Here is a 52,786-nt window from a genome sequence, read left to right as displayed (position 1 = left end):
TTCAAACGCGATTCCCCTGATGGGATACGGAGGCACACGGCAGAGTGTCGTCCGGCGTTTAGGCAAGAGTGGAGACGAGGGGATCGACGGAGTCGTCAATGAGGATCCACTCGGACTCGATGTCGTCTATATTCAGGCGAAACGTTACGCTTCGGACAACACGATCGGGCGAGAGCGAATCCAGCAGTTTGCCGGGGCGTTAGTCGGACAAGGCGCATCCAAGGGCGTCTTCGTGACGACAAGCTCGTTCTCTCGCGGAGCAATCGAGTACGCCAATCGAGTTCCACAGCGGATCATACTGATCGACGGAGGCGAGCTTGCTCGTCTCATGATTCAATACGACGTCGGGGTTCGCACGGAGCGCACGATCCAGATCAAGCGGATCGATCTCGATTACTTTGACGAAGAAGAGAATTGAGTCTTCCCTAACTCGCAGACTTTTAAAGTTTCCGAGATAGGGGGACGGCGTACCGATTTCATAGATCCTGCCTCTCGCCGTCACCCTGAGGTGCCCGGCGGAGCCGGGCCTCGAAGGGCGACGGCCCGTGAGTCGGGGGCCGCATCCTTCGAGGCTCGACCTACGGTCGAGCGCCTCAGGATGAGGAGCGAGGTGGCGTGGAGGAGAGTCCGTAGCCGGCCGAGCTTCGGCCAGCGGCGCTGCAGTTCTCGCGAGCGCGCCGCCCGCGAAGGCCCCGCATCGGCCCGGCTTCTGGGCTCCCGTAATCATCCATTTGGCACGGCACGCGTTTCCTCCCGTGCTCGCGGGAGCGTGACTTTACCACCGGGCGTCGGCGTGATCGGTTCGGGTCGAGGGGTGTCTCGGCCCGTCGGCCGCGGGGGCGGCCGGGCGGGCGACATCAGGAGCGCGAGATGCGGAAATTTGTTCTGTCGCTGGCGGTCGCCGGCTGCGCCGGCCTGCTGCTCGCCGCCAGCATCCCGACCGCGGCGGACGCGCGCGGGCGCGGCGTCTATGTCGGGCCGCGCGGCGGCGTGGCCGTGTATCGCGGTGGCGGCGTCTACCGGGGCGGCTACTATGGCGGGCCGTACCGCGGCGCCTATGTGCGGCGCGGCGTCGGCTACGGCCTCGGCGCCGCCGCAGTGGGGGCGGCCGCGGTCGGCGCCGCGGCGGCCTACGGCGCCTATCCTTACGGCTACGGCTACTACGCGCCGCGGTGCGGCTATTACCCGTATCCGCCCTGCTACTGAGCGCGCGCGGGCCGACGGCGCGGCGCGCGCGGCGGCGTGCCGGGCCGGACGGCGAGGCGGTGAACGGCGCGTTGCCGCCGATCAGGCGTTTCGCCGTTCGGCGCAGGCGCGGCATTAACCCCGGCGTAAAAGTCGGTCGGCCGGTGCGTGGATCGACAGGCGCCGGGTAGGCGGGCCTTCACGCCTCGCGCGTTATCACGTCGACAAGACCGAACAAGAAACGACGGCGCCGGTCCGGCCGTGCTGCGCTTCCATGCAGCGCTCGCCCCGGCCCAGACGCCGCGTGTCGACACGTGCGTCAGTCAGAGGGAGTGCTGTCCATGTCGCGTCGAGAGTCGCATCGAAACGCCATCGTCGTTGCGGCGGGCCTGGCCGCCGGACTCATGAGCCTGGCGACCGCCGCGGAGGCGGGGAGCTACAGCGGCCGCTGCTGGGGCTGCGGCCCGAACTCGGGCGGCTATGCCACGGTCTATTATGCGCCGGGCTTCGCCCCGACCCAGTACCGGCCGGCGCCCGTCTACGCCGTCCCGACCTACTACCCGCCGACCTACTATCCGCCGCTCGCCTATGCACCGCGCGTCGCCCCGGCCTACTACGGCTATTACGCGGGCTGCTGCTTCGCCCGCGAGCCCTATGTCGGCGTTCCGTGGGGCTGGCAGGCCGCCGGTTACGGCTGGTCCTATGGCTGGCGCGATCCCTGGTGGGGCTGGCGCCGCTGGTGACCGGCCTCGGCCGACCCGACCCGACCCGTTCCGACGCGGCCCTGTGTGACGCTGAACCCTGGGCGGCCTCGTGCCCCGGACAAGGCGTGTCAGGCGACAGCCTGACGCGCCGCCGATCCGGGGCCCAGGGGCGGCACGGCATCGCGGCTCTTCTCGCGGCTCGGCAAGGCCTTCGCCTGATCGCCCTGGGTCCCGGTTCGCGGCGCATCGCGCCGCGCCCCGGGACACGATGCGTTGCTGCCGCGCGAACGTCTGCGCAGAGCCGTCCGCAGCTCTACAAACGTGTAAGCCACGCGTCCAAAGCTCTTGTCAGAAAAGCAAAAGGGCCGCTCGGTGACACGAGCGGCCCTTGCTGCCTGCCGGCTGGGGGGCCTGGCGGCAATGACGTGGTGCTGGGGGGAAGGGGGGGCAAGGGGACCAGCAGCTCGTCGACATGATAACGAGCGGCCCCGGGCCTGGTTCCATCGCACCCGCGATTTTTTTTCGCCGATCTCGGATCGCGGCCGGAGCCCTCCGGCCCGGGCTTCCTCAGTCGAACACCGTGTTCCGCTGCGCGCCGACGAGCACGAAGGTCGTGCGCTTCGGCACCTCCTTCAGCCGGGTGGCGCCCATGTAGGTCATGGCCGAGCGCAGGCCGCCCATGATGCCCTGCAGGGTCGCCTTCACCGGGCCGCGATACGTCACCTCGACAGTCTTGCCTTCGGAAGCGCGATAGTCGGCGACGCCGCCGTGGTACCTGTTCATCGCCGTCTCCGACGACATGCCGTAGAACTCCATGCCGACCGCGACGCACTCGCCGTCGCGCAGCTCGTGGCGCACCCGGCCCTCGCACTCGTCGTGGCCGGCCAGCATGCCGCCCAGCATGACGAAGTCGGCGCCGCCGCCGAACGCTTTCGCCACGTCGCCCGGCACCGTGCAGCCGCCGTCCGAGCAGACGTGCCCGCGCAGGCCGTGTGCCGCGTCGGCGCATTCGATCACGGCGGAGAGCTGCGGATAGCCCACCCCGGTGAGGTCGCGGGTCGTGCACACCGAGCCGGAGCCGATGCCGACCTTGACGATGTCGGCGCCGGCCAGGATCAGCGCCTCGGCCATCTCGCCCGTCACGATGGCGCCCGCCATGATGACGGCGTCCTTGTTGTCGTCGCGCACCCGCTTGACGGTCTGCAGGAACTGCTCGCTGTAGCCGTTGGCGACGTCCATGCAGATCTTGGTCACCGGCACCTGGCTGCGGACGAAGGCGAGCTTGTCGAGGTCCTCGCTGGTGATGCCGATCGAGTAGAAGGCGTTCTTCGAGACGTCGGTGCGGAAGAACTCGACCAGCCGCTCGGCCGGATAGTGCTTGTGCAGCGCCACCATGGCGCCGAACGGCGCGAACGCCTCCGCCATGCTGAAGGTGCCGACCGTGTCCATGTTGGCGGCGATCAGCGGGAACCCGGTCCACTCGTGGCCCGTGTGGACGAACCGGAACGTGCGGGAGATGTCCACCTCGGAGCGCGAGTTCAGGGTCGACCGCTTGGGCCGGATCAGGACGTCTTTGAAGTCGAGCTTGGGATCGGTTTCGATGTGCATGGCGAACGGTCCGGCCGGACGACCGGCGGATGGAGTGAACCGGCAGGGATGGAGCCGCGACGGAGCCGTGAGGCCCGCGGCAAACGGGCCACTTTAGCAAAGAATGCTACCGAAATCCGAAGGCCGATCATGCAGCGCGACGAAGCCGCCATGCGACGGGACCATCTTGCGCGCACCCTCACGCGGCCCATGACGGCGGCCGCCGCGCTGCTCGCCGCCTTGCTCGCCGCGGCCGGGGCGACTCACGCGGCCGCGCAGGCTTGCCGACCGGACGACAAGGGCGTGCCGGTGTGCGGGGACGGCCGGGACGCGGTCCGGGTGATCGCCGACACCATCTCGCCGTCCGGCCGCTTCGCCTTCGCCTGGGGCGGCCCCGACGGCATCCTGGTCGAGCAGGGCGATCCCGACACGGTGCGCACCGTGCTGGTGCGGCTCGCCGACGGCGCGACGCTCGCGACCCTCGGTGGGCAGTACTGGGAGACGCAGAAGTGGCGCGCCAACCGCGAGGAGCTCTTGGCCGTGTGGGCGCCGGGCGAGCGCGGCGTCGTCGAGATCGCCAACAATCGCTGGGCCACCTATTCGCTCGCCTGGCACACGCTCGCGGCGGACGGCGCGAGCCGCCGGCTCGATCTCCTGAAGCTCGTCGAGGGGGCCGCGCGGAACAAGCTGCGGCCCGGCAAGGGGCGCAGCCGCGACGAGTTCAGCTTCCACGTCTCCGGCGATCCGGTGAACCCGAAGCCGATCCGCATCGACGCGCGCGGCCGCCTGCGCTTCGTGTCGAGCCTCTTCATCATGAAGACCGACATCGCGGTCGACTTCGACACCGTGGTGGAGCTGAAGGATCGCGGCGGCGTGCCGCAGGCCGAGATCGTGAGCCTGCGACGCCGGCCCCGATAGGCTGCGCGCGAGGCGGTGCGCCGCAACGTCGCTTGCTGCGCCGCACAGCATCGCACCTCCCAGTGTGACACGCCTGACCGGCGCGTCGGTGCTGCACCGCACAGCCGGTGTGGTCGATCGCGCCGCCCGGCGGCCGGCGCGCACGCCCATAATCAAACCCGATAGCCTTTCGAAAATTCCGTATTGGACCTCCCACCAGCGAAGCACCTAGCGTGCTGCCAGACGCGAACCTTCCGACGGCCTCGTCCCGGTCCCCGATCGTGTCAGCCGCCTCGCGGCATCGGGCATCGCGCTTCTCGGACGACGGCACGCGCCGACCCCCGGCCTCTCGTTTCTGCGGCCCGTGCCGTTCCTCCGACGACGATCAAGCCTCGTCGCGTCCCAGAAACCGACAGACGGCGACCGCCACGGGCGGCGCCGCATCATCCGACGGAGGACGACCAGTGCGATCGACACCACCATCGACCGTCGCCCGGGCCTTTGCGGCCTTGGCCTGTGGAGCCGTACTCATGACGACGCTGTCCGGGCCGGCGTCCGCCGCCGAAGGCCCGTTCTTCCAGCTCACCTCGACCGCCTTCGCCGACAACGGGCTGCTCGCCAAGAAGCACGCCGGCCGCAACCCCGCCAATCCCAACTGCGTCGGCGACAACGTCTCGCCGCCGCTCGCCTGGTCGAACCCGCCCGCCGGCACCCGCAGCTACGCGCTCGTCGTCCACGACCAGGAGGGCCGCAACGGCCTCGGCGTCGTGCACTGGCTCGCCTACGGGATCGACGCGGCCGTCACGGCGCTGCCGGAGGGGGCCGGCGACGGCTCGTTCAAAGGCCTCGTGGGCGGCAAGAACATTCTGGGCCAGGGCAGCTATTTCGGTCCCTGTCCGCCCAAGACACACGGGCCGCACCACTACGTCTTCACGATCATCGCGACCGACCTCGCTCCCGACGCACTCGCGCCCGGCCTGACCATGCCGCAGCTCCTCGAGGCGATCGGATCCCACGCAAAGGGCGCCGCCGGCCTGATCGGCCGGTTCGGCCACTGACCGTCGCCCAGGCCAACCGAGAGGGACCACACGCATGACCACCCGCCGCCATGCCCTTCGTGCCACGCTCGCGCTCGCGGCCGGCCTCGCCGTCGTCGGCGTCCCGGCCGCCTCGCAGGCGCAGGACTCCGCCAAGCCGGACTATCCCAAGCAGGTGATCAAGCTCGTCGTGCCGACGCCGCCCGGCGGCATGGCCGACCTGCTCGGGCGCGTCATCGCCCAGAAGATCCAGGAGAACACCAAGGCGACCGTGATCGTCGAGAACAAGACCGGCGCGGCCGGCCTGATCGCCGCCGACATGGTCGCGAAGTCGCCGCCCGACGGTTACACGATCTTCCTCACCTATCACGCGACCGCGTCGATCCTGCATCTGATCACCGCGAAGATGAGCTACGACCCGGTCAAGGACTTCGTCCCGATCACCTACGTGGCGATCGCGCCGAACGTGCTGATCATCAATCCCGACATCCCGGCCAAGACCGTCCAGGAGCTGGTCGCCTACGGCAAGGCCAATCCGGGCAAGTTGTCCTTCGCGTCGCAGGGCAAGGGCACCACGGGCCATCTGGGCGGCGAGATGTTCAAGCAGGCGACCGGGATCGAGATGACACACGTGCCGTATCGCGGCGCCGCCCCGGCCCTGCAGGACGTGATCGGCGGCCAGGTCTCGATGATGTTCGACATCGTGCCGCTCGCCCGCGAGCACGTCAGGTCCGGCAAGGTGCGGGCGCTCGCCGTCACCTCGCCCGAGCGCGTCGCTGCGCTGCCCGATGTTCCGACCACCACGGAGGCGGGCATCCCGCAGGTGCAGGGCGGCGCCTGGTGGGGCCTCGTCGCGCCCGCCGGGACGCCCAAGCCGATCGTCGACTGGCTCAACGCCGAGACCCGCAAGGCCTTCGAGTCGAAGGAGGTGCGCGACCGGCTGACCGAGCAGGGCCTGACCTTCTTCCTCGGCTCGCCCGAGCAACTCGCCGAGCACCAGAAGAAGGAGACCGAGCGCTGGGGCGCCGTCATCGAGAAGGCCGGAATCAAGCCGGAGTGACGCTTCCGCCCCTCCGCGTGCCCCGGACAAGGTGCATCAGGCCGCAGGCCTGATGCGCCGCAGGGCCGGGGCCCAGGGGCGGCACGGCAACTCGTCTCGGCGGCGCGCCGCTCTGTCGCCCTGGGTCCCGGCTCGCGGTGCGTTGCACCGCGTCCGGGACACGAGACCGCTCGCTCACGCGATCGTGATCGTGGTGTCGCCACGTGACTCGCCGCTCCGCGCTAAGGTGACGACGCCGCTCCGCGCCCCCGTTGCTGCGGAGACGTGTTTTTCCCGGTCCGTGTCGAGGAGCAATCGATGAGCCAGCCTCTGCTGAGGCCGCGCGTCGCGACGCGGCCGAAGACGCAGCGCCCGCCGCTCCACAAGGTGATCCTGCTCAACGACGACTACACGCCGCGCGAGTTCGTCGTCGAGGTGCTGAAGGCGGTGTTCCGGATGAACGAGAGCCAGGCGCTCGCCGTGATGATGACGGCGCACCGCAAGAACGCCTGCGTGGTCGCCGTGTTCGCCCGCGACGTCGCCGAGACCAAGGCGACCGAGGCGACCGAGCTCGGCAAGGCGAACGGCTTTCCGTTGTTCTTCACCACCGAGCCGGAGACCTGACCTCCGCGCCAGGGCTTGCCGGACCTCGGACGCGGCCGGCACGTCGCCCGGTCGGGTCATGGCGTCCCGCCGCGCGTCGCCCTAGCATTCGGCCGATGCCGTCATGTCAACCCGCATGCGGCGCAGGGACAAACGCCGGTGGATCCACTCAGCATCCGCGTCGATCGCACCAACCGCATCGTCGCGGTGGGCGGGCCATGGGACGAGATCGCCCTCGTCAACGGCGGCGACGCCGCGATCGTCGAACGGGTGCTCGGCACCGGGCTTCTCGATCACGTCCATGGCGATCCGGCCCGCATGCTGGTCCTGACCGTGCTCGATCGGGTGCGCCGCTTCGGCGCGCCGCGCAGCGTGCCGTATCGCTGCGACACGCCGGGCCTCAAGCGGTGGATGGAGATGACGCTGACGCCGGCTCCCGACGGAACCGTCACGTTCGAGCACCGGCTCCTGCGCAGCGAGCCGATGCAGCGGCCGGTGCGCTTCGCGCTGGCCCGGCCGGGGACGGCGCGCGGTCCGGCGATCATCCGCTGCAGCTCGTGCAATCGCGTGCGCGACGCCTCCGGCTGGCACGAGCCCGATGCCGTCCGGTTCTCGGCCGAGGCGGCCGGCACGCCAACCGGCAGCGCGGAGACCGGCACTCCGCCGGGCCCGGACGCGCCGATCCTGGTCGGCTACGGCGTCTGCGACGCCTGCCGGGCGCGCATCGAGCGCCTGCTGGCCGGATAGGACGGCGGGACACGCGCCGACGTGGCCGGACGACAGCGGGCGCAAAGTCCCGGGCGAAAGTCGCACGCGCCGGAAACAGGTCAGATGTCGGCGCGTACCAATGCGCTGATGTCGCAGCGAGAAACCGGCAAAATGGCTGCGTCCACCGTCCCTGTTGCGGCCGGTTGTCATCCGGCGCGTGCTGTCGGATCAACGCGCGGGCCGGGGCCGGGTTTCGCCGGAAAAATCCGGGATGCGAGCCGGTCCGCTTCGGGCTAGGGTCGCGCCCCCTGCGGCTCCCGGCGCCGGCGCGCCGGGACGTTCCGCGCCCGCGGCCGGCCGTCGGGTCGGCCGTCCTGCAAGGAGACGGCATGCACGCCTCGACCCGCCGAACCATCCTGTCGGCCGTCACCGGCCTCGCCGCATCCGCGGCCTTCATCGGCTTCGTCCGCCCCGCCACCGCTCAGACCGGAAAACCCATGACCACCGCCTCGGGCCTCACCATCACGGACACCACGGTCGGCACCGGCGCCACGCCGGAACGCGGCCAGACCTGCGTCATGCACTACACCGGCTGGCTGTTCGAGAACGGCGGCAAGGGCAAGAAATTCGACTCCTCGGTCGACCGCGGCCAGCCCTTCTCGTTCCCGCTCGGCATGGGCCGGGTGATCAAGGGCTGGGACGAGGGCGTCGCCACCATGAAGGTCGGCGGCAAGCGCACCCTGGTGATCCCGCCCGAGCTCGGCTACGGCGCCCGCGGCGCCGGCGGCGTCATCCCGCCCAACGCCACCCTGATCTTCGACGTCGAGCTCTTGGACGTGAAGTAGGGCGGGGCGCCGCACTCGTTCCGTCGTTCGGCGGAGCCGGTTCGCAGAGCCGGCCGAGCCGGGCAGGGCCGCGGCGCCCGCCGAGCCGCGGCCCGGCGCCTGCCGAGCCGGAGCTCCCAGCCGAGCCGGCCCGCCTCTTCCCCCTCCCCCGCGTGCGGGGGAGGGTCGGGGGGGGGGGGGGGGGGGGCAAGCGCCACGGCAGGGCGCGGCGAGCACACGCTGCTCGTTTTTCAGAGCCGACGAAGCATTGCGACCAGGGGGCGTTCCCCGCCCGAAGTGTGTCCTCGCCGGCGCGGACGACAGCCCCCGACCGCGGATTTGGTCCACGCGGACCGAGCGCCGGTGCGCCACCTGGGCTCACTTCAATTCACAAATCTTCGTGGTAGTGTCGCCGGTAGGGCGACCGGTAGTTGCGGCCGCGGCCGAGGTCATCGCCGCGCCGGTCTCCTCGCGCGCCATTCAGGAGTGTTGTCCAGGAGATCGCAATGTCTGCTCTTGCCACCGCCAAGAAATCGGTCCCGGAGCCGGTCAAGGTCCTACTGCGACCCGCCTACATTGCCGCGCGAAAGAGTCTCGGCTATGCGGGGCCCGCGCCGGTGGCCGCACCGGAACCGGCCCCGTACCCTTGGGCGCACATCAAGTACGAGCCGGATACGGTGGCCGACGAGGTCTATCACCGCCAATACTCTGTAGACGCCATCGAGAACCGACGATTCTATAACATCGGGTCCGGCACCTTCTCCCACAAATACTGGACCAATATAGACTTGGCGTCGGACTGGTACGCCGGCCAGCAGCAGGGCACCACGTTCATCAATTACGACCTGTTCAGCTACGGTCCGATCCCCGTGGAGGACGGCAAGGCCGAAGCCGTCTACACGAGCCACACGGTCGAGCATGTCGACGACAGGGCCTGCGCCAACATGTTCAAGGAAGCGTACCGCATGCTGAAGCCGGGGGGGTATTTCCGGATGACCACCCCGAACATCGAGTTGGACCTGGCGGCGTGGCGGCGTGGCGACCGAGACTACTTCTATCACATCGACCTCTACAGCCATCCGGACATCATCAAGGGAAACCGCCTCAATCCTGCGATGCCTTTCGACAAGGCGTCGTTGGAACAAATCACGTTGTTTGTGTTCGCGAGCCACGTGTCACAGATCTCGCCCGACAATGGGAAGACCAAGGTGACCGACGAGGAGTTTCGCAACGCCTTCGCGACGATGGGCGACGAAGCCGCGCTAGACCACTTTTCGAAGCTCTGCACCATCGACGATCAGCGGGCTACGCCGGGTCACCACATGAACTGGTGGACCTTCAAAAAGGCGGAGCGGATGCTGCGCGCGGCGGGATTCAAGACGATCTACCAAAGCGGATTTGGTCAGAGCCATTGCGCCGCCATGCGCGACATCGTCCTGTTCGACAAGCAGGATCCGAAGATGTCGCTCTACGTCGAGGCGGTGAAGTAGCACGCTCGCACGGGATTTGCGCGTTGCCCGGGCGGAGCGCTGCAACGTCCGCGGCAGGCGGTGCCTGAGGCCAATCCCCGGCCGCCGCGCACGGCCGCGCCCTCGCTCTCGGGGCTCGTTTCGCTCGACCCGGGCTACGGCCTCTACGGCCCGGCCTCGACCGGAGCCCGGCTTGACCCGCACCTATCGTCTGCTCGGCGCCGACCGAAAGCTCTACGACAGCGCCAGCAAGGGGACGCTCGGCGGCAATCGTCGGCTGCGGATTTATGGACGGCTAGACTGTCCGAACGCGCTGCGCTGGATCGCCAACGGCTTCTACGTGAAGAACCGCGTGTTCTTCGCCGACGCCGCGACCGCGGTCGCGGCCGGCTATCGGCCCTGCGCGATCTGCCTGCGGGCCGACTGGCTGCGGTTCAAGGCGGGCGAGACGCCGGGGCGAGGGTCGCCCGCTAAGCAGCCCTAAACGTTACCGCGAAGAAGTGTCTGCGCTCACGCTTGGATTGCTGTACGGTTTCCCGTCAGTACCGACGGCGTTCACACCCGCCTTGCTGGCCGGTTCGAGGGTGGAGCGGCGATCTCGATCGGCGTGCCCTTGTGGCGGCCGGCCCGGCGAACCTTCGGTGTCGACCATGAACGTGCAAAAGCGCGCGTCCCATCTCGCCGTTCTGATCGATGCCGACAACATCTCGGCCCGGCTCGCCGACGGCGTGTTCGCGGCGATCGCCGAGATCGGCGACACCCGCGTGCGACGCGTCTACGGCGACTTTTCGAACGGCTGCGCCAAAGCCTGGGCCGAGATGGCCGCGAAGCACGCCATCGTGCCGCATCATCAGTTCGCCAGCGCGGGCGGCAAGAACGGCTCGGACATCGGCCTGGTGGTCGACGCGATGGATCTGCTGCACACCGGCACGTTCGATGGCTTCTGCCTGGTGTCCTCGGACAGCGACTTCACCCGGCTGGTCTCGCGCATTCGCGAGCAGGGCATCGACGTCTTCGGCTTCGGCGAGCAGAAGACGCCGGACAGCTACCGCCGGGCCTGCTGCCGGTTCGTCTGCGTGGACGATCTCGTCCCGGTCGCGCCGTCCGCCGCGCCGCCGGACCCGCAGCCCGCCGCGGCGCGGCCGCCGGACCTGCAGCCGCCGAGCCGGGCCGCCGCGATCATCAAGAGCGTGGTCGAAGGGATGCAGACCCGGGACGGCTGGGTCTATCTGAGCGAGCTCGGACACCGGCTCTCCAAGACGTCGCCTGGCTTAATTCCAGGCCGTTTCGGGTTCGCAAAGCTGAGCGCGTTGGTCCGCGCGACGGCGCCGTTCGGCATCGAGATGTCGAGGACGCCGCCGTTCCGGATCAGACTCGCGCCGCCCGCGGCACAAAGCCGGCCGCGACGCGCCGGCGTAGCCCGGCTGCGATCGAAACGAGCGTAGCCCGGACGGAGCGCAGCGAGGTCAAGGGACGGGCGGTTCCGACGGACTTCAGCCGCGACGCCGCTCCCCGGTTTCGCTTCGTTCAACCGGGGCTACGGCACTGCGCCTACGGCCCCTGGATCCGCGCCTTCGCGAACAGGCGCCAGAACAGCGGCGCCAGGGCGGCGAGGAGCAGGAGGAGGGCGGCCGTGGTGCCGGCCGAGAGATCGCCGCGCCGGGCGCTGTCGACGACGGCCCATGCCAGGACGGCCCAGAGGAGGGCCAGGACCAGGAGCGTGTTGCGCTTGCGCATCCGCATGGCGTCCCTCCGTTGGCTCGTGTCTTCGAGTCTATCCGATCGCGCGTCCGTTCGGCCGGCTCGCCGGCTCGTCGTGACCTAGCCGGTCATGAGCTTCCCGGTCGTGAGCATTCCGGTCATGAGCTTGCCGGTCGAAAGGGGACCGGTCGCGACTCGGCCGAGTCGTGATCGCCGCATCGGCGGAGCCTAGCGCGGCGGCCGCGCGGCGTCATCCCGGGTGACTTCGTCCCGGGCGACTGCGTCGCAGCGCCACCACGGCCAGCGACAGGGTGACGGCCCACAGAAAAACCCAGATGCTCGACGGGTCGACCTCGCCGCGCGCGTCGAGCGGGGCGATCGCCCAGCCCGTCACGGACGCGACCGCGGTGCGCACGGCGTCGACGATCACCCAGGCGAGGAGACCCCGCTGCAGCAGCACCAGCGGGGCGGGCGCCGACGCCAGCAGCCGCGACCAGGTATCGTCGTCGTCTTGTCCGCCGCGCACGCCGGTCCGCCGCTGCACGGCCGGCCAGTGGACCGCGATCGCGGCCAGCATGGCCGGAAACAGCGCGAGGCGCACCACGAGCGTCAACGCTCCGTTGGACGGGAGCGGCGTGCCGGCGAGCGCCATCCCGGCCAGCACGGCGCTGGCGACGAGGCCGAGCGTGGCCGTGACGGTGAGCAGGACGAGGGCGGCGCGCATCGCGGGTCGGTGTCGGTTCGGCCGGCTGCGACATGCGCCGGTCCGCCGAGTGGTCGCGGTGCGGCGGCACCGGGTTCACACCGATCCATGCACCGCGTCGCTGCTCCTGCCGGCCGATCCCGTGTCCGTTCAGCCCCTGTCGGCCCCGCTCCTGTCCGCCCACGTCTCGGTGAGGAGATCGCGAAATCGCGCCGCGGCCGGCGCCAGCGGGCTGCCGCGGCGCGCCACGAGACCGATGGTCCGGGTGACGCGCGGCGTGATCGGCCGCGTCACGATGATCGGGTGGTCGCCCTGCGGGGTGGCGAGGCGCGGCAGCACCGAGACGCCGAGTCCCGCCTCGACCAGGCCGAGCGAGGTGGAGAGATGCGTCACCTCGTAGAAGCAGCGCATGCGCACCTCGGCACGGCCGAGCGCGGTCTCGAGCAGCACGCGGTTGCCGCTCTCGCGTCCGACCGTGACGAGGCGGTACGGCTCGAGATCGGCCCAGTCGACGTTTTCACGCGAAGCGAGCGGGTGATCCCGCCGGCAGGCGAGCACGAACGGGTCCTCCAGCAGCGGCGCGAAGGACAGCGCCGCATCGGAGGCGCCGAGAAAGTTGACGCCGAAATCCGCCTCGCCGCGCGACACCGCCTCGAGCCCGGCCGTCGCCGAGAGGTCGAGGATGCGGAAGCGCACCTCGGGATACAGCTCGGCGAAGCGGGCGATGACGGCGGGCAGAAAGTAGAAGGCCGCCGTCGGCACGCAGGCGAGCGTGACGGGGGTGTCGCGGCCGCCGGCGTCCCGCAGGCCGAACAGCGAGGCGTCGAGCTCCTCCAGCAGCCGCTGCAGCCGCGGCACCAGCTCGCGCCCGAAGGCGGTGAGAGCGACCCGGCGGGTCGTGCGCTCGAGCAGCGCCGCCCCGACCATCGCCTCCAGGCGCTGGATGCGCCGGCTCAGCGCCGGCTGCGAGACATGGAGCGCATCGGCCGCCGCATGGAAGCTGCCGTGCTCCGCCACCGCCAGGAAAGCCCTGAGATCCATGGCTTCGAAATTCTTGTTCATGACGCATCAATAGCGCCGACCTTTGCATTTTACAAACTTTGGGCAACTTGGCATGACAAGCGCCACCTGCCATACGGACCTCGCACGCCATGTCGACTCCCGCCGGCTCGTTGAAAATTCCCTGTGTGCTGATGCGCGGCGGCACGTCGCGCGGGCCTTACTTCCTCGCCTCCGATCTGCCGGCCGATCCTGCGGCGCGCGACCGCGTGCTGATCGCCGCCATGGGCTCGCCGCACGCGCTCCAGGTCGACGGCATCGGCGGCGGCCACGCGCTGACCAGCAAGGTGGCCATCGTGTCGCGCTCGGCGCGCGCCGACGCCGACGTCGACTATCTGTTCGCGCAGGTCGCGATCGACCGCGCCTTCGTCGACACCAGCCCGAACTGCGGCAACATGCTGTCCGGCGTCGGGCCGTTCGCGATCGAGAGCGGGCTCGTCGCGGCGCAGGACGGCGAGACGACGGTGCGCATCTTCAACCGCAACACCAAGGCGCTGGTCGAGGCGACGATCCGCACGCCGGGCGGCGTCGTGCAGTACGACGGCGAGGCGGCGATCGACGGCGTACCCGGCACGGCGGCGCCGATCCGGCTCGTCTTCCTCGACGCGGTCGGCTCGAAGACGTCCGGCCTGTTCCCGACTGGGCAGACCAGCGAGATGATCGACGGCGTGCGCGTCACGCTCGCCGACTACGCGATGCCGATGATGCTGGCGGCGGCCGCCGATCTCGGCATCGCCGGCGACGAGACGGCCGAGGCGCTGGACGCCGACGCGGCGCTGCTCGCCCGCATCCAGGCGCTGCGGCTCGAGGCGGGCCGGCGCATGGGGCTCGGCGACGTCTCGAAGCTCGTCATCCCGAAGGTCGGGCTCCTGTCGGCGCCGCGCCGCGGCGGCACCATCACGTCGCGCTACTTCGTGCCGGACCGCTGCCACAAGAGCCATGCCGTCACCGGCGCGCTGTGCGTCGCCGTCGCGTCGCGCTCGCCCGGCACGGTGGCGTTCGATCTCGCCGCGCCGCCGGCGTCGGAGGCGACCCGCGGCGCCGTCGCGATCGAGCATCCGAGCGGGCGCATCGACATCGACCTCCGCTTCGCGGCCGACGGCCGCGTCGCCCGTGCCGGGGTGATCCGCACGGCGCGCCGCATCTTCGAGGGCAATCTGCTGGTGCCGGCGGCGACGCTCGCCGCCTGATCCAGCTTTCCACACGAGGCATGCCTGGTCGTCTCGAGACGAGCCAGACCGTGAAGACCGAAAATACGATCAGTCCGTCGAACAGACGCACGATATCCGGGAGAGAGACCATGATGGACCGCCGCCAGCTCTGTGCCGGCCTGCTCGCCGCCCCCTTCGCCGCCGCCGCGCCTTCGATCCTGCGCGCGCAGAATTTTCCGGCGCGGCCGATCCGCCTCGTCGTGCCCTACGCGGCCGGCGGCGGCACCGACGCGCTCGCCCGCGTGGTGGCGCAGGCGATGGCCGAGAAGGCCGGCTGGTCCGTGGTGGTGGAGAACATCACGGGCGCCGGCGGCAATCTCGCGACCCAGAACGTCGCCTCGGCGCCGCCCGACGGCTACACGTTGCTGCAGGCCAACCAGGGGCCGATGGCCGTCAACCCGCACATCTTCAAGAACCTGAAGGTGAACCCCCTGACCGCCTTCGATCCGATCACGCTGATCGCCGCGGCGCCGCTGGTCGTCGTGGTGCCGCCGAAGTCGGAGTTCACAGACATCAAGCAGCTCATCGCCTACGCGAAGGCCAATCCGGGCAAGCTCACCTACGGCTCGGCCGGCAACGGCTCGGCGAGCCATCTCGCCACCGTGCTGCTCAACGTGGTCGCCAAGATCGAGACCATCCACGTGCCCTACAAGGGGGCCGGTCCGGCGCTGAACGATCTGCTCGGCATGCAGACCCAGTTCATGGTGACGACGATTCCCTCGGTGCTCGGCATGATCGAGGGCAAGCTCCTGCGCCCGCTCGCCGTCACCTCGAAGGATCCCGTCACGGTGCTGCCCGGCGTGCCGACCGTCGCCGAGAGCGGCTGGCCCGACTACGAGTCGACCGCCTGGTACGGCTTCGTGGTGCCCGCCGGCACGCCCAAGGACGTGATCGAGACGCTGCGCAAGACGACCGTCGAGGCGATCAACACGCCGCTCGTCAAGCAACGCCTGGAAGGCGAGGGCGCCCGCCCGGTCGGCAACACCCCGGCCGAGTTCGCCGAATTCATGAAGAAGGACTCGGCGCGCTGGGCCGAGATCGCCAAGACCGGCGTCATCACCCTGAACAACTGAGACCGGCCCACGGGACGCGCGCGCCGCCTCACCCCCGTGCCGGCGCGAACGACGACGGGCGGACCCACCGGTCCGCCCGTCGTTCGTTCTCGCGCTGCGAGCCGGCCGGCCGGCGGCGTCAGGTCGCCGGCTTCTTCTTGAGGAGCCCGCCGACTTGAACTTGTCGAACAGGTAGCCGAGCACGCCGAACACGAACATCACGATCACGTCGTAGAAGCTGTTCTGCAGCGAGTAGGTGCCGACCAGGCCGAGCGCCATGATCAGCGGGCCGAGCAGCGGTTAGGGCAGCTTGAGGATGTGCCCGAACTGGCGGGTGACGAAGCGGCCGCCGACGAACAGCAGCAGCGCCGAGAACACCAGCGCCAGGAACACGGTGTTGAGCAGCACCGGCTGGTCGCGCAGCAGAAGCGGTCCCGGCCGCAGCCCGATGATGATGAAGGCCGCCATGATGACGGCGGTGACCGGGCTGCCCGGGATGCCGAGCACCATGGTGGGCACCAGCGCGCCGCCGACGCCGGCGTTGTTGGAGGTGCGCCACCGGCAGCGGGTTGAACACCTCGCCGAGCGCCTGAATGAAGACGTCCCTGGTCGGCTCCCCGGATCAGTAGATCAGATCGCTCAGCTCGCGCAGCTCGCCCACGCCGCGCGGCAGCGGGACCCCGAACAGCACGCCGAAGACGCGGGGCGACCGTCCCGACGATCAGCATGCTGATCGCGTTCGCCGCGTTCTCGAGGACAGACTCGGCACGCCGCGCCGAGATCGCCGCGGCGCCGTCGTCGCCCTCGACTACCGGGCACGATCACGACGGGCGGGTCCTCGTCGCTCCCGGCCCGTCGTGGCGTTTCGCGCGGGTCGTGGCGGTTCGCGCGGGTCGTGGCGGTTCGCGCTCTTGGCCGGCATCCCGGTCCGTGTCACCATCGCACCGAGCAACCGCTGGGAGGTGAGCATGCGTGCCGGAACGCCGGGTGCGGCCCTCGTCGCCGCCGTTCTGATCGGGCTGTGGTGGGCCCCGGGTTCCGCCCGGGGGGCGGGGCTCGACTGCCCCGCGGTCGGCCCCGGCGGTGTGCCGCCGCTCGCCATCGAGGACACCCAGATCGGCCGCCTCACCAGCGGCAACGCCGCCGATCTCGCCGCCGAGGTGGGCGGGCTCGTCGCGCGGGCCAAGGCGGCGACCCCGTCGGCCTCCGACGACCTGATCGGCGACATGCTGATCGGCGCCTATTGCCCGATCGTCGCCCGCACGAGCGCGACGCCGGCGCAGCGGTGGCGGCTGATGCGGCAGTTCGACCGCGCCGTCTACCGGGCGCTCGGCGCTGCCGCCTTGCCGCAGGGGGCCGAGATCCTCGCCGACGTGCCACTCCCGCCCGCCGTCTACGACCGGCTGCGCCGCCAGGCCGAGACGGCCGGCCAGCCGCCCGCAGCCTTCATGGCGACGATTCTGTCGCGCGCCGCCGGCCCCTGAGGCGGCGGCGCGCCATAGGAATGCCGCGAGCGCGTCGCAGATCCGGGCGATCGGGGAGGGGATGGCGATGATCCGCGTCACGGGTGTTCGCGCGCGCGTGCTGGCCGTGGCGATCGCCGCCGCGTGCGCCGCCGGTACCGCGCCGGTGCACGCGCTCGCCCAGGACGGCCGGCCGTCCAGGGCGGCCGACGACGCGCGTCGCCCCGACCAACAGCGGCCGCCGGAGACCGACAAGAAGCCGCTGCCCGCCAAGGCCACCAAGGAGCTGCCGCCGGCGCTCCTCGCGCTGCTTCGGGAAAAGCGGATGCCGAAGCAGTCCCCGATCGTGCTGCGCGTCTTCAAGGAGGAGGCCGAGCTCGAGGTGTGGAAGCAGGACGCGAGCGGCCGCTTCCAGCACCTGAAGACCTATCCGATCTGCCGGTGGTCGGGCGATCTCGGGCCGAAGCATGTCGAGGGCGACCGCCAGTCGCCGGAGGGATTCTACACCGTCACGCCGGCGCTGATGAACCCGCACTCGGCCTTCCATCTCTCGATCAACACCGGCTACCCGAACGCGTTCGACCGCGCCAACGGGCGCACCGGCAGCCTCCTGATGATCCACGGCGACTGCGCCTCGGCCGGCTGCTACGCCATGACCGACGGTCAGATCGAGGAGATCTGGGGGCTCGCCCGCGACGCGCTCGCCGGCCGGCCGTGGTTCCAGGTCCAGGCCTATCCATTCCGCCTGTCGCCCGCGAACCTGGCACGCCATCGCGACAGCCCGAACCTGCCGTTCTGGACGATGCTGAAGATCGGACATGATCACTTCGAGACGTCGCGGCGAGAGCCGAAGGTCGACGTCTGCGAGCGCCGCTACGTGTTCGACGCGAAACCGCTGCCGAACGCCTCGACCCCTTTCGTGTTCGATCCGGTGGGGAAATGCCCGCCGTACGGGGTCGACCCGAAGATCGCCGGCCCGGCGCAGGAGAAGCAGCGCGCCGACGCGGCCGAGACGGCGCGCCTCGTCGCCCAGCTCGTCGCTGAGGGCGTGCCGGCCGCGCCGATCTACACGGGCCTCGACGGCGGCATGCACGACAGCTTCCGCGCCCGCTTCTTCCGCGTGGTGATCCCGCTCGCCAAGGTGATGCCCTACGCCTCGCACCTGCCGACCCTGCCGCCGATTCCGTGGGTCGACAACGACGGGTCGCTCGCGACCAAATGGTTCGGCACGGCGTTCTGAGCGGAGAGGGCCGGGGGCCAGCCGCCGACGCCGCAGTTCGTAGCCCGGGCGGAGCGCAGCGACGGCCGGAACGGGCCGCGCCGCCGTGGCCGTAGGGCGCAATAGCGCAGCGTATTGCGCCGAAACAGCCTCGCCGTGGAACGCCGCACGGCGGCGGAATACGCTCCGCTATTCCGCCCTACGAGGATAGGATTCGGGCGGCGCTCGCTTTTCTCGGAGGAGGCCGGGCACAGGTCATGGGCACGCCCCGGGCGCCACGCGCGTCGCGGGACGGAGAAGCCGTGCCGTGAGGGAGCCTCGTAGCCCGCATGGAGCGCAGCGGAATGCGGGACCGCCGGCGCGGGCCACATCGCGGTTCATCCCTGCAATCCGATCTTGCAATCCATCCCCCGCATTCCGCTGCGCTCCATGCGGGCTACGGGCCTGCGGCGTTGACCGCCCGGACGCGGGGCGCCATGGTCCGCGCGCCATGACCATGCCCGTCACATTCGCTCCCTCGCCCGTCGTCGCCGTCGGCCCGTCCCAAAACCCTGTCCGATTCGGCAACGCGCTGCCGCTGGCGCTGATCGCCGGCCCCTGCCAGATGGAGAGCCGCGCCCACGCGCTGGAGACCGCGGCGGCCGTGAAGGAGATCGCCGCAAAAGCCGGGATCGCCGTGGTGTTCAAGGCCTCGTTCGACAAGGCGAACCGCACCAGCCTGAGCGGCGCCCGCGGGGTCGGGCTCGACGCGGCGCTGCCCGTGTTCGCCGAGATCCGCGAGACGCTGGGGATGCCCGTCCTCACCGACGTGCACGACGCCGGCCAGTGCGCGCCGGTCGCCGAGGTGGTCGACATCCTGCAGATCCCGGCGTTCCTGTGCCGGCAGACCGACCTGCTGGTCGCCGCCGCGCGGACCGGCCGCATCGTCAACGTCAAGAAGGGCCAGTTCCTCGCCCCATGGGACATGGCGAACGTCGTCGCCAAGGTGACGGGGGCCGGCAATGCGAACGTGCTGGTGACCGAGCGCGGCGCCTCGTTCGGCTACAACACGCTGGTCTCCGACATGCGGGCGCTGCCGATCCTGGCCCGCACCGGGGCGCCCGTGATCTTCGACGCCACCCATTCGGTGCAGCAGCCGGGCGGGCAGGGGACGTCGTCGGGGGGAGATCGCGCCTTCGTGCCGGTGCTGGCGCGCGCCGCCGTGGCGGTCGGGGTCGCCGGCGTGTTCATCGAGACGCATCCGGACCCGGACCGGGCGCCCTCCGACGGCCCCAATATGGTGCCGCTCGCCGACCTCGAGGCGCTGCTGCGCCGCCTCGTGGCCTTCGACCGGCTCACCAAAGAGCCCCTCGCCGAACCGGGTGATTGAACCCGCGGGCGCGGCGTCGCAACCTAGTGGGGACACGGGGGAGACGCCATGCTGCTGCAATCGCTCGCCGGGCTGCCGGCCTTTCTGGCCTATCTGTGCACGGCGCTGGTCGCCTCGGTCCTCTACCTGCTGATCTACACGCGGGTGACGCATCACGACGAGTTCGTGCTGATCGCCAAGAACGTGCCGGGTGCCGCCGTGTCGCTCGGGCTGGCGCTGCTCGGCTTCGCCCTGCCGGTGGCGAGCGCCATCGCGCACGCCGCCTCGATCCTCGACTGTGCCGTGTGGAGCCTGATCGCGCTCGCCGTCCAGATCGGCGTGTACTTCCTGGTGCGCATCCCGGTGCCGGATTTGTCGAACCGCATCGCCGCGGGCGAGCTCGCGCCGGCGATCTGGCTCGGCCTCGCCTCGCTCTCCGCCGGCGCGCTCAACGCCGCCTCGATGTCCTACTGAGCGCGGGCCGAAAGGGCCGAGGCCATGAAACGCTCCACCCAGGTCGGGCTGGTGCTGATGTCGGCGCTCGGCGTCGGCGGCACCGCCTACATGCTGATGCCGGGCCGCGACTGCCGGCCGCCGGACACGCCGGAGCAGGCGGCCCTGCACGCACCACTGACGCCCGGCGGCGCCGCCGCGGTCCCGGCCCAACAGCAAAACTGCGCCCCGCGCGGCTCCTCCGGCTCGTCGGGCTCCGGACGCTGGAGCAGCAGCGGCTCGTCCTGGTGGCACGGCTCGTCATCGTCGTCGTCGAGCACCACCGGGCCGGTGGTCGCCAAGGCGGCGAGCGGCACGGCGTCCTCGGCCGGCTCCTCGTCGTCGGGCATTGGCGCGACGCTGCGCAGCGGGTTCGGCTCGTTCGGTCGTGCCATGTCGTCGGGAGGCTGAGCGTGCAGCGCATCGCCTGCCCGGAGCGCGACGACTGGCGCGAGACCGCCGACACGCACGGCTTCGCGTTCCACACCATCGACGGCGCGCCCTACTGGGACGAGACCGCCTATTACGGCTTCACGCTCGAGCAGATCGAGCGCGACATCGAGGCGCCGACCGCCGAGCTCGACGCGATGTGCCGCGAGCTGGTCGCCCGCGCGGTCGGCGACGAGCGCATCCTGAAGCTCCTGAAGATTCCCGAGGCCTATTGGACCTACATCGCGGCGAGCTTCAAGCGCGGCGACCCCTCGCTCTATGGCCGCTTCGACCTCTGCTACGACGGCACCGGCCCGGCGAAGCTGCTCGAATACAACGCCGACACGCCGACCGCGCTGTACGAGACCGGCGTGTTCCAATGGCTGTGGCTGGAGGAGGCGATCGCGCGCCAGATCGTGCCGGCCGGCAGCGACCAGTTCAATTCGGTCCACGAGACGCTGATCGCCGGCTGGCGCGTCGTGGCGGAGCAGGTGGGGCGCGGCCTCGGCGAGCCGGTCGGCCTCGTTCATCTCGCCGGCGCGCTGGAGAGCGCCGAGGATCTCGGCACGCTCGCCTATCTGGAGGACACGGCCCGGCAGGCCGGCCTCGACACCGTGACGATCGCGATGGACCGCATCGGGCACAAGCGCAACGGCGACTTCGTCGACGAGCAGGACCGGCCGATCGCGCTCGCCTTCAAGCTGTATCCCTGGGAGTGGATGTTCCGCGAGCCGTTCGGACGCTCCATGCCGGGCGCGTCGACGCGCTGGATCGAGCCGCCCTGGAAGGCGATCCTGTCGTCGAAGGGCATCCTGCCGCTCCTGTGGTCGATGGCGCCGAACCATCCGAACCTGCTGCCGGCCTATTTCGAGGACGACCCGGAGGCGGGCCGTCTCGGCGAGTCCTACGTGAGAAAGCCGCTCTACTCGCGCGAGGGGGCCAATGTCGCCATGGTGGTGGGCGGCGAGGTGCTCGACTCCGACAGCGGGCCCTACGGCGCGGAGGGCTTCGTGCGCCAGGCCGTCGCCACGCTGCCGCGCACCGCGGGCGGCTATCCGGTGCTCGGCTCGTGGATCGTGAACGGCGAGGCCTGCGGCCTGTCGATCCGCGAGGACGCCTCGCCGATCACCAAGAACACGTCGCGCTTCCTGCCGCACGCGATCCTGCCCTGACGGCGGTGCGGGCATGCCGGCGCGCCGCGATCTTGTCGCGGCGTCGGGGTGCTGTACAACACCGCGCATGAGCTCTCCCGCCAGCGACGACAGCGCCGACCCGCCGGGGACCGGACGGGTGCTGGCGGTGGTCGCGCTGGCGCTGTTCTCGACCAGCCTGTTCATGCGCGCCATCGACCCGGTGATCCCGCAGATCGCCACCGGCCTGCAGATGGACGTGCGCACCGTCGCGCTGCTCTCCACCGCCTATGCGCTGCCCTACGCGCTCGCCCAGCCGGTGCTCGGCAGCCTCGGCGACACGGTCGGCAAGGTCCTGGTGCTGAAGCTCTGTCTGGTGCTCAGCATCTTCGCGGGTTTTCTCGGCGCCTTCGCGCCCGATTTCTCGACGCTGTTCGGCTCGCGCGTGCTGGTCGGCATGGTGTCGGGCGGCATCTTCCCGATCGCGCTGGCGATCGGGGGCGATCTGGTGCCGGTCGCCAAGCGTCAGGTCGCGTTCAGCCGGCTGCTCGCCGCCGCGATGGCCGGCAACGTGCTCGGCTCGCCACTCGCCGGGCTGATCGCCGACACGGTCGGCTGGCGCGGCGTCTTCGCGCTCGTCGCTGCGATCGCGGTCGTCGCTCTCGTCGCCGTGCAGGTCGGCTTTCGCGGGATGGCGATCGATGTCCGCACCCGCTTCCAGATGAGCACCATCGTGCGCGGCTATCGCGCCGTGTTCAGGAACCCGCTGGCGAAGATCTGCTTCTTCGCCGTGTTCCTGGAAGGCACGTTCCTGCACGGGCTGTTTCCGTTCGTCGCGGCCCTGCTCGCCGAGCGCGGCGAAGGGCGCGCCGCGATCGCCGGCGTGGTGATCGCCGGCTTCGCGGTGGGCGGGTTCCTGTATTCCGGGCTGATCTCGGTGCTGCTGCGCCGGCTCGGCGAGCGCGGCCTGATGCGCGGCGGCGGTGCGTTGATGGCGATCGGCCTCGCCGTGGTGACGCTCGGCTTCGTCTGGCCGGTCGAGTTCGTGATCTTCATGGTGATCGGGCTCGGCTTCTACTCGCTGCACGGCGTCATCCAGATCTACGTGACCGAGCTCGCGCCGTCGGCGCGCGGCACCGCGGTCGCGATGCACGGCTGTTCGTTCTTCCTCGGCCAGGCACTCGGACCGGTCGTCTACCGCACCGGCTTCGACCATCTCGGCGTGTCCGCCACCAGCACGCTCGCCGGCCTGGTGCTGCTCGGCACCGGACTGATGTGTTCCGCATTCCTGCGACGACCGACGAAGCCGGTGCCGGCCGGCACACGCGACAGCTGACCGCGACACGTCCTCACGTCGCGTCGCGACCCATCGCGATCGCGCATCGCCGCTCCGCTCTTGCGGCAGCGGCCCGGATCGTCCATCATTCCCTCACGGCCTGGGGTGCCGCGCCGGTGCGCGGCTGAGATCACACCCAACGAACCTGTCTGGGTCATGCCAGCGAAGGGAGCCGCCGATGGTAGCGCAATCACGTCCGTATTTTGAATCAACGACTGCGCCGACGCGCGCCCCCGATGTCGTGATCATCGGGGCCGGCGTCTGCGGCCTGGGCATCGCGTGGCGACTGGCGCAGCGCGGGCTCGCCGTCACGGTGCTCGACAAGGGCGCCCTCGGCGCCGCGGCGAGCTGGGTCGCCGGCGGCATGCTGGCCGCCTGCGCCGAGGCGGAGCCCGGCGAGGAGGAGCTGGTCCGGCTCGGTCGCCACGCACAACGCCTGTGGCCCGGCTTCGCGACCGAGCTTCTGGAGGCGACCGGCATCGACGTCGAGCTGCGCACCGAAGGCACCCTGGTGGTGGCGCCGACCGCCGACGAGCGCGCGCGTCTCCTCCATCATCACGCGTTCCAGACAGGCCTCGGCCTGACGCTCGACTGGCTGACGCCGGCGGAGGTTCGCCGGCGCGAGCCGCATCTCGCGGCGGGGATCACGGGCGCCGTGTTCAGCCCGGAGGACCATCAGGTCGCGACCCGGTCGCTCACCACGGCGCTGATCCGCGCCGCCGAGCACGCCGGCGTGACGTTGCGCCCGCACACGGCGGTCTCCCGCATCGTCGTCGAGAGCGGCCGCGCCACCGGCGTTGAGCTTTCCGACGGCAGCCGCGTCGCCGCCGGCACCGTGGTGCTGGCCGCCGGCGCCTGGTCGCGCGGCATCGAGGGCGTGCCCCCCGCCGCCCGCCCGCCGGTGCGGCCGATCAAGGGGCAGGTGATCGTCCTGACGATGGACGCGGCCGCGCCGTTGCTGACTCACGTCCTGTGGGCACCGGGCTGCTATCTGGTGCCGCGCCGCGACGGCCATCTGATCCTCGGCGCCACGGTCGAGGAGAAGGGCTTCGACACCGCGATCACGGCCGGCGGCATCTTCGCTCTGCTGGAAGCCGCGTGGCGCGTGCTGCCGGCGATCGAGGAGCTGCCGATCGTCGACACGGTCGTCGGCCACCGGCCGGGCAGCCGCGACGACGCGCCGATCCTCGGAGCCTCCGAGGTGCCGGGGCTCGTCTATGCCACCGGCCACCACCGCAACGGCATCCTGCTGGCGCCCGTGACGGCCGACGCCGTCGCCCGGCTGGTGGCCGGCGAGGGGACCGATCCGGCCATCGCCGCGTTCGGCATGGAGCGGTTTGCGGCGAAAGCCGCGGCCTGACCAGGGCAACGAGGATCAGAGACATGGCCGATACGGCAACGGCGTCCAAGGGCGCCGAAGAGACCAGTTCGAGCGACACCATCACGGTGAACGGCACCGCCGAGCCGCGCGCCGCGGCAACGGTGTCGGAGCTGCTGGCCGAGAAGGACATCGACCCCGGCGCCCGCGGCATCGCGATCGCCGTCAACGGACGGGTGGTGCCGCGCACCGCCTGGGCCACCACGGCGCTCGCCTCCGGCGACGCTGTGGAGATCGTGCGGGCGAGGCCCGGAGGCTGACATGAGCATCGAGACGAAGACCCAAGAGGCCAAGGCTGCCGACCCGCTGGTGATCGCCGGGCGCACGTTCTCGTCGCGCCTTTTCCTCGGCACGGCCGGCTATCCCAATCGGAAGGTCATGCTCGACGCGATCACTGTGAGCGGCACCCAGATGGTGACGGCGGCGATCCGCCGGATCAGCCTCGCCGGCGAGGACGAGAGCCTGGTCGACCTGATCGGCGACAAGGCGCACTTCCTGCCCAACACGGCCGGCTGCCAGACCGCGCGCGACGCCGTGCTGACCGCCGAGCTCGCCCGCGAGGCGCTCGGCACCGACTGGATCAAGCTCGAGGTGATCGGCGACCGCGAGCTCCTCTATCCCGACGTGGAAGAGCTTCTGAGGGCGACCGAGACCCTGGTCGCGGCCGGCTTCACGGTGCTGCCCTACTGCAACGACGACCCGATCACGTGCCGGAAGCTCGCCGATGCCGGGGCGGCGGCCGTGATGCCGCTCGGCGCGCCGATCGGGTCCGGGCTCGGCATCTGCAATCCGGTGATGATCGAGACGATCTGCGCCCGCTCGCCCGTGCCGGTGGTGCTCGACGCCGGAATCGGCACGGCGTCCGAGGCGGCGCTCGCCATGGAGCTCGGCTGCTCGGCCGTGCTGCTCAACACCGCGGTCTCGAAGGCCAACGACCCGGTCCGGATGGCCGCCGCCATGCGGGCCGGCGTGGAAGCCGGCCGGCTGGCATCCCGGGCCGGCCGCATCCCGCGAAAACGCTACGCCGAGCCGTCGAGCCCGCAGCTCGGCCTGGTCGGGACGTGATTGCTGCCGCACCCTCCGAGCCGTCATGCCCGGCCTTGTGCCGGGCATCTACGTCTCTCGCCCGCCGGTCGTGGCAAAGACGTGGATGGCCGGGACGAGCCCGGCCATGACGGCGCTGAAGTCCCCCGACCGCCTGCCGGCTCCGCTGCTGCTGGTCACCGACCGGCGGCAGGCGGTGCGGCCGCTGGCGGAGATCCTCGACTCTGCCTTCGCGGCCGGGTGCCGGTTCGCCAGCATCCGCGAGAAGGATCTGAGCGAACCCGCGCAAGTTGCCTTGGCGAAAGAGCTATCGCCCATTGCCGAACGATACGGCGCGACCCTGGTGCTGCACGGGCGGCCGGAGGTCGCGCGCGCCGCCGGCCTCGCCGGTGTGCATCTGCGCGGCGGGTCCGACCCGCGGCCGGCGCGCGACCTGTTCGGTCCGACGGGGCTGATCGGCGTCTCGGTGCACGCGCCGGCCGAGGCGGGGCGGCTCGATCCCGACCTCGTCGCCTGGGCGGTGGCCGGCCCGGCCTTCGCGACCGCCAGCAAGCCGGGCTACGGGCCGGCGCTCGGACCGGCCTGCGTCGGCGCCATCGCGGGCGCCTCGTCGGTGCCGGTGCTGGCGATCGGCGGCGTCACGGCCGAAACCATCCCGGATCTGCTCGCCGCCGGGGCGGCCGGCGTCGCCGTGATGGGCGCCGTGATGCGGGCCGCCGATCCGGGCGCCGAGATCGAATCGCTGCTCGCGGCGCTGGCCGCGGCGGCGCCTGCTCAGCCGCGGCCCCGATAGGTCGGCACGCCCTGGTCCGGCACCCAGACGCCGGCCGGCAGCTTGCCGGCCTGGAAGAACACGTCGATCGGCATGCCGCCGCGCGGATAGAAGTAGCCGCCGATGCGCAGCCAGCGCGGCTTCAGGGCGCCGACCAGCCGCTTGCCGATCGCCACGGTGCAATCCTCATGGAAACTGCCGTGGTTGCGGAAGCTGTTGAGATACAGCTTCAAGGATTTCGATTCGACCAGCCAGGCGGCCGGCACGTAGTCGATCACCAGGGTCGCGAAGTCCGGCTGGCCCGTCACCGGGCACAGCGAGGTGAACTCGGGGAACGTGAAGCGCGCCACATAGGGCGTGTCGGCATGCGGGTTCGGCACCCGGTCGAGCGTCGCCGTCTCGGGCGAATCGGGGATCGGGGTCGGGGTGCCGAGCTGCAGCGGGGCGGCGGCGGCGCGGCGGCCGGACGGCGGGCGGGGGCGGGTGGAGCGAGGCATGTCGTTCTCCGGTCGCGCGAGGCGACCATGATGGCTCGGCTTCGCCGAGCGGTCGGTCTCCGCCGAGTGCTCGGTCTTCGCCGGGTATGATGCCGCGGCATGCGCCGAGGACGCTTGGCCGGTACGGTTCGGCCTGTTAAGACACCTGCACCCCCCAGACAAGCCATGCGGGAGCCTTTGATGACCGCCATCGTGGACATAATCGGCCGCGAGATTCTCGATAGTCGCGGCAATCCGACCGTCGAGGTCGACGTGGTGCTCGACGACGGCTCCAAGGGCCGCGCCGCGGTTCCGTCCGGCGCCTCGACGGGCGCACACGAGGCCGTCGAGCTGCGCGACGGCGACAAGTCGCGCTATGCCGGCAAGGGCGTCACCAAGGCGGTCGAGGCCGTCAACGGCGAGATCTACGACGCCATCTCGGGCTTCGACGCCGAGGAGCAGGTGCTCATCGACGACACGATGATCAAGCTCGACGGCACGCCTAACAAGGCGCGCCTTGGCGCCAACGCGATCCTGGGCGTTTCTCTCGCAGTTGCGAAGGCGGCGGCGACCGCCAAGGGCCTGCCGCTCTATCGCTATGTCGGCGGCACCTCGGCCCGCGTCCTGCCGGTACCGATGATGAACATCGTCAACGGCGGCGCCCACGCCGACAACCCGATCGACTTTCAGGAATTCATGATCATGCCGGTCGGCGCGGCGAGCTTCGCCGAGGCGTTGCGCACCGGCGCCGAGATCTTCCACGTCCTCAAGGCGGGCCTCAAGGCGGCCGGCCACAACACCAATGTGGGCGACGAGGGCGGCTTCGCGCCGAACCTGCCGTCGGCCGACGCGGCGCTCGACTTCGTCGTCAAGGCGATCGAGAAGGCCGGCTACAAGGCGGGGCAGGACGTCTATATCGGCCTCGATTGCGCCTCCACCGAGTTCTTCAAGGACGGCGCCTATCACTATGAGGGCGAAGGCAAGAAGCGCTCCCGCGACGAGCAGGTGAAGTACCTCGCCGACCTCGTGGCCCGCTACCCGATCGTCACCATCGAGGACGGCATGGCCGAGGACGACTGGGAGGGGTGGAAGGCGCTCACCGACGCGATCGGGGCGAAGTGCCAGCTGGTCGGCGACGACCTGTTCGTCACCAACGTCGCCCGCCTCTCGCAGGGCATCAAGAAGGGCATCGGCAACTCGATCCTGGTGAAGGTCAACCAGATCGGCTCGCTCACCGAGACGCTCGCTGCCGTCGAGATGGCCCACAAGGCCGGCTACACGGCGGTGATGTCGCACCGCTCCGGAGAGACCGAGGATTCGACCATCGCGGATCTGGCGGTCGCGACGAACTGCGGGCAGATCAAGACCGGCTCGCTCGCCCGCTCGGACCGGATCGCCAAGTACAACCAGCTCCTGCGCATCGAGGAGGAGCTCGGCAGCCAGGCGATCTATGCCGGCCGCGGCGCGCTGAAGGCGCTGGCCTGATCCACCGCCCGATCTGAGACCGAAAAGACACGGAAGCCGGCGCCTTGCGCCGGCTTTCTGCTGTGAGAGTACGGATTAAACCGCATTTTAACGGACGCGGCGCCCTATGGGCTCATCATGGTGTCGCGTCCCCGTATAAGATCGATCGTCACGGCGCTCTGCCTCTATGTGCTGGCGTCGCTGATGATCGGCTATTTCGGAATCAACGCCTACACGGGCAGCCGCGGCATCAACGCGCGCAAGGATCTCGATGCCCAGATCGCCGAGCTGACCGCCGATCTCGCAGTTGCGAAGGCGGAGCGCGAGGTCTGGCAGCGGCGCGTCGCGCTGCTGAAATCCGAAAGTCTGGATCCCGACCTGCTGGACGAGCGGGCGCGCTCGCTGCTCAACTATGTCGATCGGCGCGACATCGTGATGATCGTCAAGCCGCGCTGATCCGCCACGGCGGCCGGCGGTGGCATGGCTTGCTCCCTGCAAGCCCAAGCCACATATGAAAAATCCGCACAGGTTTCGACGTCCGGACCATCCTTTCGTAGCGTCTCGAATTCGGCTATGGGGTTGATCGTTCGTCGCCACACCCCGAGGTCACGATGGCTTCCCAAAAGAAAGTCGCCGACACGCCTGCGCCGACCAGCCGGCCGTCGATCCTGCCCATAGACGCTTCTCCCGTGCAGGAGCTCGGCCGCGACGCGGATCTGAAAGCGTATCGCGACATGCTGCTGATCCGCCGCTTCGAGGAGAAGTCGGGTCAGCTCTACGGGATGGGGTTGATCGGCGGCTTCTGCCATCTCTACATCGGCCAGGAGGCCGTGGTGGTGGGCATGCAGCTCGCCATGACGGAGGGCGACCAGGTCATCACCGGCTATCGCGACCACGGTCACATGCTCGCCTGCGGCATGGATCCGCGCGGCGTGATGGCGGAGCTGACCGGCCGGCGCGGCGGCTACTCCAAGGGCAAGGGCGGCTCGATGCACATGTTCAGCCGCGAGAAGCATTTCTACGGCGGCCACGGCATCGTCGGCGCCCAGGTGTCGCTCGGCACCGGGCTCGCCTTCGCCAACAAGTACCGTGACAACGGCAATGTCTGCCTGACCTATTTCGGCGACGGCGCCGCCAATCAGGGCCAGGTCTACGAGAGCTTCAACATGGCGGCGCTGTGGAAGCTGCCCGTCGTCTACATCATCGAGAACAACCGCTACGCCATGGGCACCTCGGTGCAGCGCGCCTCGGCCCAGGTCGATCTCTCCAAGCGCGGCGCCTCGTTCAACATCCCGGGCGAGCTGGTCGACGGCATGGACGTGCGCGCCGTGAAGGCCGCCGGCGATCGCGTGCTGGAGTACTGCCGCAGCGGGCAGGGGCCGTACATCCTCGAGATGAAGACCTACCGGTATCGAGGCCACTCGATGTCGGATCCGGCCAAGTACCGCACCCGGGAGGAGGTCGAGAAGGTCCGGGTCGAGAGCGATCCGATCGAGCAGTCGCGCGCCCGCATCCTCGCCCACGGCTGGGCCGACGAGGACGCGCTCAAGGCGATGGACGCCGACGTCCGCAAGATCGTCAACGAGGCCGCCGAGTTCGCGACCTACGATCCGGAGCCGGACGTCTCCGAGCTCTACACCGATATTCTGCGCTGATCGCAGCGCCATCCGGACAACGAGGGTCGAACCCCCATGCCAACCCAGATCCTGATGCCGGCTCTCTCGCCCACGATGGAGAAGGGCAACCTCTCCAAATGGGTCAAGCAGGAGGGCGACAAGGTGAAGGCCGGCGACGTCATCGCCGAGATCGAGACCGACAAGGCGACCATGGAGGTCGAGGCGATCGACGAGGGCACGCTCGGCAAGATTCTGGTGCCGGCCGGCACCGCCGATGTCGCCGTCAACACGCCGATCGCCGTGATCGTCGCCGACGGCGAGGACGCGAGCGCCGCCGCGACGCCGGCCGCCCAGAACAAGGCCTCGCAGTCGGCTCCGCCGGCCGCCGCTCCGGCTTCGGCGCCGGCTCCCGCCGCCGCCTCGGTACCGGCCGCGCCGGCCGTACCGGAACTCGCCGAGGAGACCCACGAGGGCGCCGAGCTCGTCACCATGACGGTGCGCGAGGCGCTGCGCGACGCCATGGCCGAGGAGATGCGGCGCGACGGCGACATCTTCGTCATGGGCGAGGAGGTCGCCGAGTATCAGGGCGCCTACAAGGTCACCCAGGGCCTCCTTCAGGAGTTCGGCGCGCAGCGCGTCGTCGACACGCCGATCACCGAGCACGGCTTCGCCGGCCTCGGCGTCGGCGCGGCGCTGGCCGGCCTGAAGCCGATCGTCGAGTTCATGACCTTCAACTTCGCCATGCAGGCGATCGACCAGATCATCAACTCGGCCGCCAAGACGCTCTACATGTCGGGCGGTCAGATGGGCTGCTCGATCGTCTTTCGCGGGCCCAATGGGCCCGCCGCGCGCGTCGGTGCCCAGCACAGCCAGGACTATTCGTCCTGGTACTCGCACATCCCCGGCCTCAAGGTGGTGGCGCCCTACACGGCGGCCGACGCCAAGGGCCTCTTGAAGGCCGCGATCCGCGATCCGAACCCGGTGATCTTCCTGGAGAACGAGATCCTCTACGGCCAGTCGTTCCAGGTGCCGAAGGTCGACGACTGGCTGGTGCCGATCGGCAAGGCCCGGGTCGCGCGGTCCGGCAAGGACGTCACGCTGGTCGCCTGGTCGATCGGCATGACCTACGCGCTGAAGGCCGCCGAGAAGCTCGCCGAGCAGGGGATCGACGCCGAGGTGATCGACCTGCGCACCATCCGCCCGATGGACACCGAGACGATCGTCGCGTCGGTGAAGAAGACCGGCCGCTGCGTCGTCGTCGAGGAGTGCTGGCCGCAGTCCGGCGTCGCCTCCGAGATCGCCACCCGCATCATGGAGCACGCCTTCGACTGGCTCGACGCGCCGGTGGCCCGCGTGTCCGGCAAGGACGTGCCGATGCCCTACGCCGCCAATCTCGAGAAGCTGGCGCTGCCGTCGGTCGACGAGGTCGTCGAAGCGGCCCGTGCCGTCACGTATCGGTGACGCCATGGCGCGCTCCAAGGACGACGACCTCTATCACGCGCTGCCGATCGCCGAGGACGCGCTCGCCAACGGCGGCGTGGAAATCCTCCGGGCCGGGCTGATCGACGACGAGCTGTTCGTCACGGCGCGTCATGCGTTCAACGACCCCGCCACCTGGGGCGAGGTCCTGGCCGAGATCACGCGCAAGCTCGCGCAGATCTACTCGCTGGAAACCGACCTCACCGAGGCCGAGGCGCTGGCCGAGATCGAGGAGGCCTACGCGGCCGACCTCGGCGCCAGGGAGGTGGACGACACGCCGCCGCCCCGTCCGGCGACCTCGCGAAAATCGCCGGCCCGCAAGGCCGCGGCCGCGCCGGCCGGAACGCGGGCTCCGGCCAAGGCCGCGACCGCCAAGAAGACCCCGGCGAAGAAGCCGGCCGCCGCCAAGGCGACCAGGACGACGGCTAAGACCAAGCCCGTCGCCAAAAAGCCGGCGCCGCGCACCCGGCCGCGCTGACGCGCGCCGCGTTCCGCGGCCGGCACGACCGGCCGCCTCCGTTCCGAGACGGCGCCCCCGTGACCGGCGCCGACCGTCGCGCCCAACTGGAAGACACTCCCGATGCCCATCAACATCCTGATGCCCGCGCTCTCGCCCACGATGGAGAAGGGCAACCTCGCCAAGTGGCTCAAGAAGGAGGGCGACAAGGTGCGGTCCGGCGACGTGATCGCCGAGATCGAGACCGACAAGGCGACGATGGAGTACGAGGCGGTCGACGAGGGCACCATCGCCAAGATCCTGGTGCCGGCCGGCACCGCCGACGTCGCCGTCAATGCGCCGATCGCCGTGCTGGCGGTCGAAGGCGAGGTGGTCACCCAGGTCGCTGCGGCCGGGGCGTCGGCCGGCGGTGCGAAGCCAGAAGCGCCGAAGGCCGAAGCCAAGCCGACCGCGAGCGCCGCGCAGGGGCAGGGGGCTCCGCCGCCCGCCTCCGCGCAGGCCTCCGCCGGGGCGGCCGGCACGGTGCCGCGCGCCGGCCTGCACGACACGGCGTCCGGACCGGCCGCGCATCAGGCGAACGGCGGCACCCGCCAGTTCGCCTCGCCGCTCGCCCGCCGGCTCGCCAAGGAGGCCGGCATCGATCTCGGCCGCGTCGAGGGCTCGGGCCCGCACGGCCGCGTCGTCGCCCGCGACATCGAGGCGGCGCGTGGCGGCAAGGGCCTGAAGCCCGCGGCTGCGGCGGCGCCCGGCGCGCCGGCGGCCGCCCCGATGCCGGCGCTCGCGCCCTCCGACGAGGCGATCAAGGCGCTCTATCCCGAGGGCTCCTACGACTTCGTTCCGCACGACCAGATGCGCCGCATCATCGCGCAGCGCCTGCAGGTCGCGAAGCAGACGATCCCGCATTTCTATCTCACCGTCACCTGCACGATCGACGGCCTGCTGGCGGCCCGCGAGGCCGTCAACGCCTCCGCGCCGAAGGACAAGGACGGCAAGCCGGCCTGGAAGCTCTCGGTCAACGACTTCGTCATCAAGGCGCTGGCGATGGGCCTGAAGACGGTGCCGGACGCCAACGTCACCTGGACGGAGGCGGGGCTGCTCAAGCACAAGTCCGCCGACGTCGCCGTGGCGGTCGCGATCCCGGGCGGCCTGATCACGCCGGTGGTGCGCAACGCCGACACGAAGTCGCTCTCGGTGATCTCGGCCGAGATGAAGGATTTTGCGACTCGGGCCCGGGCGCGCCGGCTGAAGCCGGAGGAGTATCAGGGCGGCGCGACGGCGGTGTCCAATCTCGGCATGTACGGCATCGAGGACTTCGCCGCCGTGATCAACCCGCCGCATGCGACGATCCTGGCGGTCGGCGCCGGCGCGCAGGTGCCCGTGGTGAAGGACGGCGCGATCGCGATCGCCACCCAGATGAAGATCACGCTCTCCACCGACCACCGCGCCGTCGACGGCGCGCTCGGGGCCGAGCTGATCGGGGCGATCAAGCGCTTCATCGAGAACCCGGTGATGATGGTGGTGTGAGCACGCGTCGCGATCACGCGGAGACGCGGAGCCGGGAAGGGTCCGATGAGCGACGGCGGCGGCACCGTGAAGAGCGTGGTGGTGACCTTCTTCCCGATGGCCATCGCCGTGCTGTCGCTCGTCACGTCGATCTACAACGGCTGGCTCAACAACAAGTTCGTCGGCATCATCCAGGGCAATGTCGGCCGCGTCGAGTACATGCGGACCTGCAAGGAGATCATCGACGCCTACTTCCTCGTGAAGGTGCGGATCGGGCTCCTGGCCGATGCCGCGCACGGCGCACCGGTCGGCGCGGATCTCGGGCGTGAGCGGGCCGAAGCGGAGGTTGCGGTGGCGAAGTTCGCGGCGCTCGGCACCTACCTCGCCAATCTCCGCGACGAGGCGATTCGGGCCCGCTACACCGAGCTGTCGCGCCGGCTCGAGGCGCTCGTTCGCGAGCGCGGCGGGGCGGCCGACGCGGCGACCCGCTTCCAGGCCGCCGACACGATCTTCGCCGAGCTGAACGCCGACTGCGTCAGGAGCGCCAAGGACATGCCGCTGTGAGCGAGGCGACGGCACCGGCGGGACGCTTGCACCGGCACGCGGCGATGCCCATGTCGCATCGTGTGCGGACCAGGAGACCGGCATGACCGAGCCGAGCGACGCCATCATCCCGATCCTGCAACGAATCCAGGCGGATATCGCCGAGACGAAGCGGGACATCGGCCGACGCATCGAGACGGTCGGCGAGACCCTGGCACATCACGGCGAGAAGCTCGAGGCGATCGAGGGATATCTGACCTACGGCCTCGGTCTCACGGCACGAAATTCTTCCGACATCGAAGCCCTCAAGGCCGACATCGAAGACATCAAGCGCCGGGGTGCTGCGTTGGAGCGCGACTGACATGACCGAGCCGAGCGACATGATCCTGCCGCTCCTGCGCGAGATGCGCGAGGAGACTCGGCGCAGCTTCGCCGAGCTGCGCGAGGAGATGCACAGACGCTTCGAGCGCGTCGATGGCCGTTTCGACGAGGTCGATGTGCGCCTGTGCGCCGTCGAGAAGAACGTGAAGGTGCAACGCGAGGCTTTCGAAGGCGAGAGCATTCTCGGTCGTTACGCCGCCAGGGAGGTCGAGGAACGAACCTCCGCGCTCGAGCAGGACGTCCAGAAATTGAAGAGAAAAAACTGACCGAAGCCGGGCGAGGGGGCTTCCGCTCTCTCGGCCTCGAAGACACCTCCCCCGAACCGCCCGCCGCTCCCGGCGGGCCGCCTCTCCGCCCGGAGAGGATCAGCCGACCAGAGAAGCGAATGTCCGACACCTCCTTCGACGTCATCATCATCGGCTCCGGCCCCGGCGGCTATGTCACGGCGATCCGCGCCGCGCAGCTCGGCTTCAAGACAGCGATCGTCGAGAAGTCGCATCTCGGCGGCATCTGTCTCAACTGGGGCTGCATCCCGACCAAGGCGCTGCTGCGCTCGGCCGAGATCTATCACTATATGCAGCATCCCGACGTCTACGGGCTGAAGGCCGAGAACGTGTCGTTCGATCCGGCCGCCGTGGTGAAGCGCTCGCGCGGCGTCTCCAAACGCCTGAACGACGGCGTCGGCTTCCTGATGAAGAAGAACAAGGTCTCGGTGATCTGGGGCGCCGCCACGGTTGACGCGCCCGGCAAGGTCACGGTGGCGGCGTCGAAGACCGAGGCGCCGAAGGGTGCGCTCGGCCCCGGCAGCTATCAGGCCAAGCACATCATCGTGGCGACCGGCGCGCGGCCGCGCGTGCTGCCGGGCCTCGAGCCCGACGGCAAGCTCGTGTGGACCTATTTCGAGGCGATGGTGCCGGAGAAGATGCCGAAGTCGCTCCTCGTCGTCGGCTCCGGCGCGATCGGCATCGAGTTCGCGTCGTTCTACCGCACCATGGGGGCCGACGTGACGGTCGTCGAGGTGCTGCCGCAGATCCTGCCCGTCGAGGACGCCGAGATCGCGGCGTTCGCGCGGAAGCAGTTCGAGAAGCAGGGCTTCAAGATCCTCACCGGCGCCAAGGTGACGAAGCTCGACAAGAAGGCCGACAGCGTCACGGCGACGATCGACGACGGCAAGGGCGGCACCCAGACGCTGACCGTCGACCGAGTGATCTCGGCCGTCGGCGTCGTCGGCAACATCGAGAATCTCGGGCTGGAGAAGCTCGGCGTGAAGACCGACCGCGGCACGATCGTCACCGACGGGCTCGGCAAGACCAACGTGCCGGGGCTCTACGCGATCGGCGACGTCGCCGGCCCGCCGATGCTGGCCCACAAGGCCGAGCACGAGGGCGTCATCTGCATCGAGGCGATCAAGGGCCTGCACCCGCATCCGCTCGACAAGTCGAAGATCCCGGGCTGCACCTACTGCTCGCCGCAGATCGCTTCGGTTGGCCTGACGGAGGCCAAGGCGAAAGAGCAGGGGCTCGACATCCGGGTCGGCCGCTTCCCGTTCGCCGGCAACGGCAAGGCGATCGCGCTCGGCGAGGACCAGGGCCTTGTCAAGGTGATCTTCGACAAGAAGACCGGCCAGCTCCTCGGCGCCCACATGGTCGGCGCCGAGGTGACCGAGCTGATCCAGGGCTACGTGGTCGCGATGAATCTCGAGACGACCGAGGAAGAGCTGATGCACACGGTCTTCCCGCATCCGACCTTGTCTGAGATGATGAAGGAAGCCGTGCTCGACGCCTATGGGCGCGTGCTGAACGCCTGACGGCCGGACCCGGCGCCCCGCGCGCCGGGCTTCCTTCGGGCGCTCGATGGCCTGCGCGCCGAACACCTGTGTGCCGAACACCTGTGTGCCGAACGCCTGTGTGCCGAACGCCTGTGTGCCGAACAGCAGCCGAAGCAAGGGAGCGAGACCGATGTCGGAGCACACCTACAAGCTCGTCGAGCTGGTCGGCTCGTCGCCGAAGAGCATCGACGACGCCATCCGCAACGCCATTGCGCGAGCCGGCAAGACGGTGCGCAACATGCGCTGGTTCGAAGTGGTCGGCACCCGCGGCCATATCGAGGACGGCAAGGTGGCGCACTTTCAGGTGACCCTGAAGGTCGGCTTCACGCTGGACGACGCCGGCTGACCGGTCCGGTGTCGGCAGCGGCCGCCGCGGGGCCGCGTGCCTCGTCGAGAACGATAGCGTCGAGAACGGTTTCGACGAGATCGAGCGCCGCGACCACGGCCCGGTAGCGGATCGCGCCGCGGCCGATCTCGCCGAATCGAAAGCCCCGGTGCCGGGCCGGCGCGCCACGCCGGCCGGCGGCGAGATGCACCAGCCCGACCGGGTTGCCGTCCTCGTCGCAGGCCGGCCCGGCGACACCCGTGACGGCGACCGCGACGTCGGCGCAGGAGCGCTCCAGCGCGCCCGCCACCATGGCCCGGGCGACGTCCTCGCAGACCGCTGTGCTGCGTTCCAGGAGCGCCTCGGGCACCCCGAGCGCCACGGTCTTCTGCGCCTTGGTGTAGACCGCGAAGCCGCCATGGAGCTGCGCGCCGGCGCCGGGCGCCTCCGACAGCACGGCCGCCAGAAGGCCGCCGGTGCAGGATTCCGCCGTGACCAGGGTCAGGCCGCGCTCGCGCGCCCGGTCGATCACGATCGCCGCACGGCGGACCAGCGGCGCGTCGATGGCGGTGAATTCGAGCTGGCTCATGCGGCGGATGGGGCGTGCGAGTGTGCGGCCGAATGCGGCCCCGGACGACAGACGATCCGCGGCTTGAACGCGGCGGCCGACGCGATCGTTCCAGTGCGATCGTTCCAGCCGGGACGCGGCCGAAGCGGCGAGCCTGTCGCGGCCGGCTTCGGCTTCAGCGTCAGGCACCAAGCGGCTGAGATCCTGAGCAGTTTCGGGCCCGTTCTGTCGATCCAATAAATTTCCATAATATGTCTTATGCGAATTACGGACGTGGCCAGAGACATGTCCCCCTCTGGTCCGGCTGGCTGCTCGCATCACTTTCGATCGCTGGTCGGACCGGCGCGCCGCGGGGTCGTCTCGGCGCGCGCCGCCGTCTATGGTGCGGCCCGCACGTCATGTCGAACGAGTCGGGAATGAGCCAGTCGGACTTCGCGGTCCCGGTCGCGGACCGCCACTTCGAAGACTACGCCCCCGGACGGACCGAAGAGCACGGTTCCGTCACGGTGACCGAGGACGAGATCGTCGCGTTCGCCCGACGCTTCGATCCACAGACCATGCACACCGACCCCGCGGCCGCCGCCCGCGGCGCCTTCGGCGGCCTGATCGCCTCGGGCTGGCACACGGCCGCGCTGACCATGCGGATGATCGCCGACGGCTGGCTGACCGCGACCGCGAGCCTCGCCAGCCCCGGGGTCGACGAGCTGCGCTGGATCAAGCCGGTCCGCCCCGGCGACACGCTGCGCATCCGGGTCACCACGGTGTCGGCCGAGCGGTCGCGCTCCAAGCCGGACCGCGGGCTGGTCCGCTCCTTCGTCGAGGTCCTGAACCAGCGCGACGAGGTGGTGATGAGCATGATCGGCATGGTCCTGATCCGCTGCCGGACACTTCCGCCGTGACGGACCGCGCCACATGACCGACCCCATGACGCCGTCGCGCGACATCGCGCGGCTCCTGGAGATCATGGCGGCGCTGCGCACGCCGGGCTCCGGCTGCGCCTGGGATCTGGCCCAGGATTTTTCCTCGATCGCGCCCTACACGATAGAGGAGGCCTACGAGGTCGCGGACGCGATCGCGCGAAAGAACCTGGCAGACCTCGAAGACGAGCTCGGCGATCTCCTGCTGCAGGTCGTCTTTCACGCCCGCATGGCCGAGGAGCAAGGTGCCTTCGACTTCGGCGGCGTGGTCGAGGCGATCACCCGAAAGATGCTGCGCCGGCATCCGCACGTGTTCGGCGACGCCACGGGCGAGACCCCCGCGGTGGTGGCCGGCTTGTGGGAGCGGATCAAGGCCGCGGAGAAGGCCGAGCGCGCGGCGCGCGGCGGTGGGCGCGACGAGCAGGGCGCGTTGGCAGGGGTTCCGACCGCCCTGCCCGCCCTCACCCGCGCCCTCAAGCTGCAGCAGAAGGCCGGCCGCGTCGGCTTCGACTGGAACGATCCGCGTGCGGTCATTGCGAAGATTCGCGAGGAGACCGACGAGATCGAGGCGGCGCTCGACGCCGCCGATCGTGATCACGCCGGCGCCGAGGTCGGCGATCTCTTGTTCGCCGTCGTCAACCTGGCGCGCCATCTCGACGCCGATCCGGAGCGGGTTCTACGCGAGACGAACCAGAAGTTCGAGCGCCGCTTCGCCTTCATCGAGCGTGCGCTTCGCGCGCGCGGAAAGACGCCGGCGGAGTCGACGCTCGACGAGATGGATACGCTGTGGAACGCCGCGAAGGCGGGCGAGCGACGGTAGCTGGAACGCGGTCGTCACCACCGCGCGCTTCGCAGCAGATCGCCGACATCCCACGACCGTCGAACGAAGGCCGAGCCGTCGGCCGGCTCAGCTCGCGCGCTCGAGCTCGTCCTCGCCGACCACGCGCTCGTACTGCTCGTTGCTGCTCTTCACACGATAGCGGAAGCCGCTGTCCTCGAGCGGGAGCTGGCGCGTGATTTCATAAGGTCCGTCGGCCGTCGCGCGGAACCGCGTCGTGTGAACCAGGCGCACCCGTTGTCCGAGCTGATACTTGTGCAAAGTCGCCATTGCCTTCACCTCGTTATCAGGATGCCGTGTGGATGCATCTTGTGTCGATCGGCGCAGCGCCGATGTCCGTGACGTCGATCCGCGTGATCCAGGTCTGCCCGCAGGCGCTGCACGCCCAATGATGCTCGATGGCGCCGCCCGGCACGTAATCGGAGCGCCACGGCGCGACCGGCGAACGCGCCGCGCAATCCTCACAACAGTCCTGCGTGGCGACGGAGTCGCGAGGCTGCGCCGACGGAACGGCCGGCGCCGTCCGGCGCAGCCACTGCCTGTCGGTCTCGCGAATAAAATGAAGTGGATAGGTCACCGGCACGGTCGTCTCCTCGATGGGCGGGAAGCACGACCGCAACAGTCAGAAGTGCCACAGCGCGGGCCTGCGATCGACCTGATATGGGAACGGCACAGTCGGTTGTCGAGGGGGCTTGGCCTTCCAGGCGACGTGTCGCCGGACCGTCAGCTGGCGACCGCGGCCCGCACCCGCTCGCCGAACTTCGCCCGCACCTGCCCTTCCCGGCTCGGATGGACGCGCAGATGCACCGTGGTGACGCCGTCGTCGGAGGTCTCCGTGTCGAGCACGTCGCCGGTGCGATGGAGCCAGCTCAGCGCGGCGCCGTCGGCGGCGTCGACCGCGACGGTGAGTGCCACGCGGGTGCGCGCGACGCGTTCTGAAATGGTCGCGACGAGGCCGTCGAGCCCCTCCCCGCTGATCGCCGACACGAGCCGGGGACGCCGATCGCCGGACTGCCGAGCGGCCAGGTTCTCGAGGCGCTCGCGCTCTTCGGGCGGCACCTGGTCGACCTTGTTCCAGACCTCGAGGATGCGCTCGTCCTGCGGCGGGATGCCGAGCTCCTCGAGCACCTGATCGACGTCCATCGACTGGGCCTGCGTGTCGCCGTGCGACACGTCGCGGACGTGGAGAATGAGATCCGCCTCGATGACCTCCTCCAGCGTCGCCCGGAAGGCGGCGACCAGCATGGTCGGAAGATCGGAGATGAAGCCGACCGTGTCGGAGAGGATCACGCGCGGGCCGTTCGGCAGGTCGACGGCGCGCAGCGTCGGGTCGAGGGTGGCGAACAGCATGTCGGCGGCGAGCACGCCGGAGCGCGTCAGCCGGTTGAACAGCGTCGACTTGCCGGCATTGGTGTAGCCGACCAGCGCGACGATCGGATACGGCACGCGCTTGCGGCTGGTGCGGTGGAGCGTGCGGGTGCGCTTGACGCCTTCGAGGTCGTGCTCGATGCGCCGGATGCGGTCCTGGATGAGCCGCCGGTCGGTCTCGATCTGGGTCTCGCCCGGGCCGCCGAGGAAGCCGAAGCCACCGCGCTGGCGTTCGAGATGGGTCCAGGAGCGGACCAGCCGGCTCTTCTGGTAGGTCAGGTGGGCGAGCTCGACCTGCAGCGTGCCCTCGCGTGTCGCGGCGCGCCGCCCGAAGATCTCGAGGATCAGGCCGGTGCGGTCCAGAACCTTGGTACTCCAGGCCCTTTCGAGGTTGCGCTGCTGCACGGGCGAGAGCGCGCAGTCCATCACCACGAGGCCGATCTCGAGGCTCTTCACCAGGCCGGCGAACTCGTCGACCTTGCCCTTGCCCAAGAAGGTCGCCGGTCGGATCGCCGAGAGCATGACGATGCCGCTCTCGACCACGTCGAGGTCGATCGCCCGCGCCAGTCCGGTCGCCTCTGCGAGCCGAGCCTCCGGCGCGCGGACGACGGTTTCCGGGCGCATGCCAACATCGGCCCGGGTCGCACCGGCCCGCGCTTCGGCGTTGCGCAGATAGGGTCCGATGACGAGGCAGCGCGTCACGGCCGCACCCGTCGGGGTCGGCGTCAGGCGCTGCGGGTCGTCGCGGTGTCGTGGCTCCAACTAGGCCTTTTCCGCTGCTTCCTCGGCCCCTTCGAAGAGCTGGATCGGGTGACCCGGCATGATGGTCGAGATCGCGTGCTTGTAGACGAGTTGGGAGTGGCCGTCCCGCCGCAGAAGCACACAGAAGTTGTCGAACCAGGTGACAACGCCTTGGAGCTTGACTCCGTTCACGAGAAAAATGGTGAGCGGTGTCTTGTTCTTGCGAACATAGTTCAGGAAGGTGTCTTGTAGGTTTTGTGAGCGATCGGCTGCCATGGCCGTTTGTTTCCGTTGTACTCGCGGTCCCCGTTCGCGAGGTGGCGACTTTTTCGCGCCCGACGCGCGCCGTCGTTGCGGCGCCCGCAGGCGTGGGCATCGGTATTAGATTGCACCGCGGTAACGAGCGCAAGCCCAAGCTGGCCGATTACCGCCTGAATTCGTAGCAGCTTCGTCCGTCAGGAGAATTCGGCGTGTCGGTGGAAGGCGGCGCGCAGCCGTGCGGCGACCGGACCCGGTGCGCCGCCGGCGACCGGATGCCCGTCGATGCGCACCACCGGCATGACGATCTGGCTCGCCGCCGTGACGAAGGCCTCCCGGGCGGCCAGGGCTTCGGCGACCGTGAACGGTCGCTCGACCAGGGTCAGTCCCGCGGCCGCGGCCACCTCCTTGACCACCTCCCGCGAGATGCCCCGCAAGATATCCGGGCCGACCGGCCGGGTGGCCAGCTCGCCCTGCCCGGTGACGATCCAGGCGTTCGAGGAGGCGCCCTCGGTGACGAAGCCGTCGCGATCGACGAACCAGGCCTCGCGGGCGCCCTGCTCCCGCGCCGCCTGCTTGGCGAGCACGTTGGGAAGGAGGGCGATCGCCTTGATGTCGACCCGCGCCCAGCGGGTCTCCGGCACGGTGACGACCGCGATGCCGGCGCGCGCCGCCGCCTCGCCGGCGGCCGGGTCGATCCGCTTGGCCGAGACGACGAGGCTCGGCCGGGTACCGGGCGGCGGGAAGCCGTGGTCGCGGCGGGCGACGCCGCGGGTGACCTGCAGATAGACGAGCCCGTCCCGCACCCGGTTGCGCCGCACCGCCTCGTGCAGGACGACGCTCAGCGCGGAGAGCGGCAACGGCAACGAGATACGCAGCTCCGACAGCGAGCGCACGAGGCGATCGGTGTGGCGGCGCTCGTCGACGAGCCGCCCTCCCCGCACCTCGCAGACCTCGTAGACACCGTCGGCGAACTGATAGCCGCGGTCCTCGACATGGACCACGGCGGAGCGGAACGGCCGCCACTGGCCGTTCACGTAGACGACACGAGACATTGCAGGTTCAGTCCATTCCCAGGGCCTTGAGCTTCCGGTGCAGGGCCGAACGCTCCATGCCGACGAACTCGGCGGTGCGCGAGATGTTGCCGCCGAAGCGGCTGATCTGGGCCCGCAGATACTCCCGCTCGAAGGCCTCGCGGGCATCGCGCAGCGGCATACCCATCAGGTGCTCGCCGCCGTTGCCGCGCGGCATCGCCGGCACCATCGAGCCGACATCGGGCGGCAGCATCGAGGCCGTGATGATGGCGTCGGGGTCGCCGCCGGCGAGAATCATCAGCCGCTCGACGTTGTTGCGGAGCTGGCGGACGTTGCCGGGCCAGTCGTGCGACTGGAGCACGGCGAGCGCGTCGTCGCCGATACGGCGCTTGGGCAGGCCGGTCGCCTGCGAGATCTGGTCCTGGAAGTGCTCGACGAGATCCGGGATGTCGTCGCGCCGCTCGGCGAGCGGCGGCACCCGGATCGGCACCACCGAGAGCCGGTGATAGAGGTCCTCGCGGAACCGGCCGGCGGCGATCTCCTCCTCCAGGTTGCGCGCCGTCGAGGAGACGATGCGCACGTCGACGGCGACCTTCGTCGTGCCGCCGACCCGCTGGAACTGCTGATCGACCAGGACGCGGAGAATCTTGCTCTGCGTCTCCCGCGGCATGTCGGCGATCTCGTCGATGAACAGCGTGCCGCCGTGGGCCTCCTCCAGCGCACCGACCTTGCGGGTCTCGCTGCCGTTCGACTGCTCGATGCCGAACAGCTCCACCTCCATCCGCTCCGGCGTGATGGCGGCGGCGTTGATCACCACGAAGGGACCGCTGGCCCGGCCCGAGAGCGCGTGCACGGTGCGGGCCGTGAGTTCCTTGCCGGCGCCCGAGGGGCCGACGATGAGAATGCGGCTGTTGGTCGGCGACACCTTCTCGATGGTCTGGCGCAGGTGGTTGATGGCGGTCGAGCGGCCGACCAGCGTGGTCGGGAACGGCGCGAGCTGCTTGAGCTCCTTCACCTCGCGCTTGAGCCTCGACGTCTCCAGGGCGCGATCGGCGACCAGCACCAGCCGGTCGGCCTTGAACGGCTTCTCGATGAAGTCGTAGGCGCCCTGCTTGATGGCGGCGACCGCGGTCTCGATGTTGCCGTGGCCCGAGATCATCACGACGGGCAGCTCGGGATTCTCCGCCTTGATGGTGGAGAGGAGCTGCAGCCCGTCGAGCTTCGAGCCCTGCAGCCAGATGTCGAGGAACACCAGGCTGGGGCGGCGGGCCTGGATGGCCTTGAGCGCATCGTCGGAGTCGCGGGCCGTGCGGGTGCCGTAGCCCTCGTCCTCCAGGATGCCGGCCACCAGCTCGCGGATGTCGGCCTCGTCGTCGACGATCAGGATGTCAGACGCCATGTCGTTGCTCGCCCTGCTGCTGGTCTTGGTCGGCGGTGGCCGGTTCGGCGGCGAAACGCAGGCGGAACCAGGCGCCGCGCCGGCCCGGCTCGCGCTCGGCCGCGTCGTGCAGCTCGATGCGTCCGCCGTGCTCCTCGAGAATCTTGCCGACGATCGCGAGGCCGAGCCCGGTGCCCTTCTCGCGGGTCGTCACATAGGGCTCGAGCAGCCGCCGCCGGTTCTCCTTCGGCAGCCCGATCCCGTTGTCGATCACGTCGATCACGATGTCGTCGCCCTCCCGCGCCGCGGCGACATGGATGTTCCCCTTGTCGAGCTCGGCGGGCGGGACCGCGGCGATGGCTTCGGTCGCGTTCTTGATGATGTTGGTCAACCCTTGCGAGATCAGGCGCCGGTCGAATCGCGCCGGCATCGGACCGTCGGGGATGTCGGCGGTGATTTCGACATCGGCGTGGCCGACCCGCATGAGGAACACGGCCTGCCGCACCGTGTCGGCGACGTCCTCCTCGGTCATCACCGGCTTCGGCATGCGGGCGAAGCGCGAGAACTCGTCGACCATGCGGCGGATGTCCTCGACCTGCCGGACGATCGTGTCGGTGCACTGCTCGAAGATCTGCTTGTCCTCGACGATCACCTTTCCGTACTTGCGGCGCAGCCGCTCGGCCGAGAGCTGGATCGGCGTCAGCGGGTTCTTGATCTCGTGGGCGATGCGGCGCGCGACGTCCGCCCAGGCGGAGGTGCGCTGCGCCGTGACCAGATCCGTGATGTCGTCGAGCGTGAACACGTAGCCGTGCTCGGGATCGGCCGACTGCTCGGTGGTCATCCGGATCGAGACGGTGCGCTCCCGCCCTGCCCTGTTGATCGAGGCCTGCCCCTGCGCGAAGCGCTGCCCGGTGGTGCGGGCCGACAGGAACATGTCGGCGAGCTCGGGCAGCACCTCGGCGAGCGGCTTGCCGAGCACCTCCTGCTCGGTCGCCCCGATCAGCTTTTCGGCCGAGCGGTTGAGGATGCTGATCCGCCCGTCGGCCCCGACGCCGACGACGCCGGCCGAGGCGCCGGCCAGCACCGCCTCGGTGAACCGCCGCCGGCTGTCGATCACGTCGCGCGCCCGCACGATGTCGTCACGCTGCGTGCGCAGCTCGGACGTCATCTTGTTGAAGGTCTCGCCGAGCTGGGCGAGATCGCCCTCGGACTGGCGCACCGGCACCTGGACGTAGAGGTTGCCGGTCGAGACGACGTTGGCGGCGCCGATCAGGCGACGGATCGGGGCGACCAGCCGGTTGGCGAAGTTGAAGCCGATCCACACGGCCGAGAGCAGCACGGTGAGCGCGATGACCGTGAACATCAGCGCGAAGGCGATCTGCACACCGAGCCGCCGCTTCTCCAGCTCGGCGAACTCCGACACCGTCGTCTGCGTCTCGCGAAACTGCGAGACGACCAGCGGATTGAGCGGCCGGGCGACGAACAGGATCGTGTCGTCGTAGTTGCGCAGCTTGAGCGCGCCGGCGACGTAGTTCGCGTCCGGATTGACGATCACCTGCGGCTCGGTCTCGCTGACGCCGGCCAGCATCGCGGCGGTCGGTCGCGGCGCCTCGTGCGCGAGCTTGATGTCGGCGCGCTCGATCACGGCGAGGTTCTTGTCGAGCAGCACGGCGATCGGCAGGCCGCGCACCTGCGCCTGAGCCGTGAAGAACTGGCGGAAGCGATCGCGGTCCTGATCGAACAGCGGCCGGGCGCGGCCGACGTCGAAGGCCATCGCCTGCGTCTCGCTGCGCAGCGACTGGGCGTGCTCGTTGAGATAGACCTCGGCGACGACCAGCGAGTTGGCGATGACGCCGCGAGTGCGCTGGGTGAAGAAGCGGTCGAGGCCACGGTCGAGCGTGATCGAGGCGACCACGGCGACCAGGATGGCGGGGGCGGCCGCGATCACCGAGAACAGCCCGACGATGCGCACGTGCAGCCGCGCGCCGGCGGTGCCGCGCCGGCGTGCCTGGACGATCTGCCAGACCTCGCGGCCGATCACCCCGAGCAGCAGCGCCACCGCCGTGCCGTTGACCATCAAGAGGCTGACGACGACGTTGTGGGTCGGCACGATCGGGGTCAGGCCGGCCAGCACCAGGAAGGTGACGAGCGCCGACAGCAGCGCGGCGGCGACGCCGATCGGTCCCAGGATACGGGTCCCGGAGCCGCTGCCCGGCTTGACCGCCTCGGCCAGCCCGGCGCTCGTCGCCTCGTCCACGGTTGCCATGCACCCCCCTCGGCCGCATCGACTTTGACGCGCCGTCACTGCCTCTCAGGTTGAGGCGTTTGTACAACAATGTTGCCGAATTGAGACGATTCAACGGCGCCCTCGTCTTCACGAGAGCGCGAGCCGCACCCGCCGAATCCGGGCGAGCCCGGATCACCGCACCGGGCTAGGTGCTGGTCCGAATCACCCGGATATCGAGGTCGCGGATCTTCTTGCGCAGGGTGTTGCGGTTGACGCCCAGGAGCTCGGCCGCGCGGATCTGGTTGCCGCGGGTGGCGACCAGCGCGGCGGAGAGCAGCGGGTGCTCCACCTCGCGCAGCACGCGATGGTAGAGTCCGGGCGGCGGCAGGCCGTCGTTGAAGCCGCCGAAATAGCGCGTCAAATGGCGCTCGACCGCAGACGAGAGATTCTCGTCGGGGCGCGGCTCGTCGCTGGTCGCCGTGGTGGTCGGCTGGGCGAGCTCGCCGTCGATGACGGCGGCCGTGATGGTCTCCTGCGGGTACAGAGCGGCCAGACGGCGGGCGAGGTTCTCCAGCTCGCGGACGTTGCCGGGCCAGCGGTAGCGCTTGAGCCGGTCGAGCGCCGCCTTCTCGATCTGCTTGGCCGGCAGCCCCTCGCGCTCGGCGATGGCGAAGAAATGGTGGATGAGGTCCGGCACGTCCTCGGTGCGCTCGCGCAAGGGCGGTAGGCGCAGCGGCACGACGTTGAGGCGGAAGAACAGGTCCTCGCGGAACAGTCCCTGCTGGATCAGGATCCGCAGATCCTTGTTGGTCGCCGCGATGATGCGTACGTCGGTCTTGATCGGGGTGCGCCCGCCGACCGTCGTGTACTCGCCCTGCTGCAGCACGCGCAGGAGCCGGGTCTGCGCCTCCATCGGCATGTCGCCGATCTCGTCGAGGAACAGCGTGCCGCCCTCGGCCTGCTCGAAGCGGCCGGCGCTGCGCGAGTTTGCACCCGTGAACGCCCCCTTCTCGTGGCCGAACAGCTCGGACTCGATGAGGTCGCGCGGGATCGCCGCCATGTTGATGGCGACGAAGGTGCCGCTGCGCCGCTTGCCGTAGTCGTGCAGGGCGCGCGCGACCAGCTCCTTGCCGGTGCCCGACTCGCCCGTGATCATCACGGTCAGGTCGGTCTGCATCAGGCGAGCGAGCAGACGGTAGATCTCCTGCATGGCCGGCGAGCGGCCGACCAGCGGGATCGCCTCCATCTCCTCCGGTGCCGGCGCCTTGACGGCGACCTCCTTGGGCTCGGCGAGCGCCCGGCCCACGATGGTGATCAGCTCCTTCAGGTCGAAGGGCTTGGGCAGATATTCGTAGGCGCCGCGCTCGGAGGCGCGGATCGCCGTCATGAAGGTGTTCTGCGCGCTCATCACGATCACCGGCAGGTCGGGCCGGAGCTTCTTGATGCGCGGCAGAAAGTCGAAGGCGTTCTCGTCCGGCATCACCACGTCGGTGATGACGAGGTCGCCCTCGCCCTGGCTCACCCAGCGCCACAGGGTCGCTGCGTTGCCCGTCGAGCGGACCTCGTAGCCCGCACGCGACAGGGCCTGGTTGAGCACCGTGCGGATCGCGGCGTCGTCGTCGGCGACCAGAACTCGACCGGTGGGCATCGTCATCCTCGCGAGGGCGGAGCGCCGCGCTCGGCGGCGTCGTCGCCCGTGTACATCGGCATCAGAACGCTGAACGAGGTCCGGCGCGGCTGCGACTCGCACTCGACGATGCCGCCGTGGTCCCCAATGATCTTCGCGACCAGGGCCAGGCCGAGACCGCTGCCGGTCGGCTTGGTGGTCATGAACGGCTCGAACAGATGCGGCCGCAGATCCTCCGGCACGCCGGGACCGTTGTCCTTCACGCAGAACTCGAGCGGCAGCGACACGCGCGTCTTGCTGCCCGGCAGCGACAGCCGCACGCCCGGCCGGAACGCCGTGGTGAGATGGATCTCGCCGTCGGTCGCGTTCGGGCCGATCGACTCGGCGGCGTTCTTCACCAGATTGAGGAACACCTGGATCAGCTGGTCGCGGTTGCCGAGAATCGCCGGTAGCGACGGGTCGTAATCCTCGACGAAGCGGATGTGACGGGCGAAGCCCGACTGCGCGAGCCGCTTCACGTGCTCCAGCACGACATGGATGTTGACCGGCTCGCGATCGACCGGCCGCTTGTCGGCGAACACCTCCATGCGGTCGACCAGCTTCACGATGCGGTCGGCCTCGTCGCAGATGAGGCGGGTCAGCGTGCGGTCGTCGTCGCTCGCCGACTGCTCCAGGAGCTGGGCGGCGCCGCGGATGCCGGAGAGCGGGTTCTTGATCTCGTGCGCCAGCATGGCGGCGAGCGCCGTCACCGAGCGGGCGGCGCCGCGGTGGGTGAGCTGGCGGTCCATCTTCTCGGCGATCGAGCGGAGCTGGAGCATCACGACGACGTGGCCGGGCTGCTCCGGGACCGGCGCGACATGCAGGTCGACGATGCGCTCGCCCGGCATGCGCGGGGTCGCGAGGTCGACCTTGTACTCGTTGACGGCCGCGCCCCGGACCCGCACCTGCTCGATCAGCGCCAGCACGGGGCTGCCGAACGGCACCAGGTCGCGCAGCTTGTAGCGGCGCAGGAACGGCGCCGACATGTCGAAGAAGTGCTCGGCCGCCGTGTTGGCGTCGGCGATCTCGCCGTCCGGACCGACCACGACGACGGAATGCGGCAGCGAGTTGAGCACCGCCTCGGCCGACGACATGCCGAGCGGACCCTGGCCGGACCAGTGCGGGCGAGCTTCGATGGGGGCGGATTTCATGCGGCGACCTTCCACTTGAACGCGGCATATGCGTCGCGCAGCCGGCTCTGGACCTCGGCCGGCTCGTCGATGGTGAGCACCCGCGCCCGCCACGCCTTGACGTCGGCGGGCGTGGCCCCGGCGTCCGCGGCGGCGGCGTCGAGTGCCCAGCCGAGATGCTTGCGAGCCTGCCGGCCGCCGAGATGGGTGCCGTAGAGGGTCAGCATCTCGTCGTGGAGCTGCAGGAGCCAGCCGAGCTGGGTGTCGAGATCCGGGGTGGCCTCGTCCCGTCCGGTGGCGAGGAAGCGGGCGATCCGGCCGGGCAGCCATGGCTTCCCGCACGCCCCGCGGCCGATCATCACGGCGTCGGCGCCGGAGCGGGCGAGCGCCGTGACGGCGTCGTCCTCCGACCTGATGTCGCCGTTGACGACGACCGGAATCGAGACCGCATCCTTCACGGCCCGCACCGCGCGCCAGTCGGCCGTGCCCGTGTAGAACTGGTTGCGGGTGCGCCCGTGCACGGTGACGAGCCGGACGCCGGCCTGCTCGGCGCGGCGGGCGAGCGTCGGGGCGACGATCGAGGTCTCGTCCCAGCCGAGCCGCATCTTCAGGGTGACCGGGACGGCGACCGCACCGACCGTCGCCTCGATCAGCGAGACGGCGTGGTCGAGGTCGCGCATCAGCGCCGCGCCGGCCTCGCCGCTGGTCACGTTGCGGGCCGGGCAGCCCATGTTGATGTCGATGATGTCGGCCCCCGCCCCGGCGGCGATGCGGGCGCCCTCGGCCATCCAGCGCGCTTCGCGGCCGGCGAGCTGCACGACGTGCAGGCCGACGCCGTGCCCTTCCAGGCGGAGCTGGGCCAGCGCCTTGCCGGCCACCAGGGCCGAGGTCGCCGTCATCTCGGAGACGACGAGGCCCGCCCCGAGCCTTGCCACGAGGCGCCGGAACGGTGCATCGGTAATGCCGCACATGGGCGCGAGGAAGACGGGATTCGGAAGCGCAACCGAGCCCACCGAGAGTTCGCGCAAGGGTCGGGGGCTATGAGAATGCATAAGTGCCTAGTCTTTGGGCGTAGCCATGATTTGCATAGACCTTAGCCATTCCATGCGCCAAATCAAGCCTCCCGCAAAGGCACACTTAAGTCCAAGTCACCGGGCGGGATGACAAATCGGCACCACGAGAGCCCGCAGGCTGGTTCAACCGACGCTATAGAAAATTCCATCAGGAGCTTGAAATCATGAGTCGAGTGGCAGCCGTCGTGGTCGCCGGAGGACGCGGCCTGCGGGCCGGCGGCGACGTTCCGAAGCAGTACCGCTGCATCGGAGGCATGGCGGTTATTCGTCGCACACTCATGGCGTTCACTGCCCATCCCGGCATCGCCGACGTCCAGCCGGTCATCCATCCCGACGACGAGGCGCGTTTTGAGAGCGCCGCGGCGGGGCTCCCGGTGCTCGCCCCGGCCCATGGCGGCACCACCCGGCAGGCCTCCGTGCATGCCGGCCTGGAGGCGCTCGCCGCGCGGGCGCCCGAGATCGTGCTGGTGCACGACGCGGCGCGGCCGTTCGCCTCGCCGGCCCTGCTCGACCGGGCGATCGCGGCCGGCCGGGGCGGCGCCGCGATCCCGGGGCTCGTGGTCAGCGACACCGTGAAGGTGGTCGACGCCTCCGGCCTGATCGTCGAGACGCTCGACCGCAGCCGGCTGCGAACCGTGCAGACCCCGCAGGCATTTCGGTTCGACGCCCTGCTGGCCGCGCATCGCAAGGCGGCCGCGGCGGGGCGCGACGACTTCACCGACGACGCCGCGCTCGCCGAATGGACCGGCCTGCCGGTCGCGATCTTCGAGGGGGAGGCCACCAACGTGAAGCTCACCACGCCGGACGACTTCCGCCGCGCCGAAGCGGAGCTGCTCGCCGACCTCGGCGACGTGCGGGTCGGCTCCGGCTACGACGTCCACGCCTTCGCCGAGACCGGCGACCATGTCTGGCTCGGCGGCGTGAAGATCCCGCACGACCGTTCGGTCGAGGGCCACTCCGACGCCGACGTCGCGCTCCATGCGCTGGTCGACGCCATCCTGGGGGCGCTCGCCGAGGGCGACATCGGCGTCCATTTCCCGCCGAGCGACCCGCAGTGGAAGGGCGCCTCCTCGGACCGCTTCCTCGCCTATGCGGTCGAGCGGGTGAAGGCCCGCGGCGGCCGGATCGCCCATGTCGACCTCACCCTGGTGGCCGAGGCGCCGCGGCTCGGCAAGTACCGCGACGCGATCCGGGCCCGGGTCGCCGAGATCATCGGCCTGTCGGTCGATCGGGTCGGGCTGAAGGCGACCACCAGCGAGAAGATGGGCTTCATCGGCCGCCGCGAGGGGCTGGTCGCCTACGCGACCGCCACGGTCCGCCTGCCCTGGACGACGCCGTGACCGAGACGCCCGCCACCCCCCGGGCGCTCGCCGACACGACGACCGCCGATCAAGCCACCGACCCCGTCACGGCACTGGCCCGGCGGGTGCTCGACATCTGCCGGGCGCGGCGCCTCACGCTCGCCACCGCCGAGTCCTGTACGGGCGGGCTCGTCGCCGGAGCGCTGACCGCCGTCGCCGGCTCGTCGGACGTGGTGGAGTCCGGCTACGTCACCTATTCCAACGCCGCCAAGGAGCGCCTGCTCGGGGTGCCGCACGAGACGCTCCTGCGCCACGGCGCGGTGAGCCGGGAGACCGCCGAGGCGATGGCGCTCGGGGTGCTGGCGCACGCTCCGGTCGACCTGTCGGTGGCGATCACCGGCATTGCCGGACCGGGTGGCGGCTCGGACGAGAAGCCGGTCGGGCTCGTCCATTTCGCCGCCGCGCTGCGCGGCCGCCAGATCTTGCACCGCGAATGCCGCTTCGGCGACCGCGGCCGCGAGGCGGTGCGGCGCGCTGCCGTGCTGGAGGCCCTGTCGATGCTGGAGTCGCTCGCCGACAGACGGTCGGTGCGACGCTAGACCGGCCGCGCCGGGGCGGAGCGGCTCTACACCGGGCCGGAGCCTATTCGGCCACCACGGGAGCGGGTCCGCCGGCGCCGTAGATCACGTCGGCGCGCGCCTCGAAGGCACCGGCGAACTTGCGGAACGCCGCGTCGAACACGGCGCCCATCAGGTGCGACAGCATCCGGCTCTTGAACTCGTAGTCGATGTAGAACTCGACCTCGGAGGCCGTGTCGCCGAGCGGCTTGAAGCTCCACCGGTTGGACAGCACCTTCAGCGGGCCTTCGAGATAGTCGACCGCGATGAACAGCTCCGGCCGGTGCATCGTCACCTTGGTGGTGAAGTGCTCGTGGAAGACCTTGTAGGACACGGTCATCCGCGCGATCGCCGTCTCGATCCCCTCGCCTACCTGGGTGCGGCCGCGCACCTTCATGCCGGTGCACAGCGGCACAAACTCCGGATAGCTGTCCATGTCGGCGACGAGGTCGAACATCCTGTCGGCCGCGTGATGGACGCGGCGGCGGGCCCGGAAGCGCGGCATGGCGCTCAGCGCCTTCCGGCGCGGGCGGCCTGCAGACGACGGAAATCGTCGCCCGCATGGTGCGAGGAGCGGGTCAGCGGCGAAGCGGAGACCATCAGAAACCCTTTTGCGTAGGCAATCGTCTCGAGCGACTTGAACTCGTCGGGCGTGAGAAAGCGGGCGACCGGATGATGCTTGCGGGTCGGCTGCAGGTACTGGCCGATGGTGAGGAAATCGACGTCGGCGGCGCGCAGGTCGTCCATCACCTGGAGGATCTCGTTCCGGGTCTCGCCGAGTCCGACCATGATGCCGGACTTGGTGAACATCGTCGGATCGATCTCCTTGACCTGCTGCAGGAGCCGGATCGAGTTGAAGTAGCGGGCGCCCGGCCGCACCGTCAGATAGAGCGACGGCACCGTCTCCAGATTGTGGTTGAACACGTCGGGCTTGGCCGCGACCACCACCTCGGCGGCGCCGGCCTTGCGCAAGAAGTCCGGGGTGAGAACCTCGATCGAGGTTTTTGGGGCACGGGCCCGGATTGCCCGGATCACGGCGGCGAAATGTGCCGCCCCGCCGTCGTCGAGGTCGTCGCGGTCGACCGAGGTGACGACCACGTGGGAGAGGCCGAGCGTCGCGGTCGCCTCGGCGGCGCGGGCCGGCTCGTCCGGATCGAGCGGCTTCGGGATGCCGGTCGAGACGTTGCAGAACGCGCAGGCGCGCGTGC

Annotated in this window: 56 protein-coding genes, 3 pseudogenes and 1 riboswitch; of the genes and pseudogenes, 40 read left to right on the top strand and 19 right to left on the bottom strand. The window is 70.0% G+C overall.

Features of this window, described 5'->3' with window-relative positions; translation table 11 throughout:
• The 3 genes from ABTU92_RS14865 to ABTU92_RS14855 form a co-directional block, all read left to right on the top strand.
• The coding region (locus ABTU92_RS14865) for a restriction endonuclease (protein ID WP_408091908.1) at positions 1 to 418 on the top strand (418 nt) is incomplete at its 5' end.
• Between the two features lie 452 nt (positions 419 to 870).
• Positions 871 to 1,206 carry a hypothetical protein gene (locus ABTU92_RS14860; protein WP_408091906.1) on the top strand — a complete coding sequence of 112 codons (336 nt, stop codon included), beginning with the start codon at positions 871 to 873 and terminating at the stop codon, positions 1,204 to 1,206.
• A gap of 320 nt (positions 1,207 to 1,526) precedes the next feature.
• Positions 1,527 to 1,928 carry a hypothetical protein gene (locus ABTU92_RS14855; protein WP_408091904.1) on the top strand — a complete coding sequence of 134 codons (402 nt, stop codon included), beginning with the start codon at positions 1,527 to 1,529 and terminating at the stop codon, positions 1,926 to 1,928.
• 528 nt (positions 1,929 to 2,456) lie between these two features.
• On the opposite strand, the gene ABTU92_RS14850 is transcribed toward ABTU92_RS14855, so the two are convergent.
• Complete coding sequence (locus ABTU92_RS14850) at positions 2,457 to 3,497, bottom strand: GMP reductase (RefSeq protein WP_408091902.1); 1,041 nt, start codon at positions 3,495 to 3,497, stop codon at positions 2,457 to 2,459.
• A gap of 129 nt (positions 3,498 to 3,626) precedes the next feature.
• Between ABTU92_RS14850 and ABTU92_RS14845 the strand changes: the two genes are divergently transcribed.
• The 9 genes from ABTU92_RS14845 (at position 3,627) to ABTU92_RS14805 (ending at position 11,498) form a co-directional block, all read left to right on the top strand.
• Positions 3,627 to 4,394, top strand: coding sequence for a hypothetical protein (locus ABTU92_RS14845; protein ID WP_408091900.1), 768 nt, complete (start codon positions 3,627 to 3,629; stop codon positions 4,392 to 4,394).
• A gap of 509 nt (positions 4,395 to 4,903) precedes the next feature.
• A complete protein-coding gene (locus ABTU92_RS14840; protein WP_408091898.1) occupies positions 4,904 to 5,431 on the top strand; it encodes a YbhB/YbcL family Raf kinase inhibitor-like protein in 528 nt (175 codons plus the stop codon).
• Positions 5,432 to 5,465: 34 nt separating this feature from the next.
• On the top strand, positions 5,466 to 6,470 hold the full coding sequence (locus tag ABTU92_RS14835) for a Bug family tripartite tricarboxylate transporter substrate binding protein (protein ID WP_408091896.1): 1,005 nt from the start codon (positions 5,466 to 5,468) through the stop codon (positions 6,468 to 6,470).
• A 297-nt stretch (positions 6,471 to 6,767) separates the two neighbouring features.
• Positions 6,768 to 7,073, top strand: coding sequence for an ATP-dependent Clp protease adapter ClpS (gene clpS / locus ABTU92_RS14830; protein ID WP_111359469.1), 306 nt, complete (start codon positions 6,768 to 6,770; stop codon positions 7,071 to 7,073).
• Positions 7,074 to 7,211: 138 nt separating this feature from the next.
• Positions 7,212 to 7,799: a hypothetical protein gene (locus ABTU92_RS14825; protein ID WP_408091893.1), complete on the top strand. Its 588-nt coding sequence runs from the start codon at positions 7,212 to 7,214 to the stop codon at positions 7,797 to 7,799.
• 350 nt (positions 7,800 to 8,149) lie between these two features.
• The gene (locus ABTU92_RS14820) at positions 8,150 to 8,605 is read left to right on the top strand and encodes an FKBP-type peptidyl-prolyl cis-trans isomerase (RefSeq protein ID WP_408091891.1); all 456 of its coding nucleotides are present in this window, start codon (positions 8,150 to 8,152) and stop codon (positions 8,603 to 8,605) included.
• 485 nt (positions 8,606 to 9,090) lie between these two features.
• Positions 9,091 to 10,074: a class I SAM-dependent methyltransferase gene (locus tag ABTU92_RS14815; RefSeq protein ID WP_408091889.1), complete on the top strand. Its 984-nt coding sequence runs from the start codon at positions 9,091 to 9,093 to the stop codon at positions 10,072 to 10,074.
• A gap of 172 nt (positions 10,075 to 10,246) precedes the next feature.
• The gene (locus ABTU92_RS14810; RefSeq protein WP_408091887.1) at positions 10,247 to 10,537 is read left to right on the top strand and encodes an Ada metal-binding domain-containing protein; all 291 of its coding nucleotides are present in this window, start codon (positions 10,247 to 10,249) and stop codon (positions 10,535 to 10,537) included.
• A gap of 166 nt (positions 10,538 to 10,703) precedes the next feature.
• Entirely contained in the window at positions 10,704 to 11,498 is a 795-nt protein-coding gene (locus ABTU92_RS14805) for an NYN domain-containing protein (protein ID WP_408091916.1), read from the top strand.
• A gap of 106 nt (positions 11,499 to 11,604) precedes the next feature.
• Here the strand turns inward: ABTU92_RS14805 and ABTU92_RS14800 are convergent, their stop codons facing one another.
• From ABTU92_RS14800 to ABTU92_RS14790, 3 genes are all read right to left on the bottom strand, one after another.
• Positions 11,605 to 11,796: a hypothetical protein gene (locus tag ABTU92_RS14800; protein WP_408091885.1), complete on the bottom strand. Its 192-nt coding sequence runs from the start codon at positions 11,794 to 11,796 to the stop codon at positions 11,605 to 11,607.
• 208 nt (positions 11,797 to 12,004) lie between these two features.
• Positions 12,005 to 12,478 (bottom strand): hypothetical protein, encoded by a 474-nt coding sequence (locus ABTU92_RS14795; protein WP_408091883.1) that lies wholly within the window; start codon positions 12,476 to 12,478, stop codon positions 12,005 to 12,007.
• A 129-nt stretch (positions 12,479 to 12,607) separates the two neighbouring features.
• Positions 12,608 to 13,519: a LysR substrate-binding domain-containing protein gene (locus ABTU92_RS14790; protein WP_408091881.1), complete on the bottom strand. Its 912-nt coding sequence runs from the start codon at positions 13,517 to 13,519 to the stop codon at positions 12,608 to 12,610.
• Between the two features lie 89 nt (positions 13,520 to 13,608).
• On the opposite strand from ABTU92_RS14790, the gene ABTU92_RS14785 reads away from it, so the two are divergent.
• Positions 13,609 to 14,706, top strand: a complete 1,098-nt coding sequence (locus ABTU92_RS14785; protein ID WP_408091879.1) for a 4-oxalomesaconate tautomerase — start codon at positions 13,609 to 13,611, stop codon at positions 14,704 to 14,706.
• Between the two features lie 110 nt (positions 14,707 to 14,816).
• Positions 14,817 to 15,800: a Bug family tripartite tricarboxylate transporter substrate binding protein gene (locus ABTU92_RS14780; protein WP_408091877.1), complete on the top strand. Its 984-nt coding sequence runs from the start codon at positions 14,817 to 14,819 to the stop codon at positions 15,798 to 15,800.
• A gap of 165 nt (positions 15,801 to 15,965) precedes the next feature.
• Here the strand turns inward: ABTU92_RS14780 and ABTU92_RS14775 are convergent.
• Positions 15,966 to 16,319, bottom strand: a pseudogene (locus ABTU92_RS14775) (tripartite tricarboxylate transporter permease); the annotation flags it as partial.
• Between the two features lie 428 nt (positions 16,320 to 16,747).
• Here ABTU92_RS14775 and ABTU92_RS14770 point away from each other — a divergent pair.
• The 11 genes from ABTU92_RS14770 (at position 16,748) to ABTU92_RS14720 (ending at position 26,411) form a co-directional block, all read left to right on the top strand.
• Positions 16,748 to 17,263: a hypothetical protein gene (locus ABTU92_RS14770; RefSeq protein WP_408091875.1), complete on the top strand. Its 516-nt coding sequence runs from the start codon at positions 16,748 to 16,750 to the stop codon at positions 17,261 to 17,263.
• Positions 17,264 to 17,330: 67 nt separating this feature from the next.
• Positions 17,331 to 18,482 (top strand): L,D-transpeptidase family protein, encoded by a 1,152-nt coding sequence (locus tag ABTU92_RS14765; protein ID WP_408091873.1) that lies wholly within the window; start codon positions 17,331 to 17,333, stop codon positions 18,480 to 18,482.
• 475 nt (positions 18,483 to 18,957) lie between these two features.
• On the top strand, positions 18,958 to 19,830 hold the full coding sequence (gene kdsA / locus ABTU92_RS14760; protein ID WP_408091914.1) for a 3-deoxy-8-phosphooctulonate synthase: 873 nt from the start codon (positions 18,958 to 18,960) through the stop codon (positions 19,828 to 19,830).
• A gap of 48 nt (positions 19,831 to 19,878) precedes the next feature.
• Positions 19,879 to 20,283, top strand: coding sequence for a DUF350 domain-containing protein (locus ABTU92_RS14755; RefSeq protein ID WP_408091871.1), 405 nt, complete (start codon positions 19,879 to 19,881; stop codon positions 20,281 to 20,283).
• A 24-nt stretch (positions 20,284 to 20,307) separates the two neighbouring features.
• A complete protein-coding gene (locus ABTU92_RS14750) occupies positions 20,308 to 20,712 on the top strand; it encodes a hypothetical protein (protein WP_408091869.1) in 405 nt (134 codons plus the stop codon).
• Positions 20,713 to 20,714: 2 nt separating this feature from the next.
• The gene (locus ABTU92_RS14745; RefSeq protein WP_408091867.1) at positions 20,715 to 21,902 is read left to right on the top strand and encodes a glutathionylspermidine synthase family protein; all 1,188 of its coding nucleotides are present in this window, start codon (positions 20,715 to 20,717) and stop codon (positions 21,900 to 21,902) included.
• A gap of 67 nt (positions 21,903 to 21,969) precedes the next feature.
• Positions 21,970 to 23,196 carry an MFS transporter gene (locus tag ABTU92_RS14740; protein ID WP_408091865.1) on the top strand — a complete coding sequence of 409 codons (1,227 nt, stop codon included), beginning with the start codon at positions 21,970 to 21,972 and terminating at the stop codon, positions 23,194 to 23,196.
• 91 nt (positions 23,197 to 23,287) lie between these two features.
• Positions 23,288 to 23,386, top strand: a riboswitch (TPP riboswitch).
• A gap of 51 nt (positions 23,387 to 23,437) precedes the next feature.
• Positions 23,438 to 24,556: a glycine oxidase ThiO gene (gene thiO, locus ABTU92_RS14735; RefSeq protein ID WP_408091863.1), complete on the top strand. Its 1,119-nt coding sequence runs from the start codon at positions 23,438 to 23,440 to the stop codon at positions 24,554 to 24,556.
• Between the two features lie 23 nt (positions 24,557 to 24,579).
• Positions 24,580 to 24,834 carry a sulfur carrier protein ThiS gene (gene thiS, locus ABTU92_RS14730; RefSeq protein ID WP_408091861.1) on the top strand — a complete coding sequence of 85 codons (255 nt, stop codon included), beginning with the start codon at positions 24,580 to 24,582 and terminating at the stop codon, positions 24,832 to 24,834.
• 1 nt (position 24,835) lies between these two features.
• Positions 24,836 to 25,639, top strand: coding sequence for a thiazole synthase (locus tag ABTU92_RS14725; RefSeq protein WP_408091859.1), 804 nt, complete (start codon positions 24,836 to 24,838; stop codon positions 25,637 to 25,639).
• A 106-nt stretch (positions 25,640 to 25,745) separates the two neighbouring features.
• Positions 25,746 to 26,411, top strand: a complete 666-nt coding sequence (locus ABTU92_RS14720) for a thiamine phosphate synthase (protein WP_408091857.1) — start codon at positions 25,746 to 25,748, stop codon at positions 26,409 to 26,411.
• On the opposite strand, the gene queF is transcribed toward ABTU92_RS14720, so the two are convergent.
• Complete coding sequence (queF, locus tag ABTU92_RS14715; RefSeq protein WP_408091855.1) at positions 26,393 to 26,887, bottom strand: preQ(1) synthase; 495 nt, start codon at positions 26,885 to 26,887, stop codon at positions 26,393 to 26,395. The two genes, ABTU92_RS14720 and queF, sit on opposite strands and share 19 nt — an antisense overlap.
• 180 nt (positions 26,888 to 27,067) lie before the next feature.
• Here queF and eno point away from each other — a divergent pair, with 180 nt between their 5' ends.
• The 11 genes and pseudogenes from eno (at position 27,068) to ABTU92_RS14660 (ending at position 36,483) form a co-directional block, all read left to right on the top strand.
• Positions 27,068 to 28,351, top strand: a complete 1,284-nt coding sequence (gene eno, locus ABTU92_RS14710) for a phosphopyruvate hydratase (RefSeq protein ID WP_408091853.1) — start codon at positions 27,068 to 27,070, stop codon at positions 28,349 to 28,351.
• 117 nt (positions 28,352 to 28,468) lie between these two features.
• Positions 28,469 to 28,786 carry an FtsB family cell division protein gene (locus tag ABTU92_RS14705; protein WP_408091851.1) on the top strand — a complete coding sequence of 106 codons (318 nt, stop codon included), beginning with the start codon at positions 28,469 to 28,471 and terminating at the stop codon, positions 28,784 to 28,786.
• Positions 28,787 to 29,034: 248 nt separating this feature from the next.
• Positions 29,035 to 29,985, top strand: a pseudogene (gene pdhA / locus ABTU92_RS14700) (pyruvate dehydrogenase (acetyl-transferring) E1 component subunit alpha); the annotation flags it as partial.
• A gap of 36 nt (positions 29,986 to 30,021) precedes the next feature.
• Entirely contained in the window at positions 30,022 to 31,407 is a 1,386-nt protein-coding gene (locus tag ABTU92_RS14695; RefSeq protein WP_408091849.1) for a pyruvate dehydrogenase complex E1 component subunit beta, read from the top strand.
• The gene (locus ABTU92_RS14690) at positions 31,388 to 31,903 is read left to right on the top strand and encodes a DUF5076 domain-containing protein (RefSeq protein ID WP_408091847.1); all 516 of its coding nucleotides are present in this window, start codon (positions 31,388 to 31,390) and stop codon (positions 31,901 to 31,903) included. Before ABTU92_RS14695 ends, ABTU92_RS14690 begins: the two co-directional genes overlap by 20 nt.
• Before the next feature lie 102 nt (positions 31,904 to 32,005).
• Positions 32,006 to 33,406, top strand: coding sequence for a pyruvate dehydrogenase complex dihydrolipoamide acetyltransferase (locus tag ABTU92_RS14685; RefSeq protein WP_408091845.1), 1,401 nt, complete (start codon positions 32,006 to 32,008; stop codon positions 33,404 to 33,406).
• Positions 33,407 to 33,451: 45 nt separating this feature from the next.
• Complete coding sequence (locus ABTU92_RS14680) at positions 33,452 to 33,949, top strand: hypothetical protein (RefSeq protein ID WP_408091843.1); 498 nt, start codon at positions 33,452 to 33,454, stop codon at positions 33,947 to 33,949.
• Positions 33,950 to 34,031: 82 nt separating this feature from the next.
• Positions 34,032 to 34,289 (top strand): hypothetical protein, encoded by a 258-nt coding sequence (locus ABTU92_RS14675; RefSeq protein ID WP_408091841.1) that lies wholly within the window; start codon positions 34,032 to 34,034, stop codon positions 34,287 to 34,289.
• Position 34,290: 1 nt separating this feature from the next.
• Complete coding sequence (locus tag ABTU92_RS14670; protein WP_408091839.1) at positions 34,291 to 34,575, top strand: hypothetical protein; 285 nt, start codon at positions 34,291 to 34,293, stop codon at positions 34,573 to 34,575.
• A 119-nt stretch (positions 34,576 to 34,694) separates the two neighbouring features.
• Entirely contained in the window at positions 34,695 to 36,116 is a 1,422-nt protein-coding gene (lpdA, locus tag ABTU92_RS14665; protein WP_408091837.1) for a dihydrolipoyl dehydrogenase, read from the top strand.
• Between the two features lie 151 nt (positions 36,117 to 36,267).
• The gene (locus tag ABTU92_RS14660) at positions 36,268 to 36,483 is read left to right on the top strand and encodes a dodecin (protein ID WP_408091835.1); all 216 of its coding nucleotides are present in this window, start codon (positions 36,268 to 36,270) and stop codon (positions 36,481 to 36,483) included.
• Here the strand turns inward: ABTU92_RS14660 and ABTU92_RS14655 are convergent.
• Positions 36,461 to 37,051: a CinA family protein gene (locus tag ABTU92_RS14655; RefSeq protein WP_408091833.1), complete on the bottom strand. Its 591-nt coding sequence runs from the start codon at positions 37,049 to 37,051 to the stop codon at positions 36,461 to 36,463. The genes ABTU92_RS14660 and ABTU92_RS14655 overlap by 23 nt on opposite strands.
• A 395-nt stretch (positions 37,052 to 37,446) precedes the next feature.
• Here ABTU92_RS14655 and ABTU92_RS14650 point away from each other — a divergent pair, with 395 nt between their 5' ends.
• Together ABTU92_RS14650 and mazG are read left to right on the top strand one after the other, a co-directional pair.
• A complete protein-coding gene (locus ABTU92_RS14650; protein ID WP_408091831.1) occupies positions 37,447 to 37,929 on the top strand; it encodes a MaoC family dehydratase in 483 nt (160 codons plus the stop codon).
• Positions 37,930 to 37,954: 25 nt separating this feature from the next.
• Complete coding sequence (gene mazG / locus ABTU92_RS14645) at positions 37,955 to 38,767, top strand: nucleoside triphosphate pyrophosphohydrolase (protein WP_408091912.1); 813 nt, start codon at positions 37,955 to 37,957, stop codon at positions 38,765 to 38,767.
• Between the two features lie 87 nt (positions 38,768 to 38,854).
• On the opposite strand, the gene ABTU92_RS14640 is transcribed toward mazG, so the two are convergent.
• The 10 genes from ABTU92_RS14640 to dusB form a co-directional block, all read right to left on the bottom strand.
• Entirely contained in the window at positions 38,855 to 39,055 is a 201-nt protein-coding gene (locus ABTU92_RS14640) for a hypothetical protein (RefSeq protein WP_408091829.1), read from the bottom strand.
• A 16-nt stretch (positions 39,056 to 39,071) separates the two neighbouring features.
• Positions 39,072 to 39,368 carry a hypothetical protein gene (locus ABTU92_RS14635; RefSeq protein WP_408091827.1) on the bottom strand — a complete coding sequence of 99 codons (297 nt, stop codon included), beginning with the start codon at positions 39,366 to 39,368 and terminating at the stop codon, positions 39,072 to 39,074.
• Between the two features lie 140 nt (positions 39,369 to 39,508).
• Entirely contained in the window at positions 39,509 to 40,915 is a 1,407-nt protein-coding gene (gene hflX / locus ABTU92_RS14630) for a GTPase HflX (protein ID WP_408091825.1), read from the bottom strand.
• Positions 40,916 to 41,170, bottom strand: coding sequence for an RNA chaperone Hfq (hfq, locus tag ABTU92_RS14625; protein ID WP_008385166.1), 255 nt, complete (start codon positions 41,168 to 41,170; stop codon positions 40,916 to 40,918).
• 179 nt (positions 41,171 to 41,349) lie between these two features.
• Entirely contained in the window at positions 41,350 to 42,207 is an 858-nt protein-coding gene (locus ABTU92_RS14620) for a D-amino-acid transaminase (protein ID WP_408091822.1), read from the bottom strand.
• A 7-nt stretch (positions 42,208 to 42,214) separates the two neighbouring features.
• Positions 42,215 to 43,585 carry a sigma-54-dependent transcriptional regulator gene (locus tag ABTU92_RS14615; RefSeq protein WP_408091820.1) on the bottom strand — a complete coding sequence of 457 codons (1,371 nt, stop codon included), beginning with the start codon at positions 43,583 to 43,585 and terminating at the stop codon, positions 42,215 to 42,217.
• Positions 43,575 to 45,830, bottom strand: a complete 2,256-nt coding sequence (locus ABTU92_RS14610; RefSeq protein ID WP_408091818.1) for an ATP-binding protein — start codon at positions 45,828 to 45,830, stop codon at positions 43,575 to 43,577. Before ABTU92_RS14610 ends, ABTU92_RS14615 begins: the two co-directional genes overlap by 11 nt.
• Before the next feature lie 166 nt (positions 45,831 to 45,996).
• Positions 45,997 to 47,439, bottom strand: coding sequence for a nitrogen regulation protein NR(I) (ntrC, locus tag ABTU92_RS14605; protein ID WP_408091816.1), 1,443 nt, complete (start codon positions 47,437 to 47,439; stop codon positions 45,997 to 45,999).
• A gap of 2 nt (positions 47,440 to 47,441) precedes the next feature.
• Complete coding sequence (locus ABTU92_RS14600; protein WP_408091910.1) at positions 47,442 to 48,551, bottom strand: two-component system sensor histidine kinase NtrB; 1,110 nt, start codon at positions 48,549 to 48,551, stop codon at positions 47,442 to 47,444.
• Positions 48,552 to 48,604: 53 nt separating this feature from the next.
• Entirely contained in the window at positions 48,605 to 49,639 is a 1,035-nt protein-coding gene (dusB, locus tag ABTU92_RS14595; RefSeq protein WP_408091814.1) for a tRNA dihydrouridine synthase DusB, read from the bottom strand.
• A 185-nt stretch (positions 49,640 to 49,824) separates the two neighbouring features.
• Here dusB and ABTU92_RS14590 point away from each other — a divergent pair, with 185 nt between their 5' ends.
• Both ABTU92_RS14590 and ABTU92_RS14585 read left to right on the top strand, forming a co-directional pair.
• The gene (locus tag ABTU92_RS14590) at positions 49,825 to 51,000 is read left to right on the top strand and encodes a bifunctional 2-C-methyl-D-erythritol 4-phosphate cytidylyltransferase/2-C-methyl-D-erythritol 2,4-cyclodiphosphate synthase (protein ID WP_408091812.1); all 1,176 of its coding nucleotides are present in this window, start codon (positions 49,825 to 49,827) and stop codon (positions 50,998 to 51,000) included.
• Positions 51,001 to 51,074: 74 nt separating this feature from the next.
• A pseudogene (locus ABTU92_RS14585) lies at positions 51,075 to 51,674 on the top strand (CinA family protein); the annotation flags it as partial.
• On the opposite strand, the gene ABTU92_RS14580 reads toward ABTU92_RS14585, so the two are convergent.
• Together ABTU92_RS14580 and ABTU92_RS14575 are read right to left on the bottom strand one after the other, a co-directional pair.
• The gene (locus tag ABTU92_RS14580; RefSeq protein ID WP_408091810.1) at positions 51,604 to 52,083 is read right to left on the bottom strand and encodes a type II toxin-antitoxin system RatA family toxin; all 480 of its coding nucleotides are present in this window, start codon (positions 52,081 to 52,083) and stop codon (positions 51,604 to 51,606) included. The pseudogene ABTU92_RS14585 and the gene ABTU92_RS14580 sit on opposite strands and share 71 nt — an antisense overlap.
• 5 nt (positions 52,084 to 52,088) lie before the next feature.
• Positions 52,089 to 52,786: lipoyl synthase (locus ABTU92_RS14575; RefSeq protein WP_408091808.1), on the bottom strand; the 698-nt coding region annotated here is incomplete at its 5' end.

Origin of the sequence: Rhodoplanes sp. SY1 (assembly GCF_046000175.1) — a bacterium.
Taxonomy (GTDB): Bacteria; Pseudomonadota; Alphaproteobacteria; order Rhizobiales; family Xanthobacteraceae; genus Rhodoplanes.
This window is presented reverse-complemented; position numbering and strand designations above follow the sequence as displayed.

What these genes read in the sequence shown, in the direction of transcription:
- ABTU92_RS14860 (WP_408091906.1), top strand. Translation starts at nt 871, where the DNA reads ATGCGGAAATTTGTTCTGTCGCTGGCGGTCGCCGGCTGCGCCGGCCTG.
- ABTU92_RS14855 (WP_408091904.1), top strand. Translation starts at nt 1,527, where the DNA reads ATGTCGCGTCGAGAGTCGCATCGAAACGCCATCGTCGTTGCGGCGGGC.
- ABTU92_RS14850 (WP_408091902.1), bottom strand. Translation starts at nt 3,497, where the DNA reads ATGCACATCGAAACCGATCCCAAGCTCGACTTCAAAGACGTCCTGATC.
- ABTU92_RS14845 (WP_408091900.1), top strand. Translation starts at nt 3,627, where the DNA reads ATGCAGCGCGACGAAGCCGCCATGCGACGGGACCATCTTGCGCGCACC.
- ABTU92_RS14840 (WP_408091898.1), top strand. Translation starts at nt 4,904, where the DNA reads ATGACGACGCTGTCCGGGCCGGCGTCCGCCGCCGAAGGCCCGTTCTTC.
- ABTU92_RS14835 (WP_408091896.1), top strand. Translation starts at nt 5,466, where the DNA reads ATGACCACCCGCCGCCATGCCCTTCGTGCCACGCTCGCGCTCGCGGCC.
- clpS (WP_111359469.1), top strand. Translation starts at nt 6,768, where the DNA reads ATGAGCCAGCCTCTGCTGAGGCCGCGCGTCGCGACGCGGCCGAAGACG.
- ABTU92_RS14820 (WP_408091891.1), top strand. Translation starts at nt 8,150, where the DNA reads ATGCACGCCTCGACCCGCCGAACCATCCTGTCGGCCGTCACCGGCCTC.
- ABTU92_RS14815 (WP_408091889.1), top strand. Translation starts at nt 9,091, where the DNA reads ATGTCTGCTCTTGCCACCGCCAAGAAATCGGTCCCGGAGCCGGTCAAG.
- ABTU92_RS14805 (WP_408091916.1), top strand. Translation starts at nt 10,704, where the DNA reads ATGAACGTGCAAAAGCGCGCGTCCCATCTCGCCGTTCTGATCGATGCC.
- ABTU92_RS14800 (WP_408091885.1), bottom strand. Translation starts at nt 11,796, where the DNA reads ATGCGGATGCGCAAGCGCAACACGCTCCTGGTCCTGGCCCTCCTCTGG.
- ABTU92_RS14795 (WP_408091883.1), bottom strand. Translation starts at nt 12,478, where the DNA reads ATGCGCGCCGCCCTCGTCCTGCTCACCGTCACGGCCACGCTCGGCCTC.
- ABTU92_RS14790 (WP_408091881.1), bottom strand. Translation starts at nt 13,519, where the DNA reads ATGAACAAGAATTTCGAAGCCATGGATCTCAGGGCTTTCCTGGCGGTG.
- ABTU92_RS14785 (WP_408091879.1), top strand. Translation starts at nt 13,609, where the DNA reads ATGTCGACTCCCGCCGGCTCGTTGAAAATTCCCTGTGTGCTGATGCGC.
- ABTU92_RS14780 (WP_408091877.1), top strand. Translation starts at nt 14,817, where the DNA reads ATGATGGACCGCCGCCAGCTCTGTGCCGGCCTGCTCGCCGCCCCCTTC.
- ABTU92_RS14770 (WP_408091875.1), top strand. Translation starts at nt 16,748, where the DNA reads ATGCGTGCCGGAACGCCGGGTGCGGCCCTCGTCGCCGCCGTTCTGATC.
- ABTU92_RS14765 (WP_408091873.1), top strand. Translation starts at nt 17,331, where the DNA reads ATGATCCGCGTCACGGGTGTTCGCGCGCGCGTGCTGGCCGTGGCGATC.
- kdsA (WP_408091914.1), top strand. Translation starts at nt 18,958, where the DNA reads ATGCCCGTCACATTCGCTCCCTCGCCCGTCGTCGCCGTCGGCCCGTCC.
- ABTU92_RS14755 (WP_408091871.1), top strand. Translation starts at nt 19,879, where the DNA reads ATGCTGCTGCAATCGCTCGCCGGGCTGCCGGCCTTTCTGGCCTATCTG.
- ABTU92_RS14750 (WP_408091869.1), top strand. Translation starts at nt 20,308, where the DNA reads ATGAAACGCTCCACCCAGGTCGGGCTGGTGCTGATGTCGGCGCTCGGC.
- ABTU92_RS14740 (WP_408091865.1), top strand. Translation starts at nt 21,970, where the DNA reads ATGAGCTCTCCCGCCAGCGACGACAGCGCCGACCCGCCGGGGACCGGA.
- thiS (WP_408091861.1), top strand. Translation starts at nt 24,580, where the DNA reads ATGGCCGATACGGCAACGGCGTCCAAGGGCGCCGAAGAGACCAGTTCG.
- ABTU92_RS14725 (WP_408091859.1), top strand. Translation starts at nt 24,836, where the DNA reads ATGAGCATCGAGACGAAGACCCAAGAGGCCAAGGCTGCCGACCCGCTG.
- ABTU92_RS14720 (WP_408091857.1), top strand. Translation starts at nt 25,746, where the DNA reads ATGACGGCGCTGAAGTCCCCCGACCGCCTGCCGGCTCCGCTGCTGCTG.
- queF (WP_408091855.1), bottom strand. Translation starts at nt 26,887, where the DNA reads ATGCCTCGCTCCACCCGCCCCCGCCCGCCGTCCGGCCGCCGCGCCGCC.
- eno (WP_408091853.1), top strand. Translation starts at nt 27,068, where the DNA reads ATGACCGCCATCGTGGACATAATCGGCCGCGAGATTCTCGATAGTCGC.
- ABTU92_RS14705 (WP_408091851.1), top strand. Translation starts at nt 28,469, where the DNA reads ATGGTGTCGCGTCCCCGTATAAGATCGATCGTCACGGCGCTCTGCCTC.
- ABTU92_RS14695 (WP_408091849.1), top strand. Translation starts at nt 30,022, where the DNA reads ATGCCAACCCAGATCCTGATGCCGGCTCTCTCGCCCACGATGGAGAAG.
- ABTU92_RS14685 (WP_408091845.1), top strand. Translation starts at nt 32,006, where the DNA reads ATGCCCATCAACATCCTGATGCCCGCGCTCTCGCCCACGATGGAGAAG.
- ABTU92_RS14680 (WP_408091843.1), top strand. Translation starts at nt 33,452, where the DNA reads ATGAGCGACGGCGGCGGCACCGTGAAGAGCGTGGTGGTGACCTTCTTC.
- ABTU92_RS14675 (WP_408091841.1), top strand. Translation starts at nt 34,032, where the DNA reads ATGACCGAGCCGAGCGACGCCATCATCCCGATCCTGCAACGAATCCAG.
- ABTU92_RS14670 (WP_408091839.1), top strand. Translation starts at nt 34,291, where the DNA reads ATGACCGAGCCGAGCGACATGATCCTGCCGCTCCTGCGCGAGATGCGC.
- lpdA (WP_408091837.1), top strand. Translation starts at nt 34,695, where the DNA reads ATGTCCGACACCTCCTTCGACGTCATCATCATCGGCTCCGGCCCCGGC.
- ABTU92_RS14660 (WP_408091835.1), top strand. Translation starts at nt 36,268, where the DNA reads ATGTCGGAGCACACCTACAAGCTCGTCGAGCTGGTCGGCTCGTCGCCG.
- ABTU92_RS14655 (WP_408091833.1), bottom strand. Translation starts at nt 37,051, where the DNA reads ATGAGCCAGCTCGAATTCACCGCCATCGACGCGCCGCTGGTCCGCCGT.
- ABTU92_RS14650 (WP_408091831.1), top strand. Translation starts at nt 37,447, where the DNA reads ATGAGCCAGTCGGACTTCGCGGTCCCGGTCGCGGACCGCCACTTCGAA.
- mazG (WP_408091912.1), top strand. Translation starts at nt 37,955, where the DNA reads ATGACGCCGTCGCGCGACATCGCGCGGCTCCTGGAGATCATGGCGGCG.
- ABTU92_RS14640 (WP_408091829.1), bottom strand. Translation starts at nt 39,055, where the DNA reads ATGGCGACTTTGCACAAGTATCAGCTCGGACAACGGGTGCGCCTGGTT.
- hfq (WP_008385166.1), bottom strand. Translation starts at nt 41,170, where the DNA reads ATGGCAGCCGATCGCTCACAAAACCTACAAGACACCTTCCTGAACTAT.
- ABTU92_RS14620 (WP_408091822.1), bottom strand. Translation starts at nt 42,207, where the DNA reads ATGTCTCGTGTCGTCTACGTGAACGGCCAGTGGCGGCCGTTCCGCTCC.
- ABTU92_RS14615 (WP_408091820.1), bottom strand. Translation starts at nt 43,585, where the DNA reads ATGGCGTCTGACATCCTGATCGTCGACGACGAGGCCGACATCCGCGAG.
- ABTU92_RS14610 (WP_408091818.1), bottom strand. Translation starts at nt 45,830, where the DNA reads ATGGCAACCGTGGACGAGGCGACGAGCGCCGGGCTGGCCGAGGCGGTC.
- ntrC (WP_408091816.1), bottom strand. Translation starts at nt 47,439, where the DNA reads ATGCCCACCGGTCGAGTTCTGGTCGCCGACGACGACGCCGCGATCCGC.
- ABTU92_RS14600 (WP_408091910.1), bottom strand. Translation starts at nt 48,551, where the DNA reads ATGTCGTCGGCCGAGGCGGTGCTCAACTCGCTGCCGCATTCCGTCGTC.
- dusB (WP_408091814.1), bottom strand. Translation starts at nt 49,639, where the DNA reads ATGCATTCTCATAGCCCCCGACCCTTGCGCGAACTCTCGGTGGGCTCG.
- ABTU92_RS14590 (WP_408091812.1), top strand. Translation starts at nt 49,825, where the DNA reads ATGAGTCGAGTGGCAGCCGTCGTGGTCGCCGGAGGACGCGGCCTGCGG.
- ABTU92_RS14580 (WP_408091810.1), bottom strand. Translation starts at nt 52,083, where the DNA reads ATGCCGCGCTTCCGGGCCCGCCGCCGCGTCCATCACGCGGCCGACAGG.